This is a genomic window from Acaryochloris sp. 'Moss Beach' (assembly GCF_021497025.1).
Classification (GTDB): Bacteria; Cyanobacteriota; Cyanobacteriia; order Thermosynechococcales; family Thermosynechococcaceae; genus Acaryochloris; species Acaryochloris marina_A.
The window spans coordinates 1-57,671 of record NZ_CP071724.1; the positions used below are offsets into that span (position 1 = coordinate 1).

59 protein-coding genes and 5 pseudogenes are annotated in these 57,671 nt (G+C 44.3%); 33 read left to right on the top strand and 31 right to left on the bottom strand.

Annotated elements, in window-relative coordinates:
- Positions 1-628: 628 nt before the first annotated feature.
- Entirely contained in the window at positions 629-1,486 is an 858-nt protein-coding gene (locus HRE53_RS33085) for a hypothetical protein (protein WP_235112918.1), read from the top strand.
- Entirely contained in the window at positions 1,467-4,412 is a 2,946-nt protein-coding gene (locus tag HRE53_RS33090) for a plasmid replication protein, CyRepA1 family (RefSeq protein ID WP_235112919.1), read from the top strand. The genes HRE53_RS33085 and HRE53_RS33090 overlap by 20 nt, the downstream gene beginning before the upstream one ends.
- A 38-nt stretch (positions 4,413-4,450) precedes the next feature.
- On the opposite strand, the gene HRE53_RS33095 is transcribed toward HRE53_RS33090, so the two are convergent.
- Positions 4,451-5,689: an IS256 family transposase gene (locus tag HRE53_RS33095; RefSeq protein WP_235106803.1), complete on the bottom strand. Its 1,239-nt coding sequence runs from the start codon at positions 5,687-5,689 to the stop codon at positions 4,451-4,453.
- Here HRE53_RS33095 and HRE53_RS33100 point away from each other — a divergent pair.
- From HRE53_RS33100 to HRE53_RS33135, 8 genes are all read left to right on the top strand, one after another.
- Positions 5,672-6,043 (top strand): hypothetical protein, encoded by a 372-nt coding sequence (locus HRE53_RS33100; protein ID WP_235112920.1) that lies wholly within the window; start codon positions 5,672-5,674, stop codon positions 6,041-6,043. The two genes, HRE53_RS33095 and HRE53_RS33100, sit on opposite strands and share 18 nt — an antisense overlap.
- A 6-nt stretch (positions 6,044-6,049) precedes the next feature.
- Entirely contained in the window at positions 6,050-6,727 is a 678-nt protein-coding gene (locus tag HRE53_RS33105) for a hypothetical protein (RefSeq protein WP_235112921.1), read from the top strand.
- A gap of 29 nt (positions 6,728-6,756) precedes the next feature.
- Complete coding sequence (locus tag HRE53_RS33110; protein WP_235112922.1) at positions 6,757-6,915, top strand: hypothetical protein; 159 nt, start codon at positions 6,757-6,759, stop codon at positions 6,913-6,915.
- Positions 6,916-7,019: 104 nt separating this feature from the next.
- Positions 7,020-7,259, top strand: coding sequence for a transposase (locus HRE53_RS33115; RefSeq protein WP_235107289.1), 240 nt, complete (start codon positions 7,020-7,022; stop codon positions 7,257-7,259).
- A gap of 59 nt (positions 7,260-7,318) precedes the next feature.
- The gene (locus tag HRE53_RS33120) at positions 7,319-7,681 is read left to right on the top strand and encodes a hypothetical protein (RefSeq protein ID WP_235112924.1); all 363 of its coding nucleotides are present in this window, start codon (positions 7,319-7,321) and stop codon (positions 7,679-7,681) included.
- A gap of 20 nt (positions 7,682-7,701) precedes the next feature.
- Positions 7,702-8,436: a transposase gene (locus HRE53_RS33125; protein ID WP_235112926.1), complete on the top strand. Its 735-nt coding sequence runs from the start codon at positions 7,702-7,704 to the stop codon at positions 8,434-8,436.
- Between the two features lie 52 nt (positions 8,437-8,488).
- Positions 8,489-9,730, top strand: coding sequence for an IS256 family transposase (locus HRE53_RS33130; protein ID WP_235107350.1), 1,242 nt, complete (start codon positions 8,489-8,491; stop codon positions 9,728-9,730).
- 469 nt (positions 9,731-10,199) lie between these two features.
- A complete protein-coding gene (locus tag HRE53_RS33135) occupies positions 10,200-10,826 on the top strand; it encodes a DUF4158 domain-containing protein (protein WP_235112927.1) in 627 nt (208 codons plus the stop codon).
- A 253-nt stretch (positions 10,827-11,079) separates the two neighbouring features.
- Here the strand turns inward: HRE53_RS33135 and istB are convergent, their stop codons facing one another.
- From istB to HRE53_RS35480, 3 genes are all read right to left on the bottom strand, one after another.
- Complete coding sequence (istB, locus tag HRE53_RS33140; RefSeq protein ID WP_304518441.1) at positions 11,080-11,826, bottom strand: IS21-like element helper ATPase IstB; 747 nt, start codon at positions 11,824-11,826, stop codon at positions 11,080-11,082.
- 590 nt (positions 11,827-12,416) lie between these two features.
- Positions 12,417-12,692 (bottom strand): hypothetical protein, encoded by a 276-nt coding sequence (locus HRE53_RS35475; protein WP_396133532.1) that lies wholly within the window; start codon positions 12,690-12,692, stop codon positions 12,417-12,419.
- Positions 12,673-13,353 (bottom strand): hypothetical protein, encoded by a 681-nt coding sequence (locus HRE53_RS35480; RefSeq protein WP_396133476.1) that lies wholly within the window; start codon positions 13,351-13,353, stop codon positions 12,673-12,675. The genes HRE53_RS35475 and HRE53_RS35480 overlap by 20 nt, the downstream gene beginning before the upstream one ends.
- A 165-nt stretch (positions 13,354-13,518) precedes the next feature.
- Here HRE53_RS35480 and HRE53_RS33150 point away from each other — a divergent pair, with 165 nt between their 5' ends.
- Positions 13,519-14,118: a chemotaxis protein CheB gene (locus HRE53_RS33150; protein WP_235112928.1), complete on the top strand. Its 600-nt coding sequence runs from the start codon at positions 13,519-13,521 to the stop codon at positions 14,116-14,118.
- 895 nt (positions 14,119-15,013) lie between these two features.
- Positions 15,014-15,265: a transposase gene (locus tag HRE53_RS33155; RefSeq protein ID WP_235112930.1), complete on the top strand. Its 252-nt coding sequence runs from the start codon at positions 15,014-15,016 to the stop codon at positions 15,263-15,265.
- A gap of 12 nt (positions 15,266-15,277) precedes the next feature.
- Here the strand turns inward: HRE53_RS33155 and HRE53_RS33160 are convergent, their stop codons facing one another.
- A complete protein-coding gene (locus tag HRE53_RS33160; protein WP_235112931.1) occupies positions 15,278-15,649 on the bottom strand; it encodes a hypothetical protein in 372 nt (123 codons plus the stop codon).
- A 454-nt stretch (positions 15,650-16,103) separates the two neighbouring features.
- On the opposite strand from HRE53_RS33160, the gene HRE53_RS34765 reads away from it, so the two are divergent.
- The 3 genes from HRE53_RS34765 to HRE53_RS33170 all read left to right on the top strand — a co-directional run bounded on the left by HRE53_RS34765 (position 16,104) and on the right by HRE53_RS33170 (position 19,568).
- A complete protein-coding gene (locus HRE53_RS34765; RefSeq protein WP_255801714.1) occupies positions 16,104-16,238 on the top strand; it encodes a hypothetical protein in 135 nt (44 codons plus the stop codon).
- Between the two features lie 55 nt (positions 16,239-16,293).
- Positions 16,294-17,295 (top strand): hypothetical protein, encoded by a 1,002-nt coding sequence (locus tag HRE53_RS33165; RefSeq protein ID WP_235112932.1) that lies wholly within the window; start codon positions 16,294-16,296, stop codon positions 17,293-17,295.
- Positions 17,296-18,512: 1,217 nt separating this feature from the next.
- Positions 18,513-19,568 (top strand): hypothetical protein, encoded by a 1,056-nt coding sequence (locus HRE53_RS33170; RefSeq protein ID WP_235112933.1) that lies wholly within the window; start codon positions 18,513-18,515, stop codon positions 19,566-19,568.
- Positions 19,569-19,874: 306 nt separating this feature from the next.
- On the opposite strand, the gene HRE53_RS35485 is transcribed toward HRE53_RS33170, so the two are convergent.
- Together HRE53_RS35485 and HRE53_RS33175 are read right to left on the bottom strand one after the other, a co-directional pair.
- Complete coding sequence (locus HRE53_RS35485; RefSeq protein ID WP_396133534.1) at positions 19,875-19,991, bottom strand: helix-turn-helix domain-containing protein; 117 nt, start codon at positions 19,989-19,991, stop codon at positions 19,875-19,877.
- A gap of 31 nt (positions 19,992-20,022) precedes the next feature.
- Positions 20,023-20,544 (bottom strand): helix-turn-helix transcriptional regulator, encoded by a 522-nt coding sequence (locus HRE53_RS33175; protein WP_235112934.1) that lies wholly within the window; start codon positions 20,542-20,544, stop codon positions 20,023-20,025.
- A gap of 547 nt (positions 20,545-21,091) precedes the next feature.
- On the opposite strand from HRE53_RS33175, the gene HRE53_RS33180 reads away from it, so the two are divergent.
- Positions 21,092-22,444 (top strand): ISKra4 family transposase, encoded by a 1,353-nt coding sequence (locus tag HRE53_RS33180; RefSeq protein WP_235112936.1) that lies wholly within the window; start codon positions 21,092-21,094, stop codon positions 22,442-22,444.
- A 31-nt stretch (positions 22,445-22,475) separates the two neighbouring features.
- Here the strand turns inward: HRE53_RS33180 and recA are convergent, their stop codons facing one another.
- Positions 22,476-23,531 carry a recombinase RecA gene (recA, locus tag HRE53_RS33185; protein WP_235112941.1) on the bottom strand — a complete coding sequence of 352 codons (1,056 nt, stop codon included), beginning with the start codon at positions 23,529-23,531 and terminating at the stop codon, positions 22,476-22,478.
- Positions 23,532-23,649: 118 nt separating this feature from the next.
- Here recA and HRE53_RS33190 point away from each other — a divergent pair, with 118 nt between their 5' ends.
- On the top strand, positions 23,650-23,853 hold the full coding sequence (locus HRE53_RS33190) for a hypothetical protein (protein WP_212665871.1): 204 nt from the start codon (positions 23,650-23,652) through the stop codon (positions 23,851-23,853).
- 10 nt (positions 23,854-23,863) lie between these two features.
- Here the strand turns inward: HRE53_RS33190 and HRE53_RS33195 are convergent, their stop codons facing one another.
- The 11 genes and pseudogenes from HRE53_RS33195 to HRE53_RS33240 form a co-directional block, all read right to left on the bottom strand.
- Entirely contained in the window at positions 23,864-25,735 is a 1,872-nt protein-coding gene (locus HRE53_RS33195) for an RNB domain-containing ribonuclease (RefSeq protein ID WP_235112943.1), read from the bottom strand.
- 182 nt (positions 25,736-25,917) lie between these two features.
- Entirely contained in the window at positions 25,918-28,335 is a 2,418-nt protein-coding gene (locus tag HRE53_RS33200; RefSeq protein ID WP_235112944.1) for a hypothetical protein, read from the bottom strand.
- Positions 28,328-29,722 carry a hypothetical protein gene (locus tag HRE53_RS33205; protein ID WP_235112945.1) on the bottom strand — a complete coding sequence of 465 codons (1,395 nt, stop codon included), beginning with the start codon at positions 29,720-29,722 and terminating at the stop codon, positions 28,328-28,330. Before HRE53_RS33205 ends, HRE53_RS33200 begins: the two co-directional genes overlap by 8 nt.
- Before the next feature lie 258 nt (positions 29,723-29,980).
- Positions 29,981-30,310, bottom strand: a complete 330-nt coding sequence (locus HRE53_RS33210) for a type II toxin-antitoxin system HicB family antitoxin (RefSeq protein ID WP_235112974.1) — start codon at positions 30,308-30,310, stop codon at positions 29,981-29,983.
- A 65-nt stretch (positions 30,311-30,375) separates the two neighbouring features.
- Positions 30,376-30,576 (bottom strand): type II toxin-antitoxin system HicA family toxin, encoded by a 201-nt coding sequence (locus HRE53_RS33215; protein WP_315876998.1) that lies wholly within the window; start codon positions 30,574-30,576, stop codon positions 30,376-30,378.
- A 68-nt stretch (positions 30,577-30,644) separates the two neighbouring features.
- Positions 30,645-30,935: a hypothetical protein gene (locus tag HRE53_RS35075; protein WP_315877000.1), complete on the bottom strand. Its 291-nt coding sequence runs from the start codon at positions 30,933-30,935 to the stop codon at positions 30,645-30,647.
- A 7-nt stretch (positions 30,936-30,942) separates the two neighbouring features.
- Positions 30,943-31,302, bottom strand: coding sequence for a hypothetical protein (locus HRE53_RS35080; protein WP_315877001.1), 360 nt, complete (start codon positions 31,300-31,302; stop codon positions 30,943-30,945).
- Positions 31,286-31,814: pseudogene (locus HRE53_RS33225) on the bottom strand (hypothetical protein). Before HRE53_RS33225 ends, HRE53_RS35080 begins: the two are co-directional and overlap by 17 nt.
- Before the next feature lie 4 nt (positions 31,815-31,818).
- Entirely contained in the window at positions 31,819-32,478 is a 660-nt protein-coding gene (locus tag HRE53_RS33230; RefSeq protein WP_235112947.1) for a Uma2 family endonuclease, read from the bottom strand.
- A 235-nt stretch (positions 32,479-32,713) separates the two neighbouring features.
- On the bottom strand, positions 32,714-33,547 hold the full coding sequence (locus HRE53_RS33235) for an Rpn family recombination-promoting nuclease/putative transposase (RefSeq protein ID WP_235112949.1): 834 nt from the start codon (positions 33,545-33,547) through the stop codon (positions 32,714-32,716).
- A gap of 695 nt (positions 33,548-34,242) precedes the next feature.
- On the bottom strand, positions 34,243-34,716 hold the full coding sequence (locus HRE53_RS33240; protein WP_235112954.1) for a hypothetical protein: 474 nt from the start codon (positions 34,714-34,716) through the stop codon (positions 34,243-34,245).
- Positions 34,717-35,406: 690 nt separating this feature from the next.
- On the opposite strand from HRE53_RS33240, the gene HRE53_RS33245 reads away from it, so the two are divergent.
- From HRE53_RS33245 to HRE53_RS33275, 7 genes are all read left to right on the top strand, one after another.
- Complete coding sequence (locus tag HRE53_RS33245; protein ID WP_235112955.1) at positions 35,407-36,282, top strand: RiPP maturation radical SAM C-methyltransferase; 876 nt, start codon at positions 35,407-35,409, stop codon at positions 36,280-36,282.
- A 341-nt stretch (positions 36,283-36,623) separates the two neighbouring features.
- Positions 36,624-37,346, top strand: coding sequence for a hypothetical protein (locus HRE53_RS33250; RefSeq protein ID WP_235112956.1), 723 nt, complete (start codon positions 36,624-36,626; stop codon positions 37,344-37,346).
- Positions 37,347-37,577: 231 nt separating this feature from the next.
- Positions 37,578-37,748 carry a Nif11 family protein gene (locus HRE53_RS33255; RefSeq protein WP_235112958.1) on the top strand — a complete coding sequence of 57 codons (171 nt, stop codon included), beginning with the start codon at positions 37,578-37,580 and terminating at the stop codon, positions 37,746-37,748.
- 339 nt (positions 37,749-38,087) lie between these two features.
- Positions 38,088-38,378: a hypothetical protein gene (locus tag HRE53_RS33260; protein WP_235112961.1), complete on the top strand. Its 291-nt coding sequence runs from the start codon at positions 38,088-38,090 to the stop codon at positions 38,376-38,378.
- On the top strand, positions 38,371-38,955 hold the full coding sequence (locus tag HRE53_RS33265; protein ID WP_235112962.1) for a hypothetical protein: 585 nt from the start codon (positions 38,371-38,373) through the stop codon (positions 38,953-38,955). The genes HRE53_RS33260 and HRE53_RS33265 overlap by 8 nt, the downstream gene beginning before the upstream one ends.
- 123 nt (positions 38,956-39,078) lie before the next feature.
- The gene (locus tag HRE53_RS33270) at positions 39,079-39,708 is read left to right on the top strand and encodes a cyclopropane-fatty-acyl-phospholipid synthase family protein (RefSeq protein WP_235112964.1); all 630 of its coding nucleotides are present in this window, start codon (positions 39,079-39,081) and stop codon (positions 39,706-39,708) included.
- A 47-nt stretch (positions 39,709-39,755) separates the two neighbouring features.
- The gene (locus HRE53_RS33275; RefSeq protein WP_235112965.1) at positions 39,756-40,010 is read left to right on the top strand and encodes a hypothetical protein; all 255 of its coding nucleotides are present in this window, start codon (positions 39,756-39,758) and stop codon (positions 40,008-40,010) included.
- 451 nt (positions 40,011-40,461) lie between these two features.
- On the opposite strand, the gene HRE53_RS35490 is transcribed toward HRE53_RS33275, so the two are convergent.
- The 4 genes and pseudogenes from HRE53_RS35490 to HRE53_RS35495 form a co-directional block, all read right to left on the bottom strand.
- Complete coding sequence (locus HRE53_RS35490; RefSeq protein WP_212667255.1) at positions 40,462-41,124, bottom strand: DUF2306 domain-containing protein; 663 nt, start codon at positions 41,122-41,124, stop codon at positions 40,462-40,464.
- Positions 41,125-41,357: 233 nt separating this feature from the next.
- Positions 41,358-41,586 (bottom strand): annotated as a pseudogene (locus HRE53_RS33280) (helix-turn-helix transcriptional regulator).
- A gap of 120 nt (positions 41,587-41,706) precedes the next feature.
- The gene (locus HRE53_RS33285) at positions 41,707-42,810 is read right to left on the bottom strand and encodes a hypothetical protein (RefSeq protein WP_235112967.1); all 1,104 of its coding nucleotides are present in this window, start codon (positions 42,808-42,810) and stop codon (positions 41,707-41,709) included.
- A 244-nt stretch (positions 42,811-43,054) separates the two neighbouring features.
- Positions 43,055-43,991, bottom strand: a pseudogene (locus tag HRE53_RS35495) (ISAs1 family transposase).
- 753 nt (positions 43,992-44,744) lie between these two features.
- Between HRE53_RS35495 and HRE53_RS33305 the strand changes: the two are divergent.
- On the top strand, positions 44,745-44,921 hold the full coding sequence (locus HRE53_RS33305; RefSeq protein WP_235112969.1) for a hypothetical protein: 177 nt from the start codon (positions 44,745-44,747) through the stop codon (positions 44,919-44,921).
- A 34-nt stretch (positions 44,922-44,955) separates the two neighbouring features.
- Positions 44,956-45,255 carry a hypothetical protein gene (locus HRE53_RS33310; RefSeq protein ID WP_235112971.1) on the top strand — a complete coding sequence of 100 codons (300 nt, stop codon included), beginning with the start codon at positions 44,956-44,958 and terminating at the stop codon, positions 45,253-45,255.
- Between the two features lie 800 nt (positions 45,256-46,055).
- Here HRE53_RS33310 and HRE53_RS33320 read toward each other — a convergent pair.
- Complete coding sequence (locus HRE53_RS33320) at positions 46,056-46,574, bottom strand: zinc ribbon domain-containing protein (protein WP_315877002.1); 519 nt, start codon at positions 46,572-46,574, stop codon at positions 46,056-46,058.
- A 273-nt stretch (positions 46,575-46,847) separates the two neighbouring features.
- Positions 46,848-47,384, bottom strand: coding sequence for a hypothetical protein (locus HRE53_RS33325; RefSeq protein ID WP_212667238.1), 537 nt, complete (start codon positions 47,382-47,384; stop codon positions 46,848-46,850).
- A gap of 161 nt (positions 47,385-47,545) precedes the next feature.
- Between HRE53_RS33325 and HRE53_RS33330 the strand changes: the two genes are divergently transcribed.
- Positions 47,546-47,842 (top strand): hypothetical protein, encoded by a 297-nt coding sequence (locus HRE53_RS33330; RefSeq protein ID WP_235112877.1) that lies wholly within the window; start codon positions 47,546-47,548, stop codon positions 47,840-47,842.
- Positions 47,843-47,938: 96 nt separating this feature from the next.
- Here HRE53_RS33330 and HRE53_RS33340 read toward each other — a convergent pair.
- Positions 47,939-49,178: pseudogene (locus HRE53_RS33340) on the bottom strand (IS256 family transposase).
- A 131-nt stretch (positions 49,179-49,309) separates the two neighbouring features.
- Here HRE53_RS33340 and HRE53_RS33345 point away from each other — a divergent pair.
- On the top strand, positions 49,310-50,014 hold the full coding sequence (locus tag HRE53_RS33345; RefSeq protein ID WP_235112878.1) for a hypothetical protein: 705 nt from the start codon (positions 49,310-49,312) through the stop codon (positions 50,012-50,014).
- 8 nt (positions 50,015-50,022) lie between these two features.
- On the opposite strand, the gene HRE53_RS33350 is transcribed toward HRE53_RS33345, so the two are convergent.
- Together HRE53_RS33350 and HRE53_RS35085 are read right to left on the bottom strand one after the other, a co-directional pair.
- On the bottom strand, positions 50,023-50,583 hold the full coding sequence (locus HRE53_RS33350) for a hypothetical protein (RefSeq protein WP_235112984.1): 561 nt from the start codon (positions 50,581-50,583) through the stop codon (positions 50,023-50,025).
- 26 nt (positions 50,584-50,609) lie between these two features.
- A complete protein-coding gene (locus HRE53_RS35085; protein WP_315876976.1) occupies positions 50,610-51,509 on the bottom strand; it encodes a Rieske 2Fe-2S domain-containing protein in 900 nt (299 codons plus the stop codon).
- Between the two features lie 1,040 nt (positions 51,510-52,549).
- Between HRE53_RS35085 and HRE53_RS33365 the strand changes: the two genes are divergently transcribed.
- Both HRE53_RS33365 and HRE53_RS33370 read left to right on the top strand, forming a co-directional pair.
- On the top strand, positions 52,550-52,783 hold the full coding sequence (locus tag HRE53_RS33365; RefSeq protein ID WP_235112881.1) for a hypothetical protein: 234 nt from the start codon (positions 52,550-52,552) through the stop codon (positions 52,781-52,783).
- Entirely contained in the window at positions 52,774-53,010 is a 237-nt protein-coding gene (locus HRE53_RS33370; RefSeq protein WP_235112883.1) for a hypothetical protein, read from the top strand. The genes HRE53_RS33365 and HRE53_RS33370 overlap by 10 nt, the downstream gene beginning before the upstream one ends.
- A gap of 83 nt (positions 53,011-53,093) precedes the next feature.
- Here HRE53_RS33370 and HRE53_RS33375 read toward each other — a convergent pair.
- Positions 53,094-53,968, bottom strand: a protein-coding gene (locus tag HRE53_RS33375; RefSeq protein ID WP_212662369.1) for an IS630 family transposase whose coding sequence is annotated in 2 segments (ribosomal slippage) — positions 53,094-53,636 and positions 53,639-53,968 — 873 coding nt in all. Because the reading frame shifts where the segments join, the coding sequence is not laid out codon by codon here.
- 183 nt (positions 53,969-54,151) lie between these two features.
- On the opposite strand from HRE53_RS33375, the gene HRE53_RS33380 reads away from it, so the two are divergent.
- On the top strand, positions 54,152-54,355 hold the full coding sequence (locus tag HRE53_RS33380; RefSeq protein WP_235112884.1) for a hypothetical protein: 204 nt from the start codon (positions 54,152-54,154) through the stop codon (positions 54,353-54,355).
- 207 nt (positions 54,356-54,562) lie between these two features.
- Positions 54,563-56,015 (top strand): annotated as a pseudogene (tnpC, locus tag HRE53_RS33385) (IS66 family transposase).
- Between the two features lie 246 nt (positions 56,016-56,261).
- Here tnpC and HRE53_RS33390 read toward each other — a convergent pair.
- Positions 56,262-56,603, bottom strand: coding sequence for a transposase (locus HRE53_RS33390; RefSeq protein WP_235112885.1), 342 nt, complete (start codon positions 56,601-56,603; stop codon positions 56,262-56,264).
- The gene (locus tag HRE53_RS33395) at positions 56,587-56,907 is read right to left on the bottom strand and encodes a winged helix-turn-helix domain-containing protein (protein WP_235112886.1); all 321 of its coding nucleotides are present in this window, start codon (positions 56,905-56,907) and stop codon (positions 56,587-56,589) included. The genes HRE53_RS33390 and HRE53_RS33395 overlap by 17 nt, the downstream gene beginning before the upstream one ends.
- Before the next feature lie 129 nt (positions 56,908-57,036).
- On the opposite strand from HRE53_RS33395, the gene HRE53_RS33400 reads away from it, so the two are divergent.
- Positions 57,037-57,618 carry a transposase gene (locus HRE53_RS33400; protein ID WP_235112979.1) on the top strand — a complete coding sequence of 194 codons (582 nt, stop codon included), beginning with the start codon at positions 57,037-57,039 and terminating at the stop codon, positions 57,616-57,618.
- Positions 57,619-57,671 lie beyond the last annotated feature (53 nt).

Genomic DNA, 57,671 nt, shown 5'->3' on the forward strand with positions numbered 1-57,671 from the left:
CAGGACAATGATAAACCGAACGAAAGGAGGTCCATAATGTCGTTCTTCACTACAGGTGTAATGCAAGATGTTGGGATTGGATACAGGAGAGAACACCCTCGACCGCCGAATGATTCTAATGAAAGTTTGCCTTGAACAACCAACGAATTACTTCATTCTTATCCGAGGAATTGACCCATTTCTTCCTTATCGAATCATGCTGCCTCAGATCCTGAAACCCTTGATGATCTTTTGTTTTAAAGCCTTTGCGTATTGAGGGCTGAAGCGTAGTATGGTTCACTAAGAATCCCTATATTTTTCCCCGGAGGTGCCAATGACCTAAAAAAAAGGAATCCCAGCTACGCAAATAGCCAGGGCTTCCAAAAAAACTAAATATTTTTAGAGATTGCGGGATCTAACGGACGCTTTGGCAGGCAAATGTTAGTGACCCACGGGGTGTGTTCTCATCATTCTAGAACAGCCGACTTTGTGCTGCAAGAATTTTGTAATTGAACTTTACTTACCACACCTCTCTATCTCGCTACTGACAAACGATAGAGGGACTTTTCATGGTTTCTATATTTTTATTCCCCGAGCCGCTATTGGCTTGGGAATCGACCTTTACACCTATATATCAAGGAGGCAACCCATGACCTCCACTCTCCTAGATCTCAACTCACCTCACCTCGGCTTTGGCTCCTCAACGAGAAGCACCTCGAAGCTGACCCCTTTCAAAAGAAGTAACCATTGCCCAATCTGTGACTCTAATGATGGACGATGCAGTAAAGGCGACGAAATCATTCTTTGCCTCACCGAAACTTACGATGTCGGTATCATCAACGGCTATAAGCTCAGGAAGCTGTCGAAAGATAATAACTGGGGTGTCTGGGCACCTCACTCGGTTGATGACAACTACAACTCTGTTAATTGGCAGACCCGCAAAGCCATCCGTGATCAACAAGCCGATGAAGAACGGCGTCAACGGATTGCCAAGGAGTTGCCCATAGACCAACGCGATCACCTGTATCGAAAATTACTCTCTGATCTATCTCTTTGCTCAATGGATCAAGGAGACTTGGATCGACGGGGCATGTCCCAGTCTGAAATCAAGGGTTTCAATGCCGTCTCTGTGGGCCAGTTCCAACGAGTCCAAAACTTATCCTCAGATCTACCCGGTGTTCTTCCCGGTGGCATCCTCAACTCTCAAGGGGGCTATCTCTGGCCTCTCTATGATGTCCACGGTCAAATCGTGGCCTTGCAATTGCGGAAGCGGAATGTTCATCAGGACAACCGCTATATCTGGCTATCCAGCTCAACCCGTCGCCATCCTGACGGCAATGGTCCTCACGTCAACGGTGAAATTCCCTTAGCCGTCTACAAATCTTTTGGTCCCTATTCGCGGATCGGATTGGTGGAAGGAACAGGCATCAAGCCTTTCCTAACTAGCACTCGACTCAATATCCCCGTCATAGGGGCAGCAGGGGGGCATGTGGGCCTCATCTCCTGAAACCCTGCGGGAATCTTTATCAGTCCTATCCAAAGAGGCATCCCAGCCCCCGATCATCACTCTCTATCCTGATGCGGGAGCTGTCCGTAACCTCAATGTCTTCCGTCAATATCAAAGAGCCATTCGCTTACTAGAAGAGTGGGGTTATGAGGTAGAAGTCGCCTGGTGGGGGCAGAACTATAAAGACAATTCTGTTGATGTGGATGAATTAGAAATTGCAGAGCTAGAGCTGATTGCATACAAACCCACTTGGTTCTTCAATAGCCTGGGCCTTGAATATGAACTGGGCCAACTCTTTCTGAAATTGAATGGCTTAACGGATACCCCCACGACCATCATCAACAAGCAATACATCGAACTCTCGGACCTTGGCACGATTGATCCAGGGTCCGTGGTTGCCATTGCTTCCATGTGTGGCACGGGGAAAACAGAGATGCTGAAGTCATTGGTGAAAGGAGTCAAAGGCCAGGTGATTATGCCGGGGTATCGAAACAATCTGCTCTACAACACGGAGAATAGATTCTCTGAAACAGACGGCAATGGGAATACCCTCTATAACCTGATTCACCTCTTCCGATTACAGCAGGAGTATAGAGGCAATATCAGCATGGGGTTTCGAGCTGAGGGAAGTATCCTGCTCTGCTTCGATAGCCTACTCAAGATTGATGTGGACGACATTGAACCCGATAGCTGCATCATCTTAGATGAAGCCGATGCTGCTTTATTCCATGTCCTCAGTGGTCAGACTTTGGGAGATCGGCAAAATCAGATCTTGGAGCATTTTCATGCGATCGCAAATCGGGTACTGGAGACACGAGGCAACATCATTCTGTTGGAAGACTCTCTATCTCAAATTCCCATTGACTATATCAAGGGGATTACTGGGGGCAAGTACAACACTAAGATTGTCGTCAATGAATTTCAGCCTACCGACAACTTTCCCACTAAGGTTTTTTCCGGTCAGACTTCTCAGTTTCTAGAGAGAATCCTAACTGCTGTGGCAGACAATGAGCGGTTTATCGTCGTGGCTACATCCCAGGAATTCCTTGAGAAGCTAGAGCGGATGATTGCGGATGTGAACCCGGAGTTTGCTAAGGGGATTCTACGCCATGACCGCAAGACTTCGGAGCGGCCTGAGAACAAGATATTCCAGGCTAATCCCACTCAGTTTGTCGAAGAATATCAGCCCACGGCTTTGTTCTTAAGTCCCACGGCTGAGAGTGGGGTCAGTATTGATGAACCGAGATTGATTCCTTACTTCAGTCGAGTGTTCTGCTATGCCTCATCCAATCATGCCCGTAGTATCTACCAACAACTCTGGCGATATCGGGCCAAGGTCACAAGAGAAATCTATGTAACCCGAAAGGCTCATATCCCTGATATTCCTTCGATTAAGTCTGTAGAGCAGTGCATTATGCTTCAGTCCAAGTATGGTCAGGATGTTGCTGCGTCTATTGATTTAGAACAGCAGTTGGTTCATGACCAATCTCCTGAAACAGCACAACATTTGGCAGCACTGAAGGCGTATCAGCAGAATCCCAACAATATCCACAACGTTAGTTTTGCTAGATATCAGACTCGCTCGATTGCATCCTTGTTAGCGTTGCGTGAATCATTGCTCGTTCTTTTAGAAGGACATGGGCATCCCATTGAGTTAGAGGAGCTAAAAGAGCGCAATTCTTCGGTGGTGGAAGCCTTTAGTAAGGTGCGGAAGCAAATCGAGGTGAAAACTGCGGTGATGCTGGGAACGGCAGACGGGGAGCGGTTCACGGTGGAGCAGGCCATCCGAGTTATGGGCAGTTCATCAGCGACCTATGCAGATACCTTGGATGCTAAGAAATCCTTGTTGCAGGATGAGTTGCCAGGGGTAGAGCTGACGGATGAGTTTATCCATCAAGTCTGTGTAGAGCATCGAGGACGGTTGAAGAGTGCGACTAAGTTGCATTGGATGTCCTATCACCCTGAAGTTGCTGAGGAATTAGATAGGAGAAATTTTATGAAACAGCTTAATAGTAAGTTCGTGCTGACTCATCGGTTATCCAATAATCGAATCCAGGTGCAGTTGCTCCGTGATATCGGTGTATTTGATTTAGTAGATACTTACAACGTCACTAGTGCTGATTATGAAGCTTATGACAAGGCGTTGGAGAAGGGTCGCCAGGTGCAACGGCAACGTCAGTCCTTGAGGTTGGAGGTCAAGGGACTCTCAGGGCAGATCAGTGAGTTGGTTCAGGAGCAGAAGACCATCCAAGCCAAGCTGACAGGGTTGGGACGGAAAGCCCATCCTAGGAAGAAGAAGCTGAAGGGAGAGCTGGAGCAGTTGGAGCAGCAGAAGCAGGGGCTTAAAGGCCAGAAGCAGGGTTTGGTAGAGAGAATTGAGCAGCAGTCTCAGGCGTTTACCCAGGCTCGATATGAGCAGGTAGAGGCTCGGATGCGGATGGAAATCATGGTGATGTCGGAGGTGGATCAGCGGCTGGAGGATATCAAGGTGAAGGCGTTGGAATATCGCTATCAGATCTATCGACACTTTAGGAATGTGGTTTGTGAGGGTCAGAGTGCCGTTGCCATTGCCAATAAGCTGATCAAACGGGTGGCCCATGAGCTAGTGAAGGTGGGCAGTGAGGAATCAGTGAGCCTGTATGTGATTCGCTATTCAGGCAATGAAGCGTACAAAGACCAGATGTTGAAGGCATTTCAGGCGAAATGGAATCAGAGATTAGAGAAAAATCGACCAGTTTGTGAACTCTGTAATAAAGACAGTGATCTAATTACAGAAACTGAAAAGCGATCTGAAATCGATGGATTTGGTCAGGGAAATGATCAGGAAATTGGGCAGTTTGAGGGAGGTGATGATGGATTCTCGGTGGAAACTGAGATGATTTTTGGAGATGGTGATGGATCGGGTGCTGTCATGAGTGCTGTTTAGCAGAGAGTGTTTAGATTTTTGTGTAAGCCGTAACGTATTCAATAGTTGAATCGTGTTGGAAACAGAATAGCAAAATGGGACAGTGCCGCCTTCCAATTCAAAATTGGTCTGGTCCATCTCTTCGAGATATTCCTCATCGCCAGAAACATCAATTTGTAGACAGACTCTTCATTCGGGAAGACAGCTTTGGTCTTAATCACCTTTCGCAGTGAGCGATTGAGCGACTCAATGGCATTAGTGGTGTAGATAACCTTTCGGATGGCCATTGGGTACTTAAACAACGGAGCAATATTATCCCAATGCCGTATCCAGATTTGGCTGATGCCAGGATACGTCTGGTCCCATTTGTTGGCAAACGCATCCAAGGCAGCCTCAGATTCCTCCAAAGTGGCCGCTTGATAAATGGGCTTGAGGTCTGCAGCTACGGCTCGACTTTCCTTCCAAGGCACATGGCGCAAACTATTGCGAATGAGATGAACGATACAAACTTGAACTTGAGTATCGGGATAGACCGATTCAATCGCCTGGGGAAAGCCTTTGAGACCATCACAGCAAGCAATCAAGATATCCTGAGCGCCTCGGTTTTTAAGGTCTGTGAGCACTGAAAGCCAGAATTTTGCTCCCTCCCGCTCGGCAGCCCCTATCCATAATCCCAACAGCTCTTTGTTTCCCTCCACAGTTACCGCTAGCGCGACATAGACGGCTCGCTTGCTGACTTGGCCATTGACTTTGATGTTCACATACAGGGCATCGAGATAGACAATCGGATACACCTCATCCAATGGTCTTGAGCGCCAGTCTTTAACCTCCTCCATGACACTATTGGTGACGTCACTAATCAGACCCTCAGAGATATTGGCCCCATACAGCTCCACCAATTGAGCTCGAATATCACGAGTGGTCATGCCACGAGCATATAAGGCGATGATTTTCTCGTCGAGTCCCGCGATACGTCGCTGGCCTTTGGGCACGAGGACAGGCTCAAACTCACTGCAACGGTCGCGAGGAATCGATAGGTCCATCTCTCCTTGTTCAGTCTGGACGGTCTTTTTCGAGTAACCATTGCGACTGTTTCTAGGGCCATGAGAACGCTCATCGACGGAGGATTGATGCAGGTGATGAGTCAATTCACCTGCCAAGGCTCGTTCCACTAGGCGTTTGCTGAGTTGTTTGAGCAGTCCTGATTCGCCCAGAATATCCTCTGGCTGTGGATTCTCTCCAATGAGTTCATCCAATAGCTCATCAACTCGATTGGGTACTTGTTTCTTTCTAGACATGATGCGGTCTCCTGGTGTGTTTGGATTCTAGACCGCTTACACAAAACTCTGATCAGTCTCGACTCCTTTTTCACCTTGGGCTGTGGACTCATATTTTGCCAGCTCTTTGTCCCTGACTTTCGATTCTGGTGGTCAGACTTCCGGTTTATCTATGGGATGACCGTGCTGTTCTATTTCGCCTTCTGCTGGACCTTTGACCATTTCATCTTTGTCTGGTTCTTCCTGTCGGGATTGACCCTGTTCTTTCTATTGGTGCAACTCCTGATTGGATCTACGAGTTCTAGCGGCAGAAGCACTCGCGAACTGGACGATATTTATTCCGAATTTGATTATTCGATCTACGACGAGTGGTAACTGCCAATGACTAAGAAACTCTCTCGATTCCTTCCCCTCCTGGTAGTTTCAGCTCTCTTGCTGAATATCCTCGTCTGCTTCTCCTGGTTTACCCAAGGGGTCAGAGCGCAAGCCCCCTCTCAGGTGTATATCCAAACCGACTCCGGGTTAGTCGTCAAAGGTCAGCCCGTCGATCCGTTCTACAGAAGTGATGATGTGGTCCTGAGATTTGCCCAAGAATTTGTCTCCGTCGCCTATACCTGGCCCATGAATGGTGAAGGCCACCGTGAAGGCAAGGTGATCTATCCCCTACCCATGTATACCCAAGCCTTCAAGATCCATCCTGATATCCGGGCCGAGTGGTTGGGGCGTCAGCACATCGCCTATGCCAAAGCCAAAGACCCCTTCACCAACTATGTGGGCAAATCCCACCATACAAAGACCACCCTCACGGGAGCCAAGATTGAGCGCATAGATCCAGAAGCCCATGAATGGGATATCAGACTCTATGCCACCCAATACCGCTTTGATGGTCAAAACAACCTGATCTATAACCCCGTTAAAATCAACAAAATCTTGACCTTGAGAGCCGTCCAAGGGTTTAGACCCAACTGGCAAATTGCCGATACAGAGCTGGGCCGCATGATTGATGATGCCCTCCATGCAGAGCTATTGATTACCAACATTGTGGACCTGCCCACCTAGAACAACAGAGCAAAGACAAGGAGCGAGACATGCCGACAGACAAACGCCAGGTCGAGGAAGCCAAAGCCACATTGTTGGATGACCCGGAACTCAATGAACTCTTAGAAGAGAACAAGGTGGCTGAGGGTCGTCCCATCAACGATCTAGAGAAAATGGTGGATCCAGGGGATAAGGTCAAACATCCCTGAAGGGGCGACATGCGCCGTAAACCTCTTGCTATTCGTGCAATAACCAGATAGATAAGAAAAAAGATGGGCTGCAAATGATGTATCTCCAGCTCACCTTATTGACAATGATATTGCCACTATACCAACCTCATTTACGCCGTCAACTGTCTCCTGCCCAGTATCTTCTCCTAGAGATCCTCGTTCATCTATTACAAACACTTCGCTGCGTCAAAATCGAGACGCTAGCAGAAGGGCTGCCACTGCCGATTCTTTTTGACAGTCGCCGAAAAAAATCCAACGGTTCTTATCCTTACCGACCCTTGAGCTTGAAACGCTTTGGCTACCGCTGGTTAAGCTGTGGCTGAGCCAGCAGTATCCTCAAGGCTCCCAGCTTTATGTCGTCATCGACCGTACGAGTTGGGGAGTGATTAATCTATTGATGGTCAGCGTGGTCTGGCAACATCGCGCTATTCCCGTATGGTGTGAAGCCCTCTGCAAAAAGGGCAGCAGCAATTATGACGAGCAAACCGCTGTTTTAAGCAAAGTTATCCGCCATTTATCAGCCTATCGTCTGGTCATCCTCGGTGACCGAGAGTTTTGTTCCGTCAAGCTGGGGCAGTGGTTAGGCCAACAGAAGGTCTACTTTTGTCTGCGACTCAAGCGCAATACCGAAGTGGCTCTGGCCCAGCAGTTTACTCAACACACGACTTGGCAAAGTTTCCCATTGAGGCCATCAATTTATGTCGCTAATGGTGTTAGTTGCGTCATGCTTGTTTCAGGTTTGTAGCGTAATGAGCAACGTCAACAATGCTTCCTTTTGTCGGCATCCCCAACACGATTAAGCAGGGCATGAGCGCTTACCGCGACTTATTTCCTCGACAAGCCGGATTTGAGCATGTGAGCCGATACCTCAGTGGCTTACTACTCAGTGAGAACAAAACATTGCAAGGGATTCACAGTCAGTTTGTCTCGACAACCGAGCAGCCCCTTTCAGGTCGTCGAGCAATGCACGCCGGGGTGTTTGAATCGCCATGGGAGCAGGAGGCATTGATGGTGCGCCACCGTCTACAGGTATCACAGCATTATGCCCCCAGAGCACGTGTAGTGATTAGCCTAGATTGGACACTGGGACATCACGAACGGAGCAAACAGATTTTTGGGGTCAAACGTCAGTACGATTATGTTGATAATTGCATGAGCTGTTATCAGACGATTCTGACCGCAGTGGCGGCAAATCGAGTGCGACAAGATGGGATAGGCGTCGCCGTGCAAGCGGCCCAGTGGGAAGCCGCAGAACTGGAGTATCTGAAGATGACCCGTCAAGGCGAGTATGAAACTATCGCAGCGGCGATGGAGCGATTGAGTGAGTTGGTGGCCTACCAGCATAATCGTGACGCCTATCAAACGCGAACGGAACTGCTGAGTGCCATGATTGAGCAAATTGAAGGGGAAGGGCAGTTTCCGACAGCGGATTATGCTTTTGATGCAGGCGTATGCGCAGCGGACTTAACGACCGTCATTGAAGGATTCGGCAGAGACTGATCAGAGTTTTGTGTAAGCGGTCTAGAATCCAAACACACCAGGAGACCGCATCATGTCTAGAAAGAAACAAGTACCCAATCGAGTTGATGAGCTATTGGATGAACTCATTGGAGAGAATCCACAGCCAGAGGATATTCTGGGCGAATCAGGACTGCTCAAACAACTCAGCAAACGCCTAGTGGAACGAGCCTTGGCAGGTGAATTGACTCATCACCTGCATCAATCCTCCGTCGATGAGCGTTCTCATGGCCCTAGAAACAGTCGCAATGGTTACTCGAAAAAGACCGTCCAGACTGAACAAGGAGAGATGGACCTATCGATTCCTCGCGACCGTTGCAGTGAGTTTGAGCCTGTCCTCGTGCCCAAAGGCCAGCGACGTATCGCGGGACTCGACGAGAAAATCATCGCCTTATATGCTCGTGGCATGACCACTCGTGATATTCGAGGGTCTCAATTGGTGGAGCTGTATGGGGCCAATATCTCTGAGGGTCTGATTAGTGACGTCACCAATAGTGTCATGGAGGAGGTTAAAGACTGGCGCTCAAGACCATTGGATGAGGTGTATCCGATTGTCTATCTCGATGCCCTGTATGTGAACATCAAAGTCAATGGCCAAGTCAGCAAGCGAGCCGTCTATGTCGCGCTAGCGGTAACTGTGGAGGGAAACAAAGAGCTGTTGGGATTATGGATAGGGGCTGCCGAGCGGGAGGGAGCAAAATTCTGGCTTTCAGTGCTCACAGACCTTAAAAACCGAGGCGCTCAGGATATCTTGATTGCTTGCTGTGATGGTCTCAAAGGCTTTCCCCAGGCGATTGAATCGGTCTATCCCGATACTCAAGTTCAAGTTTGTATCGTTCATCTCATTCGCAATAGTTTGCGCCATGTGCCTTGGAAGGAAAGTCGAGCCGTAGCTGCAGACCTCAAGCCCATTTATCAAGCGGCCACTTTGGAGGAATCTGAGGCTGCCTTGGATGCGTTTGCCAACAAATGGGACCAGACGTATCCTGGCATCAGCCAAATCTGGATACGGCATTGGGATAATATTGCTCCGTTGTTTAAGTACCCAATGGCCATCCGAAAGGTTATCTACACCACTAATGCCATTGAGTCGCTCAATCGCTCACTGCGAAAGGTGATTAAGACCAAAGCTGTCTTCCCGAATGAAGAGTCTGTCTACAAATTGATGTTTCTGGCGATGAGGAATATCTCGAAGAGATGGACCAGACCGATTTTGAATTGGAAGGCGGCGCTGTCCCATTTTGCTATTCTGTTCCCAACACGATTCAACTATTGAATACGTTACGGCTTACACAAAAATCTAAACACTCTCCTGAAATCAGTGAATGAGTTTAGAAACAAGACCAAAATACCGAAATTGACTTCCATCTCATAAATTTAAATTCATACCGCCTAAAATAACTGTCAGATATAGCTTTCGGTCTTATGAAGTGAATTTATACGAGTCGGTGTCATTCCCCTATCTCCATCGAGAACCGACAAAGTGAATACGGTTCACCCCCCTCAACAACCCTCACTGATTTCAATTTTTCTGACATGAACTACCTCGTAGCCCCATTCATCTGCTAACCCGGACGAACCTAGGCGTTCCCCTCCACTTTTCCCAATGCCTGTCATTCGCTATCGTGGCGCCAAAGGAAACTGCGGAGCAACCAGAATGAAGCGCCAATGGGAACAAGACGAATTGATTGAGTCCTTTATCCTCTTACCCCATGAGCTGGCCCTGCTGCCCAGCAATACGACCAATGCCAACCCCCCATAATCAGTTAGGGTTCGCCATCCTCTTGAAATTTTTTTTCAGCTGGAAGCCAGGTTCCCCCCAGCACCCTGGGGAAGTGCCCAAAGCCGTTGTTAAATTCATCGCCAAGCAGCTCAAAATCACCCAACGAAGCTTTAACGAATACAAGTGGAACGGTAGAACGATTAAAGAACACCGAGCGACGATTCGCTCCTTCTTAGGATGTCGTCCCACCCAGCGATCCGATAAACAGTCCTTGATGACCTGGCTCAAAGCAAAAATCTTACCCCTCGGTCTCCAGATCAATGCCATCCGCGAGCAAGCCTATCAACAATTGCGCCACCTCAAGCTTGAACCTCCCTCTCCCAAGGAGCTAACTCGACTGATCGGTTCAGCCACGAATCAGCATGAGCGCGAGTTCTGCCGAACTATTGCGGGGCAACTGCCGATTCAGACCCGCAAGAAGATGGATGATCTCTTGAAGACTGATTCCCTTCGTAACGGTGAAGAAAATCAGTATCGGCCATCAGAGTTCAACCGGCTTAAAGCAGACCCTGGACGCCTTGGACTCAAAAGCCTGCTTCAGGAAATTGAAAAATTAAGGCTCTCCGGGAATTCCCGTGGTAGCCACTAGTGTCGAATGTCAATTACATAGTCCGAAAGTATTTTGATTTTCCTCCTGCTATTAGAGATTTGATTTGAAGCTTTGTCACTTGTACTTGAGATCGATGATCTTCTGCCTCGGTGATGGCCGAAGGCCGGTCGGAGACCATCGCGACAGAGAGCAAATGACAATTATCAATAAAACCACCATCAATAGAGATGCTTTCGAGTAAGCATCTCTATTGATGGTGGGGTAAAGGAGGTTTATTCTCGCTTGGGATTAGCTAGAAGTCTTTGGAGAATTGGCCGCGTTTTTTAGCAGCTGCTTGTTTTCGAAAACTCTCAGCCTGCATCTCGAAAATGGTGGCATGGTGAATTAAGCGATCAATAGCAGCCACTGTCATCATCGAGTTGGGGAAGATCTTATCCCATTGGCTGAAAGGCTGATTAGCCGTGATGAGTAGGCTCTTTCGCTCATAGCGATGAGCAATCAGTTCGAATAGGACCGAGGTTTCAACATCAGACTTTTGAATATAGCCGAGGTCATCAATGATGAGCAGATCGTACCGGTCGAGCTTAGACAACAGGCTCTGCAATTCCAGTTGGAGTTTTGCCAGTTCCAGCTGTTGCACCAACGCTGTGGCCGTGACAAACTTCACCCGTTTCCCCAACTCAACAATAGAAGTCCCTAATGCAGAGCTGACATGTGTTTTCCCTGTTCCGCTTGGCCCAAATATCAAAATATTACTGCCCGACTCTAGCCAGTGAGTTGTTTGGGAAAACTCCATGATGGCTGCTGGATTGAGACTGGGAATATGGTCAAACTCAAAATTGGTCCAGGACTTGCCGTAGGGCAGCTGCGCTTCGGTTAGCGCGCGGGAGATCCGATTCTGTTCTCGACGGCTGGCTTCCCCTTGGGCTAAAGCCAATAGAAACTGGGCGTAGGACCAATTCTCCTGAGTCGCTTGATGCTCGATGCTCTGCCACTCGTCGAGGAAATGTCTTAACCGGAGCTGCTTGAGCGTCATCATCAAATTGTCGTATGGATTGTCCGGTGCTGCATTGGAGGAGTTGGTCATAGTCGGAGAGAGCGTGCTGTTGTGAAATGATGTCAGGATATTGCTCAGTCGAGAGCTTGAACTCAAAGGCTTGTTTTAATCTACTCAAGGTCAGGGTGGACTGTTCCAGTTGGGTTTGTAGATAGTCAGCTACCTGGGATTCTTGATCCTGAGTTGCAGCAATGTAGAGGGCTTCTGTCATCAAACGGGCAGCCTGGTCCCGCTCAAAGTCAGCTTTGAGGGATTCCCATAGCTGATGCCATTGAAGATTGGGCAGTAAGTCTGCTTGCCATTGGCAGTAGAGAAACGCATGGGGCTTTCTCCTGAGACTTTCTGCCACATGCTTGTAATCGATACTACGAGCCCGTCTCTTCTTCCCAGAGCCATGGACATGGACCCGCGCCAATTCCACTACGGGAGTGGTGCCTAAGAAACCGACAAGGCGGTCATGGTATAGGTGCAGTTTCAACCGATGACCAATTAAGCGAGAGGGGACTGTGTACAGGACACAGCGGACGGCAATCGTGCTGTTGCAGCTGACTTTAGCGCTGCGGATTTCATAATCAGGGGTGCGATATTTGGGCAAAGGTTGTAATGTGGGGGAGCTCCAGTGCAAACTTCTTTTGACACTTGGCATTCAGCTTAGCGATGACTTGCTCGATGAACTGTTGATACTCAGCTACGGATTCGAAGTCAAAGCTGCCTCGACGATACAGGGCCTGGCATAATCGCCGCTTGAAATAGCCATGGGAGCTCTCGATGCCGCCATTCTCATGAGAGACGCCCAGATTGTTGCGGGTCGGCTCCATCCGGTAATGGTCACACAGAGTGGAATACAACTGAGTCAGCTGGGGGGTTACGACCGCCGGTATTGCGATAGGCGGCACTCAGACTATCGGTACGGTGGGTCTTAGGCACACCACCACAGGCAGATAAGGCATTTTGTAGTCCTTGAGATAAGCCGATAAAACTCTCTCCGCCTTGAATCACCTGCACGTACTGCCAGCCGCTATAACTCAGTCGATAGTGATACAAGATATGGTGAAAGGTTTCACCCTGAACCGTCACACTGAAACCTTTGAGCTGGGTGAAGTCTGACTGTCCCATCTCTCCAGGATGATGTTGAATTTTGAACATCACTTCTTTGGGCTTGCCATGAGCTGCCTTCCATTTAGCGGTTCGGCGTTGCACGGTTCTGATCTTGTCATCATATTGCCCAGGATGGTCCTCTTGTAAGGTCTCAAATAGAGTAGTCGCTTCTAATCGAGGCTCACGCTCTAACATCGGCTCAAGTTCTAATTCCCATAATCCATCCAGCGGATCTTCACGGGTTTTCCAGTCATGAGGGCGGCCTCGTTGGGGACGATGGGTGCCACTATCAATACGACGGGCAGTGCGGGTTGAGATCCCTGCTTTGGCAGCTGCAGTGTCTTGGGAAGAGCCGGATTGTTTTGTTTTCATATAAAGCTGTACCTGTTGAGGTTTAATAGGAGCTGGCACTAGAGGTCCCTAATCGTCTTAGGTGTACAAACCCTAGTGTCTTTCCTGTATGGAGTTATAAAAAAGTGAAAAGGTATAGATGCTCTCTGAACTGATTTGAGATCTCTTGTGTTTTGAGAATGAGATCCTGATTTCTAGAGAGGTCTACGTAATTGTCAGGCGGTCATGTATTCGGTCTATGCAATTGTCGCCTATCATGCTTTTATGTCCCGCCACCAGAATAAAGAGAAGGAGCCAGAACCTAAGCGTTCGATAGATGAGTTTTTTGTAGTGGCAATAGGGGCTTCCGCTGGGGGCTTACAAGCATTAGAATCATTTTTCTCTCATTTACCCGAAAATCCAGGAGCTGCCTTTGTTGTGGTGCAACACCTGGCCCCAGACTTTAAAAGTCTGATGCCAGAAATATTACAGCGGCGGACTCACTTACCCGTTCATTCCATTGAAGACAGTATGCTTTTGAGACCAAATGCTGTCTATGTACTTCCTCCACGCAAGACTCTCCGTCTCAAAAAGCAACAACTAAGACTGCGCAAACAACCTGATACGCTGAATTATCCTATTAACGAATTTTTCCAATCTCTCGCTCACGAATGGGGAGAACGAACGATTTGCATTTTACTGTCAGGAACGGGTAGTGATGGAACCCAAGGGCTGCAGGAAGTGAGTCGTGCGGGTGGTGTCGCTCTTGTCCAGTCCCCGGAGACGGCCCAGTTTACCAGTATGCCCACAAGTGGGGGGTCCGACAACGATTCGTGTAAAAACTGATCATAGGGCTGAAAGGTAATAGCAGTAGATATCCTGGCCTATGCTTATACCAAACTCAGAATATTGCGAGGTCAAAATAATATAAAAAATGAGGTCTGATGAGGGCAAATCTTTCATTTTTGGGTTTTTAGAAAATTTTGGCCTTATCGTCATCCCTGTTGCTTTTGTAAATGCTCAGAAAGCCCCCAAATCACTAGCTGGCCTACCTTTCAGTAAATCTAATATGTGCTTTATGTTGATTAGGCTTACCTTGACCTAAAGTTCCAAAATGCAAATATTAGAGCAATTATGACTTCTCATGTGTGATCCCAAGAAAATTCTCTTTACTACAACGATTGCCTAGTAAAGATTTAAGGTCTTATGACTACTTTTTACACGAATCGTTGCCATACCCCAATGTCCGACATGGAACATATCTTTCGCCATATTACACGAACCTTTATGGGATTTTAGTCTAATAATTCGTCTGCTTTTCAGGGGACATTCTGAGAACTAGACATTAGTCTTATAGGCAACTGGTTACGATAATGGCCGTTTCCTTCACCAATCATACAGACCCTGAATTCCTTTCCAGGTAAAGCAATCTGACTGATTCCTTGCATTGCTGGCTGTGAAGAATCTAGGGGTATTATTGATCAGATATACTCTCCAGCACTTCATCAGTAAAAGGATCTTTCCCAGCCTTTAAGTCATTGATCCAGCTCTGTCTTTGTGTCTTTCGAGTGGTAGAACTATCAGGCGATTTAATGAAGGCTTCAAAATCTTCTATCGCACCTTGGGGGTTTTTGCTTATAACCTCCAGATTATCGGAGGCTTTCCCTTGCGGCTTGCATAGATTCTTTCCGAGGGGTTGTGCAAAATACCCCTTGTTGATTTAGCTCATACGTTCCTTGAATTGCTCAGACAACGGCAGGCCGATGCTTTTGATTGCTGGTTGATGAAGGCATTGACCTGTCCAATTCGACCGTTGAAGAAGTTTGCTGCGGGGTTATTGGATGACTATGCTGCGGTCAAGGCCAGCATGATGATGGAGGTCAGTAATGGTCCGGTGGAGGGACTTAACAACAAACTAAAAATGCTCAAGTGTCAGATGTTCGGGAGGGCTGGATTAACACTACTCGCCAAGCGACTCATTATGGCTTCATAGGCAAGTGCAGAATCAAGGGGTTTCAACCGCTTCACCAAAAGCTGGGAAGAGCCGGTTGTAATTGTCACCTAACAAATCCCGGAGTAACTCGACGACACCGCGAAAAGAGCTATGGCAAATCAGCACCAAGGCAAGGATCAGTTGGAACAGCCAGGCTTTCGTGATGGGCAAATGGAAAAGTACATCATCGTCATTTTTTGAGGTCGAGAAGGCTTCTTCCAAAGCATCATTTGCCTTTTTGCTTTGTTGGTAGAGAAACTTGCGACTGACTTGGTGTTCTTTGGCGAGGCTGGTGACGGGTTCAGTCTTGGTGAGAACCTGAAGGGCTAACTCCTGGCGCTGGGATGGAGAAAGAGTAGTGGCGACACAGGAGGATGAATTCATTTTGGACAATCTGCAGGGAAATAAGTTGGCAATGATTGAGTATCCCTGATCACCATACTCAAGATCTCAAAATGTCTGAATGTTGCTCAACTTTGGACTAGATCTGTAACCCTGAAATGAACAGTGCCAATTTTGGCAAGTCAAGGCATGAATATGCAAAAAAGCAAAATCATGCAAGATTTCTTCTCGTATTACTGGCATTATGCAGTCAGATTGAGAAAGCACTTAAAGACCAAAATCTAATTTTTTAGCCATAGACTTTGAGAACAAAGATGATTAACAATTCTATATTTGAGATGTTCTCAATGGATACTAAGCTTATAGTAAACTCTATTCCTACAATTTTTTTAAAATAAAATATTTGACATGTAGCTGATAGATAATAATTCCCATTTGTCCTTTTTTGTTGGCTTTAACAAAAGTAAGAACTTAGAATTTTAAGGAGTAAAATTGAATGCCTGTTAATATCAATGATGAAATTAGTCAAGTTACCGCTGAGCGGTATTTGGTGTCACAGAATAGTGTTGTCCGAGGTGTATTTGAGGCAAGGAATGGTGGTAGTTTATTGGTCGGGGGGTCCTGTATCTAGTGGTTCACTTAGACTTAATGGAGAAGATGGAAGCATTATAGGACAGAGATTTCGGTTGTCATCTTCGCTACGAATAGGTGCAAATGGTAATGACGGAGATATCTTACTATTCCGAGGAAACAATACATCCATAGAGACACCTACAGAAGATCCCTCAATTCGTTTAGATGGACAAAGTGGAAGCATTATAGGACAGAGATTTCGGTTGTCATCTTCGCTACGAATAGGTGCAAATGGTAATGACGGAGATATCTTACTATTCCGAGGAAACAATACATCCATAGAGACACCTACAGAAGATCCCTCAATTCGTTTAGATGGACAAAGTGGAAGCATTATAGGACAGAGATTTCGGTTGTCATCTTCGCTACGAATAGGTGCAAATGGTAATGACGGAGATATCTTACTATTCCGAGGAAACAATACATCCATAGAGACACCTACAGAAGATCCCTCAATTCGTTTAGATGGACAAAGTGGAAGCATTATAGGACAGAGATTTCGGTTGTCATCTTCGCTACGAATAGGTGCAAATGGTAATGACGGAGACATTTCACTGTTCAGAGGTAGCAACACATCCATAGAGACACCCTCTGAAGAGCCCTCAATCCGTCTGAACGGAGATACAGGTGATATCATTCTTCAAAATGCTGATTGTGCTGAAGATTTTGAAATAGAAATTTTAGAAGCAGCTGAACCGGGAACTGTAATGGTCATTAGTGACGGTTCTCGTTTACGAGTTAGCAGCCAAGCATATGACCGTCGTGTTGTAGGTGTTATTGCTGGAGCAGGTCAGTTCCGTCCTGGTATCATTCTAGGACGAAACAGAGGTACGAAGAATTCATTACCTATCGCATTGATGGGTCGTGTTAACTGCAAAGTGGAAGCTGATAATATCTCCATCAAAGTGGGTGATCTGCTAACAACATCTTCAATACCCGGACATGCGATGAAAGCACAATACCCTGAAAAAGCTTTTGGTTCGGTTATTGGTAAGGCACTGGGTGAACTTGATAGTGGCAAAGGATTGATACCAGTACTTGTCGCATTGCAATAGGGGTGAATCATGGCAACCTCACTCAAACAGCTCACCAACTGTATCGGCGCCTCTATCAAGGGGAACATGTTTGTCTTTCGAAACGTGCTGGGCTTCTTTCGTAGCCAGTTACCCCCCGATCCTACGGAGGCTCCGGTAAGGTTACGCTGTTGCGGCAGGCTCAGCTACTACAAATTCGGCATCTCCACCTCAATGGGATTGCCGTTAAGTACTACATTCTCACCAAGCCTAACAGCCCTAGCGATCAGGGCAAAATTTTTCTGGTTACTTCCAAGAGGTTGCCTGTGTTTATCGGTACCCTGACATCAGAGGCAATCAGGCCGAATTTGTTAGAGCAATCGAGCGCCTCAGTGCTGCTGCTGTCAATATTGAAGGTACTTATAATGTAGGCAGCTTAAGTTTTACACAGGATCTCAGTGAGCGCAGACGGCGTAACTCATTCTCTCTCAGTCGGCGTATAAGCGTAAATATCCTTTAGTGAATCACTATTTTTTTAAGGGAACGTCATAAATATATTTCTTCCAAAAGAACTAATTTCTTAAGTCACTAGAACCATCTAATATCAAGGGTTTAAGAAATCAGTTTAGGTAGGCTTGCAACCCACCATAATCATTGACTCACAGGGGATGCAAGCGTTTTTTAAGATTTGCTTTGTAAATCAGCTTTAATTGATCAAAAGGTATGGTAAGGACCAAAATATACAGGCAAAATCAACTCATAGAATAAGTCAGTAGCATATCGTGAACTGAATATTACAAGAAGTCTAAAATATCGATAAAAAAATACATCTGAAATACTTTATTTATTAACCAAAATACGCTAGTCCAAAACTACGCTTTTTTCAGTGCGAGGCTTTAGTTGCTACACACCTCTAATACAGGATAGAGAAGCAGCAAAAGTCTACGGTAGAGAAGCATCATGGAAAGCATATTGTCACTCGCTTAACTGTTCAAGTTATGTGGGTCACCAAGTATCGCTATAAGGGGCAATTCTAATGTTATCTCTAAAAGAAACCATGTCGAATTACATTGATTTCGAGAGCTTCAAAACTATACGTGTTGTTCATGATTTTTTTGGACATATACCGGGAATACAAAATCCGTTCTCCCTTCTGGAGCAGCTTCGCCGCTTACAGGGCAAACGTTTATTTCTAGGATATGTATCAGAAATTCATACTGAAGATGCATCTAGGTGTGTTGAATCTTTAAGAAGTCAGCTTGGGGGAACCACCATTGCTAAACATTGGCCAGAAGTCAAAGTCATTTCGACTTCCCAAGCCTATATCAGGAATTTGGGGTAGGAGTAATCATAATCAAGGGGTTGGGTTACTTGCAGATGCCTCAATTAGTGGAAGGCGTTATGCTCGTGCTGTGCTAAGTTTCAATTCGAATGATAGTACAGGTTTCAAAGTTTTTGCACTTAATATTCCTGTCGGGGTAGATGGCGTTAACTCACATCCCAGTAATGTTGACTACCTAGAAAAAGAGCGAACTCTTGATATTCAAGATGAGCAGAGCTATGGTAGACACGATCATCCAGGTGGTTTGCAAGCACATGGTGACTATGTTGCTGTAGCTATGGAACAACCCAAAGAAGAAGACAACCGTGCTGCAGTTTACTTTATTCGGGTTGATGGATTTGAGCCTAGGCATGTTTATACCCATTTCCTTGGAGGGCAACCATCTAATATAAGTGTTTCTTTAGATGCTGCAGCGAGTGTAGGCTTTATTAAACTCGCGCCTAGCGGCTTTTTAATGGCTGTAGCGGGTGCAGACAACGGTAAAAACGGAATCTGGTTTTTCGATTCAAAGGATTCAACAATCAACCCAACTATGAATTGGAAATATGTTGATTTCTGGGAGCCAGATCGAATGCCTGATGGGGTCTGTGATATTAAAGATGGGAAGGTTAACTCTAATTGCTATATTGGTGCAGGTGGTACTGCTAGCTTAGTTACGGATTGTGATGGTCAAATATATTTAGTTTGTCTCACTGGAACATCAGGTCGTGGGAAAGATTACGAATACGCTCAAATCATGCACTTATCTCGAGATGCTAGTGGTAGGATTAAACTGGAAAGTATATGGCACGATAAGAGACCGTTAGGTTTTAGCGTTTTGAGAGAGATTTCCTTTCGTTGGGGTGCAGGAGTTAATGTTAGCACTGATGGCAAACTGGTTTTACTCTCGACAGAAAAGAGGCACAGAAAAAGTGATAACGATTATGTTGATGGGATAATTAGAATATCTGGTCAAAATACACTTAATATTTGAAATATTTTTGTCATAACTATTTATTTCGAGTACATAATCCCACTAATTTTTATCAGAGACTAAGCAACTGATCCAAAGATAGATAAAATTCATAGTGAACATATCACTTTTGCTTATGCGCAAATTCTTGAACCTAACTACTTTAATCCTGAAATTAAGGCTATAAATCTATTGAGTGATGAGCTTAAATATGTACATGCAAAAACCGAAATGCTCCCAAACTCAATATATTCAAAACAACCTAGATGATTTTATTTTCAGATTTTTTAGTCTAGATCAGCTCTTATATCAAAATACAAATAAAAGTTAATTAGTTGAGTTTCTATACTTTTTAGGAGTAATTCCAGTTAAGGATTTAAAATGTCGGTTCAGATGGCTTTGATGAGAAAATCCACAAATCAAAGCAATCTCAGAAATCTTCAATTTATCATTAGTTAATAAGTATTTTGATCTTTCAATTCGTTTTTTTAATTATGTATTGATATGGGCTAATACCCATACTTTTTTTAAATTGGCGACTAAAATAAAATTGGCTTAATCCTGTTATATTCGCGAGAGTCTTCAATGAAATATCTTCTGACAAATAACTATTTATATATTCAATGACTGTATCTAACTGGTTTTTAGATAAACCTCCTTTATACTCTTTAAAATTATATTTAGTGGTTGAGTAATATCTTAATAAATGGGCAGAGAGGCATACTGTTAGTGAATCAACATATACTTGAAAAGAGCTTCTTGATTCAATCTCTTTTTTGAGAGCTTGCCCAATCTGAAAAATTACTGGATCCTCTTTTCCATAGTTTTGTAATAGCTCAATATGATTAGAATTAATATGATCATTATCTATACTCAAAACAAATTCAGGATCTAGAGAAAGAATTATTGCTTCCGATATTTGCTTATGAATAAGCTTACGAGGTGTATAGGCTGGATCAAGATTTATTGTCCCAATATATGATTGTACCGGGTACATCTTTCCATTTATTAGAGAGGGAACGGTTATTATTTTTTCGAGGAATGCTCGTAGGTATAGCAATAGTATGTTGTATACTGATGTGCTCAGGAATCTCACCCAAAGGTGATTTTGAATAGATTAGATTAATATTTTTCCAGCCAGAATTATAACTTGTTATCAATGGTTTCAATGGCAAAAAATCATGCTGGAAGTTATCTGAAAAAAACGTCTACTACTTTTTTCATTCCCTTTCATAATTACATGCTCCAAAATCGTTCTTTCGTAAAAAAATATAAAAAAGGACATATCTTCTCTATATTTATTCAGTTAATTACTTAGAAATTACGTTAATTGATATATAAATTTACTGGCTCTATTGGGGGTTATGCCGGCACTGTTCATTTCAGGGTTACAGATCTAGTCCAAAGTTGAGCAACATTCAGACATTTTGAGATCTTGAGTATGGTGATCAGGGATACTCAATCATGGAAGCGTAATAGATTTACAATTTATATGTATTCATGCTACGTTCTTTTGAGTGAGGTAGATGGCATGGAGTTTTGAGATGGATTACGAATTACGGGTAGTCGTTGAGAAAGTATCCGTCAGTTCTCAAGAGGTCTTAAAACGTGACACTCTTAAAGTTTATGACATTAAGTCACCAGAATCCATTTTAGAGTTAGGTCTGCGTCATGAAGAGCAAATCTCACTGTTAGAAAAGATTCAGAACTCTGTTTTAGCCGTGCAATCAACCTTGATTAAAACAGGCTATGATGTTTGCCCAAGATGTGGGGATAAGCTCAAAAAGATGGGATTTACGCCCTCTAAATTTCATGCTGTTTTCAGTGATCATAAAGTCCGCATCCAAAAACACAAATGTCTTAATCCAGACTGTAAATGGCAAAGTACCCCTTCAACGGCCTCTGTCTTTGGCACTTGTATTCACCCAGATTTAGCGAAACTGCAATGTGAGCAAGGTGCTTTATACAGCTTCCGAAAAGCCGAGACTAATTTGGAGCAGTTGACGGTTCATCGCCGTCCGGTCAATAACCATAACAAAATCAAGCTGCTCACCAATGAAGTGGGGGCAACCTTAGCCCAAGAGAATCTCAAACCATTGGCAACACCCAAAGGTACTGCCATTGCACAAGAGATTACCCTCCAAGTGGATGGGGGGCATATCCCTGACAAAGATAAGGATAAACGTAGCTTTGAAGCGCTCTCTGCTGTTGTTTACCGTCCAGAAAATATTATCGAAGTGGATAGCCATCATCGTCAGATCAAGGATAAAAGCTGTGCCCTCTCAGCCCAAGATGACGAACTAGCGACCATGAAGCTCTTTACGCTCAATGCAGCCCGAAAGCAGGGTATGACGAAAAAGACTAAGGTCACGGCTTTAGCCGATGGTGCTCAAAATTGTTGGTCAGTGATTTTAAGCTTGGCTCCACACTGCAAAACTCTTCTGTGTATATTGGATTGGTTTCATCTTGCCATGCGATTTCAGAATGTCAGAGGGGCGGTAGAAGACGCCTTCGAAAAAACCTTAGAGGGAGTGAAGTGGAAATTATGGCATGGCAAGTCGGATGAGGCGTTGCAGAAATTAGAACTGCTGATGAACAATATTACTGATTCAAAGAAGCGCTCAAAACTGAAGAAGTTATATAACTATCTAGAGAACAATCAAGCCTATCTAGTGAATTATGAAGAACGAGATCAACAAGGTCTGAGTTACACCAGTCAAGTGGCAGAATCTCATATCGATACGATTATCAATGACCGCTTTAAACGAACTAAGAAAATGCAGTGGACTCATGATGGTGCTCATAATATCTTGCAGATTAGAGGGATGATCACCAGTAATGAATGGAATGAAAACTGGCAAGTACCTGTAATCTCAGCCTTGACAGTAGCTGCATGACGAGCCTATAGCCTGTAGATATATTACACTTTCAATCAGCTTCTTCTATCTCATCAGTTGTAACCGAATCGGCTGATGCTTCTTCCCCACTAAGATCAAGCTTTTGACGCACCTGTTGTTCTACATCTTGAGCAAACTCTGGATTATCTAGGAAATATTGAATGGTATTCTCCCGACCCTGGCCTATATTGCTACCGTCATAGCTATACCAAGCTCCTTTGCGGACAATGATATCCTTCTCTTCAGCCATATCCACCAGGCAACCCATTGTTGAAATCCCTTGACCAAATAGGATGTCAAACTCTGCAATCCGAAAGGGAGGAGCAACCTTGTTCTTTGCTACCTTGACCTTTGCTCGAATGCCATACATATCAGTCCCTTTCTTCAAAGTCTGAATCCGCCGAATATCCAGGCGAACAGATGCATAGAACTTTAGGGCGTTACCTCCCGTGGTCACTTCAGGGTTACCATAGGTGACCCCAATCTTCTGACGAAGTTGGTTGAGGAAGATGACGGTACTACCTGATTTGGCAATATTGCTCGTAATCTTACGCAGGGCTTGACTCATCAACCGAGCCTGTAAGCCCATATGGGAATCACCCATATCTCCCTCGATTTCAGCTCTGGGAGTGAGTGCGGCAACGGAATCAATCACCACCAGATCAACCGCACTAGAACGAACTAGCTGATCCACGATTTCTAAAGCCATCTCCCCAGAATCAGGCTGACTCACAAGCAGCTCTGATACATCGACACCCAAGGCTGCTGCATAAACTGGGTCCAAGGCATGTTCGGCATCGACAAAGGCCGCGACACCTCCAGTCTTTTGGATCTGGGAGATCGCATGGAGGGCTACCGTTGTTTTTCCCGAACTTTCAGGTCCATATATTTCAATGACACGTCCTCTAGGAAGCCCACCCCCTAAAGCGAGGTCCAGGGTTAATGCCCCACTCGAGATGGTCTCGACCTGCATACGAGTGGCATCTCCCAGTCGCATGATCGCCCCTTTGCCAAACGTCTTTTCAACGTTTTTCATCACCAAGTCGAGGGCTTTTTGCTTCTCAGTCATGTCATTTTTAGCGCTCATTCGGGGATCTCCAAAGGGGGGCAATTTTGGGGTGCTAGACCAATATAGTAATTCTGTACTAAGATAGTGTCAATAAGATACCTTTGTTCATGTTTTACCTCCAAACGGTGAGGTTGCAATGGCAACAGATATGCTTTCTGAATTAGTAGGATTCCCTGGTGGCTGGCTCGTCGGAGTCTCTCTCGATTTAGAGTGGGGCTATCAATGTTGGGTCATCACTCCAGAAAGACAGGTTCACACTGATGGGGAATTCTACGAGAATAACTTAGTGGCGTTATCAGCAGGCCGGTTTTTAGTTGAACATTCCTTGGAAGTGGAATAGGGCTATTTGATCAGCAAGATGCAACCAAGGATTCATCTTGGATCAGGGTTACCTGAAGCTTTTCAATAATCTGTCTCGCAGCTCTATGCTTAGCCGTCTTTTTACTAGAGGCTATACCGCTGCCAACCATTTCATTCTCTTCAACCTTGAGACGACATTCACAAAGAAAACCTTGTTCATGCTCTGAAATCTCAAATGCTGGCTGTGGCCACTGAAAGCCCTGGCACAACTCCATAAGCAGACTCAAACAATTATGCCCTTCCTGGTACTGTTTAAGTTTAGTGAGGACAGCTGGAGGCTTAGGTGTCGTCGGTTGGGGGATAGGAGGAGCTTCTCTCTGCTCTGGATGGACTAAGGTACCGTTCTTATAGGCCTTGAGCCAAGCTAAACAAGCCTGATGTCTTGCCCCCATTTTGTTCATGGAGATACCCGGTTGAGTTGTCGTCAATATCTGTTGGTCAACCAGAATCTCTAACCAGGTCATAAAGGGGGATTCTTGATTGCCTTCCACATAAGCAGAACTCTCCCAATCTTCCAATTGATTGAGAGCAATACTGACAATGCTCGCAGCATCATGGAGATGTTCTGCTAAGTAACCCAAGACCTGTTCTTGTAACTGCAGGTCATCACCCAACAAAAGCAAGACAAACAAATCCTCAACGGTTACGTTCCCAGATAGTAAGCGAGTGGTGGCTTCAGCTTTAAGCTTTTCTCCCTGACCATCTTCTAGAGCGAATCGGAGCAGGAGAGAAAACTCTCGTGTTGGCAGCTGTTCAATGACCTCGGGTGATTGCAGTTGAGATTCATAGAGTTGTCGCTGCTGGGCTTTGTAATAGGTTTTTTGAGCTTCTTCTTGGACTTGCAGGGTGGCTTCAATGTGCAGGGACAGCTCGCATATGTCTTCTGGGGAATAGGACAAGGTCTGCTCTTGGAGGTGAGCTTTGACCATGCGGTGGTTGATCAAGTCTGGGTAACGACGAATTGGAGACGTGAAGTGGCAATAGGCAGATAGGTTTAAGGCAAAGTGACCTTTTGGCTGAGGGCCATACTCAGCAGGATTAAGCCAACCCATCAAAACGCGGCGAATATCTTCTTCAGATTGGGCATTAACGAGGGCCTCAAACTGATGGGTTTGTTCAGGACCAATGGCGCGATGGGTATGGTTCCGGTAAATGGCGGGGATGTTGTGCTGGACTAGCCATTGGGCAATAGCTGTGTTGGCCAGAATCATAAACTCTTGAATAATCAGATAGCTCTGATAGCGGGTGAAGTCTGTAGACAAAAGAGTACCGTTTTCATCTAGGTAGTACCCTTCCGGTAGGGTGAGTCCATTAAAGTTCTTGGATTGTATTCGTCTTTGATACAACTGCTCAGCCCATTGCCAACATCGATACAAAAAGATGGAGTCGGCAAGGCTGATATCTAAGAGGGCTTCATCTGCTTGTTCATAGGTAAAGCGTTTATGGCTGATCAGCCGAGATTCATACACTTCAACGTGCTGAATTTCAGCGGATTGATTCAGGGTGATCTCTAGGGTGATTGTGGGTCTAAGCTGCTGTTCTAGGAGACTGAGTTTATCTTCGGATAAACACCTGGGCAGCATCGGTTTATTGTTATGCCGAAAATATAAGGTTTGAATCCGGGTCCTGGCTTCTTGGTCGATGAGGGTGCCAGGTTGGACGAGTTCTGAGACATCAGCGATATGAACTGAAAGGGTCGTGAGGTTGTCTTTCTGTTCAATCCAGATGGCATCATCCAGGTCCCGAGAGTGGGCTCCATCAATGGTTATCCCTGGAACTTGTGGGCGTTGATTGATAGAGGTGGGTAAGGAAATGGTCTCTGCTTCTTCAATAACTGGCTTAGAGAAGGGTTGTCGAGGCATCTTGGCTGACGGATTGGAGTCTCAATACACTTTAGCGGCTTGTATATGAATCTGCGTGCCACACTCTATTCTATTGAAAATTATTGCCTTGGCCTCTTGGGAACTGGCCTAAAGGTAATGAAGCTGCAACGAAGTGCCATGCGACCTCTATAACTTTGTCGAATTCCCCTTTTCCTCAGCCATTAAGCCCATGATCTCAGTTCATCAACCCAATAGTTTAGGAGTGCTGTCATATGAGATCGACGAGCTTCAAAGGTCGCTGCCACCCAAATAAACAGCAGCCCCACAACAATCCCGATGGCCCACAGCAAGAAAGACTGATCGGCAACGAATAGCCAGAACTGACGCACCACCTTAAGGACGAAAAATAAGCTACCCACATAGGCAAAAGCTCGTACCCGAAGGATTAGACCAGCCAAAATCAACAGTAAGAAGAAGCCCGCAGCTGCAAATCCCCACAGCAATTGAGCATCGGATTCAGATAGCGCACTTAAGCACATCAAGCCCGTGGCCAGCATCCGCAGTGAATGGCGCTGGTTGCGGGCAGTGTCTGCATTAAAGATAGGATCAAGCTGGGCTAGATATAGGAGGGAGCCTCCGACAAGACAGGCGATCGGAAATGGTCCTTGGAGCTGGTAAAGTCCAATAAGCCGCCAGATGGCCCAGTCTGCCAAGCATAAGCTGATATAGCTGAATCGGGGTTGCCGTTCCTGCATCGCTATCCAGGCATAGAATGCTCCTACAGTCAGCAGAGTGGGAATCAGAACTGCATTTGCAGTGGTTAAAGTTGCCCCCAGAGGTAAGACTAGGGCCGTCCGTCGCCAGGGTCGTTTAGACCAGCCCCACATAGACCAAGGCAGTTGATAAAAGCCAGCGGCTAAGAGGCAGGCCATTGCTGCCCCCCAGTGCTGCAATAACAGCAGGGGAACCGTAAGATAAAGCCCATAGCCTAGTGCCACACTCACCTCTAGAATACCCGCGTAGATCCAGTCCTCGCGCTTACGTCCGTGGATAAAGGCATAGCTGCTTAAGCCAGTAGTCATCCCAATCCACAACGCCTCCATGCCAGAACTTAATCCAGCGACCAACGCCAAGGAAGCCAAACCGCTGGCTACGATCCAGTGGAGATTGGCGATCATCTGTAATTCTTTTACTGAAAGCTTCACAAAGCGGGCCAGCCAAGGTGCCAAGATATATTCACTACAAGCAATGACTGTGGCCAGGGCCGCAAACATAAGATAACCATCTGCGACCCGTCCCCCGATCGCCTGCAGCAGTTGGTAAATCAAAAGCTCACAGGCTCCCCAGCTTAGACCAGCAATGGCTAAGAAGGTTGCGCCTTTGAAGTTAGCTTGCCGCCGGCTGATGCCAATGGCGATTAAGCAGAATACTAGGGTAAAGAAACCAGTGGCGGCGGTAAAGCTGCTATGGCCAAATATCCAACCTAAGCTGCCATAGAAGAGCGGAATGAGCTGTTCGCTAACCTGGTATGGTCGCTCAGTCTGTTTCATCCGCACCGCACCTAGACCGAGACTTAGGATTCCTAGGGCTAGGTTAGCCATCCCTAATTCTACGATCGAACTGTCTTGCAAGAGCAGTAGACTGGCCGTCAAGATCTCTAGGCCCCCAGCAATTTGAAATTGGCTGATCTCCGACGGATTTCGCCAACTATGATAGGTGATGGCAATTGTCGCTAGCCCCGTTGCTCCTACTAGATATTGAGGGCTAGGGCCAATGGCATCCCAGCCGCTGTAAAGCAAGCCTAAGCAGAGGCTCATACCCAACAGATTGAGAGTATTGAGTCCCCAGGCCCATCCACTTAGAGCTTTGGTATACCAACGTCCCAGCCTGCGTCGCTGCAACTCGCTGTGCAGAAACCAAAGCAGCAGAGCCGTCAGGGCGATCCAGTTTAAGAATAGCCCTAGGGGAACTTGTCCCTGCCGAAGTTCCCAGAGAGCAGCGTAGATAAAGCTGAGGCCAAAGCCAACGGTCAAACCTCCCGCAAGCGGATGCTTAAGCGTTCGGGTATTGAAGAACATGAGCACGGTGCTGCCCAACAACCCTAAAAGACGAGGAGTAGTCCAGGTGAAAGTGAGGGTCTGAGCAATCACCAACGTGGCCATGCCTAGACCTGCTGCCAATGTTCGCTGCTGAAAACCGGTACGGCTTCCCAAAACGGTCAGCATTAAGGGTGTCATTAGCCATAACACCTGCCAAATCTGAGTTTGACTGCTCCAGAGAACATAGCTGACTGCAGCCAAGCTTAGACCTAGATCCCAAGCACTTTTCTGCCATCTCACTGTCCCGAACCAACCGCTCAAAAGCCACTCAGTAATCATGGCTCCTAGGCAGATACTGGCCCAGACTGTGAGGTCGAGGCGAGGAAAACAAAAAGCAATGCTCGCGAAGAGAGCTGAAAGACCTGCTACTTGAGTCAAGTAGAGTAAAAACGGACAAGCTTGGGGCCGTCGAGGAACGATCCAGCCGAGCGTAAGGGCTGACACAATCAGGTTGAGTGATCGAGTTAAGGGATTAATGAAGCTGAGGAGCGTCAAAACTAATCCCAACACCAGTGCTAAGCTTTCTGCAACCTTAGTCAATTGACCTGATGACAGCTGCCGCAATTTGGCCCCCTAGCCAGAAGGTCAAAAGACAGTAGGGAAATAACCCGACTCCCCAAAGAACGGTAGGCATTCCTACATCGGTAGATGCCCACTCAATCGCTGTTGTGACCACCTGCTGCCGTAGACCTACCGATACAAGATGAGTCAGGGGCCAAAGTATTTGGAGGCCGATGAAAAAGAGACAGATCAAATCCACGCTCTGTAATCGATGCCAGAGGCGTTCCCCAAAAATCCACAGGGCGAGACCACTAATCGCTAAAGTCTGCCCAGGTAGGGATAGTGATGCCAAACGACCTATGATCAGCAGTCCTACCCCTACCCAGAACCAGGGCTGGAGAGAGCGGCGACATAACCAGCACAACAACCAGCCACATAGAGCAATTGCTAAGCTCAATTGTGAAAGTGGGATCTGAGCTACCACAATAGCCCTGAACAACAGCAGCAGTAGACCACCCATCAGAGCAATTCGGCTTAGCTGTAGCCATTCCAGGTGTGGTTGTAATGAGTCTTCGGTTTCCTCAGAAGTGAGATCGCTTCCCTGAGTGTAGTCTTCATAGGCAAGGGCTATACAGGTTGCGAGTACACCACTATAGGTGGCAAACCAGGGCCAGCCTGGCTGCCCCCATCCCCAGTGCAGCCAGCTCAATCCCACGATGTTGATGCTGGCAATTCGGGTTATAGAGGAGGACGGAGATCCTCGGCTCAAGCGCAACATTACCGTCAAAATCCCTGTGAGGGTGAGGGCAGAGAGTACTGCCACTGACCAGCCCCCTCCGCTACGGAAGAGGTTGAGCTGATCCATCATCCAAAAGTTAACTGGGATGATCAGCAGTGTGGTCATCTGCAGCATCCGAGCTGTGAGCTGTAGCTGAGGGCGGCGCTCTAGTCCATAGGCCACAGCAGCGAAAACCAGGGTATAGGCCAGCAGCAAACTATACTGTCCTGCAGATGAAAAATACTGCCATTGGGTTGCGGCCAGCACCCCGGAGGATACCACCACCATAAAAACGCCCAACAGCAGCAACCACAAGACGCTCAGCTCTGCCATCAGGGATTGCAGAATTTGTGTCAGCCAGTCTGTCTTTTGCTGCTGAGGAGGGGAAGATATTTGTAGAGCTGGTACCTGAGGTGAGTCGCTAGATGAGGGAACGGTATCCTCCAACCTGTTAACTTGATGAGTAACAGTTGTCTCTATGCTCTGTGAGGATACTAAGAGTTTGCAGGTCAGGTTTTGCTGGCAAAATTCTCGGACTTTGACATCAGAGATCAGTCCTCGCTGCAACCACACATCCAGCCCCTCCAATAGCGCAGGATGGTTTAACTGAATCTTCAGAGAAAGCTGAGCGGAACGGCTAGAGTCCATCGGTTTACTACATTCCTAAATGATTTCAGTAAGGCGCTAGCTCCCTGGTCTTTAACCATCGTCTAAGCAATGCCCTCATATATAAGACTATGCGGTGGTTGTCAGCCAAATACATGAGAGATCTTTGAAAAAAAGAAAAGTTCTCAAGGAAATCTACTCGAAGCCTTTAATATTCGATTTTTTTGGCATACTTTCCTCTAGGTCAAGCCTGGTTCTTACAGATTCTGAGGTCTTATAAGATTGAAGTTATTTAACCTTCTATTTTGATGGTTGTAGATAATTCTCCAACGCTTCAGTTACTAGCGTATTAAGATTAATCCCTCGTTGCTGAGCTGTGATCGCAGCCCGTCTATGAAGTTGAGTTCCAGGTCTAATATTGAAGCTTCCCTTAAAGGGACGTTCAGGCTCAATTCCGTTTTCAGCACAATCAGAATGATATTCATCAACGGCTTCATGAAAAGCTGATTTTAGAGATTGAACGTCAGTACCTTCATAGCTAATTAAGCTGCGAATGAACTCAACCTTTCCAAAGAATACTTCATCCTCATCACTGAAATTAACGGAGCCAAAGTAGCCTTTGTATTCCATCATATTTTTTCATAGCAGCCCCTCCTGTTCAAAAATGTCCATGACTTGTTCAATCTGATATTTCTTTAATATTTTTTCGTGGATGGGGGTTTATGAAGGCTGATCACAAGACCCTCTTCATTGATGAAACGTCTTCTAGAACCCCCCGTTTTGCCAGTCGATACTTCAGAAAATTGAAAAAAGGCAAGCAACACAACTAACTCGTCCCAGGTAAAGTCTTTGGGGCGGGTAAGAAAGCGTTTAATCAGCTTCTCTTTACGAGTCATATCAAAGACCAGAACTGGTTATATTATCTCGGATCTTATAAATAACTGCAACTAGTTTTAGTTGCAAATCACTCAATCAACCCCTGACTTATCCGAAGAGATTGACTATAGAATTCTCCCCGCTGTTCTACCCGAAAGCCACCTAACAACAAGCCGATCAGCACAGTAACGGGAGGCATTTCCAGCTCCCTCACCAACTCTACAAACGACGCGGCATCCTTGACCCCTTCCAAATACTCACAAATCGCACTAACCCATGCCCCCACATCTTCCACATGGCTGACCTTTAGAGCAACTGCTTCCCCAGACTCCAACTCATCGACAAAATCCAAGACAGCATCCTTACTAACTTCCCCCACGACAGACTCAACAGGAACCCCCCGTGAACCCCTGACGACTCTTCCGTGACTTCGGCTGACGACACAGATCCGAGACATCCAGAAACATGGTCTGCTGAACCATCCCGGCCAGGAAATCCTCATCCAAGACTGGACCTTCAGAGTTGTATCTGTCTTCCCATCCCTGGATCATTAGCTCTGCCCGTTGAAAGCAAACCTCAGCCATATCCTTGATCGCATCTCCAGCTACCCGGAGCTGTTCATGAGGAGAACGGCCCTGTAGATGCTGCTCCAGTGAGGCACACATCAGGGAAATATCAGCTTGCTCAGGTTCGTCTAAAGCAGAGGCCAAAGCACTGGCAAAATCAAGCTCAAGCTGAGTGAACATGGAGCTTATCCTTTAGAGGACATTCGGCAATTTCACACTCAGAGGGTTCCATACGGATTGGGGGGTTCAAATTCCGTGATTCCATACCGATCGCCCAGCACCTTCAGCACCTCCTTCAAATACCGATTCACCTGGGTATTGGTCATCCCCATACAGTGAACAGCCTCAATTTCTGCTAGCTTCTCCTTCCCCTGCCAGACACTGATAGCCAGGGCATGGAGGTGAGCATCCTTGGGCTTTTCTTTGTAAAGATAGAGCAAAGCTACGGGTGGGGCCAGGACGGGAATCGAGAAGGTTTCCGTGGTTTTTACTGGCGCTGTTTTTGCTTTCTGGTCAGCGTATTCTCCCCGACGTTTAGCATTGTTTTCTTTTCGGTGACGGTAATGATTTCGTTTGCGATCGCAGGTATTATCCTTCCAACAGCCATCACCTTGGGGACCATGCACTCGTTTGGCTTCAGCCCTAGAATAATCCAGACAGGCTAAGCATTTGGGGTTAGGGGGTAGCGGCATAGCATCATGACTGAGGAAAATGGGATGCAATCCAAGTCGAAAGTTGGCGTAACGCTTGGGCTTCGCCCAAAGTCTTACAGTTATTGAGGTATTCGTAGAACAATGACTTATTAACCCAAGGAAGACTCAGGCTCTGTTCAACTTCCTGGTATTCCCCATCCTGGAGTTGGAGAATGGTTAATGTTTGGCCATCGAAGCGCCAAAACTCAGGGACACCAAACTTGGCATACAGATGGTTCTTATCAATATCCGTATGGGTAATGTCCACTTCCAGCACTAAATCAGGCGGGGGATCTTTTTCAAGATCGACTTCCCGACCTCGGACTTTAGATTCATTTTGAATATAGAAACACTTATCAGGTTCAGCTCCCTTTTGTAGCTCTTTTCGGCGCAAGGTCGTAGATGCCATACTTTTGAGATCAAAGCCACTATCTACCACCAACCTTCTAATAAAGGCTCCAATGATATCACTGGGGTTTTCATGGGCTTCTAGCGGAACCATAAATTCAAGGACTCCCTCGTTGTAGTGCAAGCGAACGGCTCGATGTTCGCCGAAGGCATCCAGAATTTTTTCATAGGTGTCCCAAGCAATATTATTCAACGTCAGGCGCTGCTCAGCGGGCATCGACTCTTTGGTTTCGGCAACAGGTAGCTGAGTTTGCATCGTCTCCAGACTCCTGGATATTTACTCCCCTCGACATAGCAAGTGAAACATATGTGGGGAGAGAATTGTACAGTCCTAGGATACCATATCATTATTTCGTGTAATTTTTCGTGTAATACAGATTTTGGTCAAAAATCTGGAATAACAATCACAGATCTAACATTGAGATCTTGGAATTCATACTCTGTGGTGCAAATTATTTCGCGCTTGGCTCAACATGCCGATGTGTCACTTGTTAATCGGCTCGATTTTTCTCCAGCCAGTTCACTAGATCAGCAGGTTCCGTAAAGTCGAGCAATGCTTCACCAAGTGCTTCGAGTTGGTCGAGGGACAGGGACTGGATCTGGGATTGCAACTCTGGGGCAATGTCACCGATGCGTCGGTTGAGAAGGCGGAGAACAAGCGACTGTTCACCCTCTTGATAGGCTTCCTGGTAAACTTTGGTCTGCTTGAGTTCGCTTAAGCCCAACATACTCTCTATCTCTTCCCGACTTAGTTGTGGAAATTTATAGACCACAATCGTTTCAATTAACTCCATTATCGCTGCAAACCTTGGATTTGTCTGCTCTTGAGGCTGAACCCTTGATAGCATTGTCTTGGCCTGGGTGATGGTATTTGCTGAGTCAGCCACAATCAACTGCATCAGACCTACGCCTAGAGAGTCAACGGATTCATCCAAGTCTTCCAGATACACTCGATGTACCTGATCGCTGTTTAAATTGGCTCGGAATACATGGGGGTAGTCAGGCTCAATACTACGTTTGGGGTAGATAACAACCGCTTGCCAGTCCACGGTTTCAGGATGCAGATCCAGATACAGATAAATCTCAGAGAAGAACCGTTGATAAAATACCGGGTCACGCTGAAACTGGACTTCTACGAACCAGACCGTTTGGCTTGAAGCATCAGGGGTGGGTAAGAAAACGCCATCAATACGGAAGGCTATCTGCTTGATTTCGACAGACTTAAATTCATAGTCTTGGGCGGTTGCGCGGGATTGTCCCAGCAGTTCAAATAAGATGCCAGGGTCAGTCTTAAAAATGCGGTAGAAAATGGAGTCTGTTTTCAAAAGATGCGATCGCTCTGCGTCGTTCCAGTTATTCTACTGGATGGTAGTGACTCCAGAAGATCGGCAGTTCTTTATGTAAGAAATAGTCTAATGCAGAGAATAAGAATTATTTGGAGTAGGTGCGATTCGTTTTAGGTGAAATGACGGCACGGGCAACAGCCCAAACGGTCAATAAACCTAACCCACCTGTAAATTTTTCCGGGTTGCATTACCCAGTCTGAGTTTTGGAAGTTTTACAATGGTTTCACTCCACTCAGATTGGAAGGTATCTCTTTTTGTCAAAGTCAAAATTGTACTCAGTGATGACTACGGCAATGTCTTACCAGCAAGTTTCGCCAGAAGAATAAGGGGATAAGCTAGTCTGAACGAGTAACTCGCGCCTTAACTGTACTGAGAACTGCGGAACTAAATGGCCAATAGCAGCAGCTCTGGCTCCCTCAAACCAATGCAGAGTAAGTGAACCCGGAATAATTTACAGGTAGGCGACTGGAGAGGACTCAAGACTCTTGGCGAGAATATCTAGAATTCAGCAAAAAAAACAATGGATCTAGTTCTACTGGGGCGTAGTTAACGGATCGGGGATGCCTTAGTTTCTGGAATAGTGACACCTGGGAATAGGGAGTCAAAGCGTTCATTAACCCAGGCAACCCGCAACCAGTTTTTTTATGTAGCTTTTCATCGGTGAGCATCATTCTTCAATAAGGGTAATAACCACATAAAGGCCCTTTAGGGACTGAAGATCGAGGATCTGGCAAATATCTACACTCATGGCGATGCCTTGTAGCATTCAAACTGCCTGAGATATGAGTAGAGTTTACGTTTTTCGGAGATAAGCTATACTCGCAGGCAAAATTGATGGGTTTAAATGCTTTTGTGACACAATTTGATCTTAAATCCCAGCGCAGGTTATTTTGCATTAGGATTCCAGCTATATTGAATGTCTTACTATTTTGGAATAAAACCCTTACATTTCCTCGTGCGCCATTTTCAGTAATGAAGGTGGCATTCCCGTTAGTTCCCCAATTATTATTATTAAATCGAATATTAACTAGGCCTTTATTACCAGATTTTGTTACTGCTTGTCCAACATATACAATTTGATATGTCGCAACACCAAAGCCGATTGAATCAGATTTACTTGGTATAAGGGCTAAAATTAGGATGGCCAAACTAAATGTAAATAGCTTTTTTTTTCATAATATTAAAACTACTTAAACTTTCAGCTGTATATACTATCCTGAGTCCAGATGGAGTCTCTTCTAAAAAAAGTTAGTAGTAAGAGATCACTGAAAGCTCATTGAGAAAAAAACGAACATTATTCCGCTAAACGTTTTTGAATTCTTTCAAGTTTGATTTTAGCAAAGATGTCATCCTAGTGGTCATAAGTCGGTGTAAGAATTATCCTGATCGGGAAGCCTTAAAAATTGGCTCCTTTCCTCTATAGATAAGCATCTATAGCGATCTGACGTGAGTTGTGAGAATTATATTCAACCTAAATGGATACTGGTAAAGATTTCATCCTCTCTACATCTCACGATTGATTTCAGATTGCTATAATTCATTTTCGGTATGAGGTTGACCATATAGAACAACGAAGGGATCATAATCTCCTAACTTCCTACAGTGCTTATCCAGATACCAATACAAAGCAATACTCAATAATAAGTAAGACCCTCAAAGGTTTTCAGACTTTACACCGACTTATGACCACTACGGTAGCTTCAGATAATAGCCTTCAGCTAGTACTCTCGAATTAAGATTTATCAGTCTTAAGTCTCAATTTGATAATGATGCAAGAAGATAAGAAGAGCATAAATATTCCAGCATAATTATTTTCCGCTTAATGATAGAAGTTTCCTATGACTGATGTTTGCCTAGTATCCATGCCTTTTGCAAGAATTGAATCCCCTTCATTAGCATTAGGATTGCTTAAGTCAAGTTTGAAGAGTAGTCATATCAATTCAAGAGCACTCTATCCGAACTTATGGCTAGCTGAAGAACTAGGTATATATAAGTACAAAGTCTTTAGTGAATTATACGCAGAGTTTTTTGTTGGAGAATGGCTATTTTCTAGTAGTGCATTTCCTGACTTTGAGCCTGATGACTCAAAATACTTTCAAAGTCTTAAAAATTGCAACAAAGAGTTCATTGATCTTCTCTATGAAACGAGGGAAAGAGCAAAGAAATTTGTAGATAGAGTTGCTCAAGATATTCTAGATATCCAGCCACTAATCGTTAGCTGTAGTTCTACATTTCATCAAAATTGTGCTTCTCTTGCACTACTCAGAAGACTGCGAGAACTTAAACCTTCCCTAATTACTATAATGGGTGGTGCAAATTGTGAAGGGATAATGGGTCTTACCCTTCATCAAGAATTTCCTTGGGTTGATTTTGTTTGTTCTGGTGAAGGAGAGGAAATATTCCCAAAATTATGCAGTCTGTTAATCGAAAAGGGTAAAAATATAAACACTCATGATCTGCCTTACGGAGTGTTCGGTCCCAAGTCCGGGGAGAACTTACAGAATAATGAGCCAAAACCAAGAGCAGTAGTAACAAATTTTGACCAGACACCCATACCAGATTTTGATGATTACTTTGAGACGCTAAAATCTTGTAATAATATTTCTCCTTATATTAGTCCAGGTTTATTTATAGAAACTACCCGTGGTTGTTGGTGGGGGGCAAAAACAGCATTGTACCTTTTGTGGCTTGAATGGACAGGGAATGTCATATAGATCCAAGTCATCACCAAGAGTAGTCGAAGAATTTGCATATCTTTCTAAGAAATATGATGTTAGGAAGTTTTTTTGTTGTAGATAATATTCTAAATTTAGAATTTATAAATACAGTTCTACCAAAATTCACAGATTTACCAGATCCATACATAATCTTTTTTTGAAACAAAAGCTAATTTAAAATATGAACAAGTAAAACAACTAGCTGAAGCAGGAGTTCATTGGCTACAACCTGGGTTAGAAAGCATGAATGATGAAGCTTTAGTATTAGTGAAAAAAAGGCACTACTGCACTAATAAATATCCAATTACTTAAGTGGGGGAAAAGAACTAGGCATTCAAATGATATGGAATTATCTAGTTGGTCTTCCCAAAGAAGAATTAAACTGGTACGAAGAAGTATTAGATTGGTTACCGTTAATATCACACTTACAACCACCAACTGAAGTCAGGAAAGTTGGATTTCATCGATTTAGTCCTTATCATAATCTAGCTAAAGAATATGGCCTACAACTAGAACCTCTTAGCCATTACTCAAATATTTATCCGTTAAATTTAGAAACGCTTAATAATTTTGCATATCACTTCGAACTTATTAAAACTAGTAGTAGCAGTTCAAATATTCCTAATGACAATCTAGATAATTCAGAAAGTAATTATCATAATCTAGAGCAATACATAAAAGAATGGCAGAATAATTACTATTCAAATAATTCTCCAGTTCTCAATATTATTGAGGATGATGGTAAGCATATGAAAATTTTAGATACTAGAAATTGTACAAAGCAAAAAGAAATCTTGTTAGAAGGATTAACTTATCAAGTATATAAATACTGCCAAACTACAATATCAATGAATAAGCTAAAATACATAATGGCTCACAATTGTAATTCAAATTGTGAATGGGAAAAAGTTCAAGAAATAGTGTTGTATTTACAAACAAAAAAAATTCTTTTGTTGTTTAATAATCAACTACTAGGACTTACCACGCAAAAGCTCTCCTCGCGTATTTTAGATGCAAGAGATCAACCTGGTGGCTATATAGATATCAAAAAAATATATTAAGGAAGCCCAAAATCGTTTTTGGGAAACAACACCATCTTCTTAATTTAGAAATTGATATATAAGATCTAGCCATGCTGTGAAGAAGCTTTAAAAACTTGTTACAGAGTAGATAAATTAGTTTAATAGATAGTATTCAGTAAATAACCATAGCCTATAGACCATATTGGATATGGTACTCTAGTGAAGTTACTGATGTAAGTCTAGGGTTATAACTAATGTCAACTGTAACTTTTGAGCAGTTTTTTAGATCAAGTTGTCGCATCACCTGAACTGCAACAAGAACTTCAAGCTTGTGAGAATAAAGAGACTTTGGTAAATCGCATTTTAGAACTTGCTAATGGAGTATCACGCGAAGATATTGAATCTGCTTTAAAAAAGAAAAAGAAAAGATATTGGCATTGATCAACTTAGCATGACGATAGAAGATATAGGAGATTTGATGAGAGCATATTAAAACTCGTAACTCCTAATAAAAATTAATTTTCTAAAGTAAATGATCTTTACTTAAGCATATATACTCTGGTATGTATGCTTATTTATTTTCTGTTTGATATTATCGATTACTTGTAATTGAAGAACTTATTTCAAAGATTTTTTTAGAAAAACTTTGAAATACTAAAAAATATTAAATAGATCCTAGATTCTAAAACTTTATTGATGCCAATATATATTATCTTCTTCTCAGCAAACACTAAAACATTTAATGATAATAAATACTGGGCTTATTTGGAGTAATGTTTTATGAATAACTCTATGGCACATTACTTCAAGGTAGTTGCCCCCTATCTTGATTCTTCATTAGTGACTCATAGTGCTTTATCAAGTATCTATAATTTGACACAAGACCTACCAAATTTTCCTATTGCTGGCATTGAATGTCGTTTAGGAGAAAAGCAAAAGCGTGTAGATTTTCAAGGCAATATCACGAGATATTCAAAGACATTTGCAAAATATTTTCAATCTGCACCACATCTTGAATCTGTACATAATTTTTTGTCAGGAATGGTCTCATCAAGACTCTTCCATGAATAAAACTATCGATGATATATGGTTAGAGTTTGATATTGATAAACAAAAGCAGCTACAAGTTGAACCCTGTATAATTGCCGCTCTAAATCAAGACTCCCTATTAACTTTCGATAGAGTTAAAGATTATCTCATGGATCTATCAGGTAGGAGTAATAGAGCGCTATCAACTAAAACGATTCAAAATCTTGCATTATGTCATTCTTCATTAGTAGAAGATGCCAAGATTACATATCTAGGTATCATGCTATCTCGTACAACTCCAACAGTTAGAGTAAATATTAAAGGACTAACTACACGTCTATTAGAAAATTATTTAAACGTAATTGGTTGGCCAGGACAAATAGATGTTCTTATAAACCTAGTAGATGATGTCTCCAGATTTACTGATTACCATGTTATTACATTTGATATCGGTGATACCATTTTACCTAGGATCGGAGTGGAGTGCTTCTTAAATCGGCAACCTCCAAAAGAATCACGGTGGTCTCAACTATTAGATTTAATGGTTGACAAAGGAATCTGTACAACTCAAAAAAAAGGATGCTCTTCTTTCATGGCCTGGACTAACAAAAAAAATTAGACCAGCCAGAGTCATGGCCTGAAGAATTATCTTTAAACGATAAGCTTTTTTGAATCTAGGGCAAATAGCTTATTTTGGAGAACTCTAAGTCTTATAAAAATTGTTTATCAAGATAATATTCTTTTGTCAGCAAAAGGATATTTAGCTTTTGGACATCGTTGGTTTCCTAAGTCTAAAAACGAAGAGGCACCATTCAGCAATCAAAATAGTGATATTTATACTCATCAAACTGAAAGTAAAAGTGTTCCAATACAAAATAATGAATACTTAGATAGCGTAAGAAATTATTATAATAAAATGAATCCGTTTTATCTAAAGTGCCTTGGTAAAACTTATCAAGCTGGACTTCTTAAAGTTGATGATAAGTACGAATCATACTATCAAAGTAATTTATTATGTGCCCAACGAGCAGGAATTAAGTCAGGCCAGAAAGTACTAGATGCTGGTTGTGGAGTTTGTGGTCCGAGTATTGATATTGCTAGTAGCATACATGATTTAGATATATATGCTGTCACTATTTCAGATGAGCAAGTCAAAACTGCTCAAAACCTTATTCAGCAAACAAAACTTTCTGAGAATATTCAGATTCAACGATGTGACTATCACGATCTAAGTTTCTCTGATAATACATTTGATCATGTTATATTCCTTGAATCATTTGGTTATTCATATAATCCATATCGCCTTCTTAGTGAAGCATTTCGTGTATTAAAACCAGGTGGATGCATCTATATTAAAGATATTTTTTTGTAGAGCAACCTCTTTTAATGAAGAGGAAAAGCGAAAGTTAATGATATTTAATGAAGTTTATCTTTATAAGACTACTACTATGGAAAAAAATAGTAGAAGTGATTGATGAAATAGGATTCACTAATATTTCTAGTTGTGATGTGAGTGATATTTCAAAAACAAAGCTTTACGACCAGGCAATGATAGAGAATAAGTATGGTTTACTGGAAAAATCAGACTTAGGTGAATTTCACCAATATGATTTTGAGTGTTTGCCAATCATTTTTGGAGAAATTAAAAGTTGTAAGCCAGCAAAGGAAGCTTAAAACTTCATTATTGAGGTGAATATTTAGTATTCGATCTTAAAAATAAGATCTAAGCTGAGAGCCAGGGTTTACAGCAATTTTCATAGGAAGCGTAAATAATCTGTAGCTACCACTTAAACCTTTTCAGAACCTATAATTCAGAAAATTATTCATCGGGAATTGAGCTAAATAACTACAGATTATTTACGCTTCCAAAACGACTAGCCTTCAGATTACCTTGATCGCCTATGACACTGTTACCCCTGACTGCCTGACACATCTCTGAAAGCCTTTTCCTCGTATGGGTTTGCACTGTAAGAATAGCAACGTTGCCCCCTAAGGCAAGAGAGTTGGTAGTACGGTTAGGTTGCGTTTGACGTGCGAACAATGCCAAAATTTAGCCTTATACACCTTGCTATTCAGCATCCAAAAGCCACGTATCTAAAGGCTTTGAGTCACTTATGTCAGGCAGTCAGCTGTTACCCAGTTTTGTACCAGATCCAATCCCGTTACTTCGGTTATTAATCACCCTCTCGGCTACGATTATGTTGATAATCCAGGCAAACGTCATTAATAGATCTCGAGTAAGCCCACTTGGCTCTCCAACAGTCAATAACCACGGTATTGTAATAAATACTTGCGTTCCTGCTCCTTGACCTAGTGCATACGCACGGATCATCCAAGCTCGGTGTTGCACAAACCGCTGTTTTAGAACCGCTGCTAGTCCTAGTAAAATATATGCAATCATGGCGAATCCAACGATAATACGAACACAATAAAGTAGGACTCCCTGAAGCTCATCAGGGAAGGAGTAATAGTGAGTCATCCACAACCCCGAAAGGGCGGAAATCATACCTGCTAGAACCAATAGCCGACCTGCTAGCCGATGCCATTTTGGATACCTTCTTATAACACTGGGAAGAAACTGAAAGGCTCCAAGAATGCAATATGGAACAGCGGTCAAGATGTGGAATACAACTGGAATTGGTGCTAACTGTATTCTCGGATTTTCAGGTACTAATCCTGAACTGCTAAGCAGGTCCACCAGTCGAAATATTCCACCTACACAAGGGACAAAGCTAAGTAGAAGTAATCCGATCAAGATGATCCATTCTGATTTCTTTAGACTTATCATGGCTGATTCAATTTAATAATGAAAGAGGTGTTATACCAATTACCCAGCGAGATGACCTGTATAGATTTTCAAAAGTATTGCAAACGGGTCAATTCTTCCAATTGAGTAGTTCATGTATACAAGAAATTGGCATTAGACCAACGCCATAAGTTCATGCATACCAAATTATTAATAATGAAGCGGCAATTTCTATAACCAAGAAAAACATGCCGTCGAGATCGAATCGTGTTGAACTATTTGATCGTGTCGTCAAGATCGTATGAGAATACTTCATTAAGAGGCACACCAAATGCAAGCGCGATGCGAAATGCCAGTTCCAATGATGGCGAATATTTTCCTTTTTCTAACGCATTAATAGTTTGTCTGGTAACCCCAACACGCTTTGCTAGTTCTTGTTGTGTTATTTCATTATGGGAAAAAACGTAGTTTGCGGATATTGTTATTAATTCTGTAATCACTCATTATCAATTCTGTAATTACTCACTTTCTCATCCTTGCTGATAAAGTCGTAAACGCATGGCATCCCCTACAATTTGTGCAATGAGACCAAAAAGGGTAGTTAGGTGAGATTATCTCAGCCCCCTATTCTTGAGAAGCTATATAAACGGGTGCTCTGAGGATCTGAGCTTCGGTCCAAATGTGTTCAGTTAATCCAACTGCCATGGCAGGAGTTCTCTGTTGAAAGCGCTTTTTACCCTCGGGTACTTCTAGAGGAGCTCGTAAACTGCGATGCTCTCTCACCCAGTTGTAAACTGTAGCACTCCACCAAGCAACGGCCTGACGAGTATTACTGCGATGAGCGAAAGCAAGTGAGCGTCTGACTTGATGAGCATTTATCCGTCGTGCAGTGCCATTGAAACGCTCCACAGTTGAGGTGTTGGGAATGTTGTACCCTATTTCATCTAGCGCTTGATTGATCCGTTGCCAGCTCCCATGAGCTTTGCTCACCTCTACGGCTTCTAACTTTTGTCCCTGACGATGCTTGATGACTTGGACGTGGGCAAGGGTTCGAGGAATCCGATACTTGGGGTTGGGAGGTCGACCCATCGTGCTTTGACGGGGGGGGAGGTAAGACACCCCGAAGATGACCGGAAAGAGAGTGCGATAACTCGCTTCTCCATCGGTCATCAGCACCAGGTCTTGGGGATGAGCTAGTCGTCTGTGACTGCCTTGCATCAGCCTTTCTATCAGGTCTGTGTTATGGGGACCAACTGCCACGGGGACAATGAATTTACTGGCGGCATCAATGGATACCGCATTCCAACACTGCTGCTTTTTGCTGGCGACGTATCCATGACGTTCGTCCATCTCTAGTATGTCGATATCCAGTTGCTGAGCTTCCTGCTCATGAAAGTCCTGGGCATGCTGACCAAACTTGAGGGTCAAACGTTTCACCGTATCCGGATGGGTGGAGGTCAGACGTGATGTTCCTTTGATAGACGTTCCTTCTGCAATTTGACGACCTACTTCTATTGCTCGAGATTCAGGGATTTTTGTATTCCAAAAGGCAGTGTTCTTGCGTTCACTGAACTCTGCTCCACAGCTATGACAGCGCAGATACCGTATTCGATCTTGTCCGTAGACTTTACGTACTGTTAAATTCTCAAGGCCCGCTTGACCATAGCTTTCACAGTTAGAGTTCACGCAAGCTAGCTCTGAAAGTAATGGCCTTTTTTTCTCTTCCATGGGAGTATCTTGGCTCAATAACTCCCTTCAGCAATACCTTTTTCGAGCCTCCCTTAGCTAGAGGGGCTGAGATCAGGGCTATTTCATTCTAAAAACATCCATCAGAACTTCTAGTGATTGTTCACATCGCCGCTTTGCCTGAGCCATATTGGTAAATCCATATTCTCGATAAAGATTGAGTGATAGATTACGCGCTTGTACGAACAGGCCAATAAGGGGTGTGGTCCGAATCCTTGAAGCATCTTCACCTTGGGTGACATCGCGAACATAATGGACCTTGTTTTCTACTCCCCAATACCCCCCGAATTCTTTGTGCCAAAGGTTCTACCTCCTCCAGCAGTGACGTGATGTAATAGCGAGTCTCTTGGGTATCGACAATCATGTCGTTATAGATTTCAGAGCGTTGTGATTCAACCCGAATGAGTGTTTTGAGACCTGGCCATTGTCGAATATTACTCAGGTCACGGCAGATACTAACGGTTCGCTTTTCAATGCGGCCATGCCCTTTTTCCAGGGTTTCAACCGTTGATTCTGGCTTAAAATGCGCTTTCACATCAGTCAATAAGCCTTTCTGGTTGCCTTTGAGCGCCCCGAGATACTCATTGCCACTGTCAACAATGAGCTGAGCTGTTTTTTTGGGTGTTGATGGCATCAAAGGCAAAGACCACTCCTTTGAGAGCAAGCTGCTCAATCATTTCAGGCAAGGCCTTGATTTCATTGGTCTTCTGGTCCACTTCATAAGGGGGCAAGATTAAACCTCTCTCTACCACATAGCCTGTGACCATCATGATTGCGGGATGGGGCTGACAATAAGGATTGTCTGTTTTAGATAGGAACGAATGTTTGAGCACCTTGCCATCGGTCGCGACGGTTTCTCCAGGCTGAGGAACGATCTCAAAGAAGTGGCTGAGGCATTGAGCAAATCGTTCTTCATCTGTTCGAAGCAATACCCGCCGAATCGTACTGTAAGACGGTAAGCATTGTTTGGGGGGATTGAACAATACCAACAATGGGTCATGGTAAGACTTGAGCCAATCACCAATGGCAAGAAAGCCTCGATTCCCTGCTGCAACGGCAAGGGTGAACAAGGCTAAACACAAGGTCTGTTTATGGCGTAAACCTGCGGTGCGACGAGTGTCTGGTAGGTCTGAAAAAGCATCTACAATAGCTAGCGATGACATAAGTTATGAAAGAAGTGCAGCCTGCATATCATCCCTCATTTTTGAATGAAATAGCCCTGGGGCTGAGATAATCTCACCTAACTACCAAAAATCTGCGTTAGGTTCTAAACAAACTATCTGAGAGCCTAATGGAGCAAATGCGACTGTTGCCGTCGCAGGACCACATCCCACCTCAAGAATATCCGAGTTAGAAGATATTTGAGCAATATCTATAACTTGACCAATCAAATCTCGGGGGGTAACGAGGTCTTGCTTTGTTGTAAGCCTCTGCTGCTGGAGAATACCAGTTTTTTTCGCTGTTCTAAATCCATCTCTGAGTAGCTGCTTATCGCCTGTTTTAGCTCTTTATAATCCATGTGAAGTTCTTTACAAATTTGTAGTTTGAGCATTAGCTAGACTGTAATGTCATTGAAAATACTAGAAAGTACTATTAGCAATCAATTCACCCAATGAGAAAGCGCTTATTGAATAGATGGGGACTTTCTGGATTCATACTGTGCTGTCTTGGCTTTATCGTATTTGCCAGTTGGAAGGAGCTTCGATTATTTTCTATCGATGCTCAGAGTGGTAAGGTACGTTGGTCAAAAGTCTTAGATTCTTTTAATGGAGAAGCTACGACGCCTGTCATTCATAATGGCAAGCTTTTCCTACAAATTATCCGAACGGATTCGAATGGGCAGGGTTGGCAACAAATTTCAGCATTTTCTACTCAAACAGGGCAGCTTGTTTGAGTAGAAAATTTTTTTTCTGACTATGCTGAAAAAAGCCAATATTCTACAAATTGCATTGCCTGTTGCTACACCTCAGACATTAATTGTTAATTTACCGATCAGAAGCAATGATCACTTTAACCAGATGGTGGTCTTTGATCGTGAAACGGGTGATTATGAGCAAGTTTCTCAACGTTTTTTTTCTATCTTTCAATGGTAAAACTAGTTTATTTAACCATAATCAGATCCTATGGATGATGACATTTGAGCAATTCCCCATATGGAAAACAGGTTGTGATCAAGCTAAAGTTGTTCTGAAAAAGCGGGATCTGTGGATCAAACAGACTCAATGGGAATTTAGATTACCTGAGCAATTTTGTCGCAGTCATTTAACTAGCCATGATGAATTTCTCATCGCCAATGAACATTCTGTGTACTTTAAGGATGGCGAGAAGATTCAGGTGCGGGATGCTGAGAGTGGAAAACCTAAATTTCAACTATCTACACCAGTTAAAAAAGATCGGATTAACAGGAAATACTTTATTAATCAGTGATAGAAATTCGGTAACAGCCTTTGATGCCAAAACGGGGGAAAAACAAGTGGAGATCGGAAGGGATTTGTGGAACTGGGTCTACCACCAATAATTTGACAACGGATTCCGAGACCCTATATATCCAATGCGATCCAGATCCCGATTATAGACATATATCCCGGTATGGAATCACAGCCTTAAAGGTCAATAACGGTAAGAAAAAGTGGTTTCGTCAGCTCAAGACTGATATATTCCATACGCCAAGCGTCACATCTGAATATGTTGCGGTCATAGATACAACCCATCAAAGATGGTTATCCGATTCCAAAAGTGCGGTTACAATCCTTTCTAAAATAGATGGTTCCATACAATCTCGCTTTCCTATTAGCTCAGCTTCTATCGATCAATCAGTGTCAGCCGATCAGACTCATTTCTATTTTGTAGATCGTTCTCCACGCTGGCGTCATTGGATATCACATTGGAACCCAAATTGGCATTGATCTTTAATTGATTGATGCAGTGGTTGACATCTGATATTGGCGTTTGGTTGGGAGCATCAGGTGATTAGAGTCAATCATCGTGATGAGCTAAGCAAGCGCATCAAGCACAACCATCTAGTGGCCAACTGTGTAATTTTCCATAATGTTACAGAGTTTAATACAACTCAAGACCCACAATAAGCTGAACTTAATGACCAATGGTAAATAGAGCTGCTGCCTTTGCTCCTTTCCCTGCCTTTATTTGGGGATGCTGCATTATTAGACTTTTTTGGGGTCGGGCTGGGGTTATTCCAGCCAGAGCATTTTTTATATGGAGCCATCTCAGGCCAATTTGTGTCCACAGCTAGAACAAAAGCGATCTTCTGGGTCAAGAGCTACTCCACACTGATTGCAAAAGTTTCGTCCTGTTGATTGAGTCTTTTCCGGATAAGCCGATTCTGAACCCTTTGACTCCATACTCAGATGCATATTGCCCATACGCATTTCCATTGGGTTCATCCCCATTTCCATATCCCCCATTTTCATCGGCTGCATCGGCTGCATGGGTTGCATCTGCGGTAGAGTCTCCTGTACAGGAATGGAAGCAGTGAAAGATGTCGCCTCACCCTGGTTTATCTGTATCTGTTGAGACTTCTGCAAAGATGGCATGCTCGCCATGTTGCTCATTTTGCTACCTTGCACCTGGATAAATTGCTCACCTTGAGTAGTGGTCAATTTAATGACTGCTCCCTGGGATGTTCGATAAACTTCAGGTAGACCTGTCCAACAGCCTGTTTCAAAACTATTACTAGACTGCTGTTGCTGCCCAGGGGTAACCATCATTGAAGTGATTAGGGTCATATCGCCTTGATTATCAAGGTACACGTTTTGGCCAGAGTCTAATTCACATACATAAGCCATGTTGATTTCAGTCTCCAGCAAGATGATTTCTATTATCTTCAAATAACATCTTGATTTTCGCCATAACTTCCAAGCATAGATGGATGGCAATTCTATATCGGCACAGTACTCAAATCAACACTCTCTTGAAATTAAGAGATTTTGCAGTAAAGCCGATTCTTTTGGATCTCGACCAACTGGTGTATCTACATCACCCAGTCTCTTTGGTCGGATTTATTTTTTCTTCAGACCAGCTTCGACCCGATTCACATCCTCAGCCCAGCAGTACCAAAAAGTATTTTTCCACAGTCGATCTGAGTTAGGCAATTTAGAATGAACATACAGCATATTGCCCCTCGCCTGCTTTAGCTCTACATAACAAGGGTATCTCTCAGCCAAGCTGCAAGGACTTTGAGTACTCGCTGGCTTGAACTTCTTCTTCTTATTGTCTCGTTGGAATAGAGGCGTCAGCTCTGGGTTCATTAGCTTTAAATACTGCTTGATAGTCTCGTCTGCCCAAACTGATAGTTCGTCCCAATCGATTTCAGTTAAGACCGATAGGTTGCAATTAGGTACGGCAAAGCGAACGCTCTCCCTTACTCCAAGAAATTGGCCGTTCTTTTTAGTTGTTGATTCTACTTCCACCTTTCTGATTTCAATCCGGGGTGATGCGGCAATAGGCTCCTCTCTGGATTCCGATATTTCCTCGAAGATACTTTGCCCAACGTCAGCGGCTCCACTGTCATTCATATAGTCAAATTTGGGTGCCATAGTTCGTCAAGTGTTTGCGGTGTATTGATTGTTGCACATACCAACATCAACTCATCCCAATGGGGCTAGCTAGTTGGATTTTTGACTATTTAAGGGAAGCCCGTTTATGGTCAACAACAGGCCATGCTTGAGTCCGAGATTTATGGTCAAAAGTGCTGATTGTGGCTTTGGTGAAGTTAGCGAATGAGCAAGATCGGGTGTTATCAGTGATTCGGTTTGAGTCGATTTGCTTTGAGCCAATTCAAATTCATCCCAAAGAGGATATTGATCAGATGATCCGATTGTTGATCACAAGTCCTACTAATGGTGGGACAAAGTTTCAAGCGCCACTGGAGAAAGCACGGGACATCATTGAACAGGATGCTGATTACAGTGAGGTCGATATTGTATTTGGTCGTGCATCAAACAATTGTGGGGTAGGTGAGTATGTCATCCCAATGCCAAGCTCGCGAGGCTAGATCAGCACGTTGTGCCGCCGTTGTTTTAAGCCGACTGTGTGTCCAAATCCAATTGAAATGAGAGTGTTTAGATTTTTTGTGTAAGCCGTAACGTATTCAATAGTTGAATCGTGTTGGGAACAGAATAGCAAAATGGGACAGCGCCGCCTTCCAATTCAAAATCGGTCTGGTCCATCTCTTCGAGATATTCCTCATCGCCAGAAACATCAATTTGTAGACAGACTCTTCATTCGGGAAGACAGCTTTGGTCTTAATCACCTTTCGCAGTGAGCGATTGAGCGACTCAATGGCATTAGTGGTGTAGATAACCTTTCGGATGGCCATTGGGTACTTAAACAACGGAGCAATATTATCCCAATGCCGTATCCAGATTTGGCTGATGCCAGGATACGTCTGGTCCCATTTGTTGGCAAACGCATCCAAGGCAGCCTCAGATTCCTCCAAAGTGGCCGCTTGATAAATGGGCTTGAGGTCTGCAGCTACGGCTCGACTTTCCTTCCAAGGCACATGGCGCAAACTATTGCGAATGAGATGAACGATACAAACTTGAACTTGAGTATCGGGATAGACCGATTCAATCGCCTGGGGAAAGCCTTTGAGACCATCACAGCAAGCAATCAAGATATCCTGAGCGCCTCGGTTTTTAAGGTCTGTGAGCACTGAAAGCCAGAATTTTGCTCCCTCCCGCTCGGCAGCCCCTATCCATAATCCCAACAGCTCTTTGTTTCCCTCCACAGTTACCGCTAGCGCGACATAGACGGCTCGCTTGCTGACTTGGCCATTGACTTTGATGTTCACATACAGGGCATCGAGATAGACAATCGGATACACCTCATCCAATGGTCTTGAGCGCCAGTCTTTAACCTCCTCCATGACACTATTGGTGACGTCACTAATCAGACCCTCAGAGATATTGGCCCCATACAGCTCCACCAATTGAGACTCGAATATCACGAGTGGTCATGCCACGAGCATATAAGGCGATGATTTTCTCGTCGAGTCCCGCGATACGTCGCTGGCCTTTGGGCACGAGGACAGGCTCAAACTCACTGCAACGGTCGCGAGGAATCGATAGGTCCATCTCTCCTTGTTCAGTCTGGACGGTCTTTTTCGAGTAACCATTGCGACTGTTTCTAGGGCCATGAGAACGCTCATCGACGGAGGATTGATGCAGGTGATGAGTCAATTCACCTGCCAAGGCTCGTTCCACTAGGCGTTTGCTGAGTTGTTTGAGCAGTCCTGATTCGCCCAGAATATCCTCTGGCTGTGGATTCTCTCCAATGAGTTCATCCAATAGCTCATCAACTCGATTGGGTACTTGTTTCTTTCTAGACATGATGCGGTCTCCTGGTGTGTTTGGATTCTAGACCGCTTACACAAAACTCTGATCAGTCTCTTTACGCAGAAATCCCCCAGAGTACTTCCCTGAAGGCTACACTGGCTTTGCCTTAGCACAGGATATCTGCAATGCCACCTCAACTCATTTCTCTGAAGCCCAAGCCACCAGCCGAATCCCCGGTGACATCCTCGACAAACACCGAAGCACCCCCCACATACCCAGACAAGGCATCATTCCCGACCATCGACCGGAAAGACGATCTGCCAGTGAAGCGCAAGGCGACTCCACAGCCTGAAGATGATGATCGCAACACTGAACCCACCTCCAGATACGACCGCAGCGAACCCACCGATACTCGGAGAACGCAGCGAGGGTATTCAGCTCGGCAAACACCAAGAAGAGTCCGACCCCCCAGAGTATCCAGAGCGTTTGAGTCCAAATTTCACGCACTGGAGAGCAGACAAAAGAATCTGGTTCAGCAGACCAAGCAAAAGGGTCAGCTAGAGTATCTGACGGTTTCCAAAAGCGGCTCAGGGAAGTATTGGATCACCATCGAGGGCAGTGGCAAGCCCTTCATCAGAATTCCGTTTGAAAGTCCTGAGTTTTGTTTCGAGTGCGCCTTGGAATTGGAGGACACATTCGATGTTTTGCAGGTGTTGAGTCTGCGGCCAGGTGAGACGATGGAGCGGATCGAGGAGATGATCGGGGTGTGGCTGGATCGGGAGTGGGTGGCGAAGACTTGGGGGGTGATTGGGAGTAGAACAGATCTGACACTTGCTCATAAATGCTTGAAACCCAACTTGCAAACTTATCGTGTTTACCCAAAACAATAAGTTTCTGTTCAAGTACCTCCATGGGGCCAAAGTTGAAGGTTTGGCATCCCTTGCTGCGGAATACTACTCATGAAATGCGAGTGCAATTTTGTGAGCCCCTGATGTCCTAGAAGACTTAGAATTGCAATTGCAAAGCATCCCAGACTGAGTCGGACTGATAGTGGTAGCAAAAGCATGATTCCCCCCAGAATTACCGTCACAGTCGTCAAACGATGGCAAACTCTCTGAGTTTTTGCAATCCACTCTATAGAACGGCAACAGTGAGGACAAAGTTTAGTATGGCGATGCCAGCGGTCATAGAGTTGCTCATTGCTTCGGCTTTCCACTCCTTCTGCGTAGAGAGAATTGGGTTCAGGACCACCATTTCCAAATCTATTCAGCCAGCGTTTAAAAGTCAAAGTTCCCTGATCCGCAGGAGAGGGGAGGAAGGGAGTACGTCTACGCCCTGTATCGAGAACAGCCTCATTCTGTTCTTGGGCATACATAGCTGTAATATCCTGATCATTGAGTTTGTAAAGCCCCAAATGTTGTAGTCCAATCTGCACATATTCGGGTAGCAACCCTAGCATTTTTTTTGTTCATCCACGGCATCAAACTAAAAGGACGAGCCGGAAAATCTAAGTCCATCACGAACTTCATAATATATCGACAATATCCTGGTGCTGTCGGGACAAAATAGAGTTGAAAGGTTTGGACACCAGCCATTGGCAAGTTGTACTGGGTGATGTTGGCACAAGGGGGGACGGAATGTTCGAGTTGCCTCCATCTCTCGATTAAAGGTGTTATATCCTTTATGACTAAGAACAAAACCATCCTCTGCCGATAGCTCGTCTACGAGTTTGAAACCTTGCATTGGAATCGCGTTCGCGGGTGAAAAACCGCTGATTCCTTCATGCAGAAATTGAGCATGTACAGGGTCAAAGCTGTTTTCAATCGAAACGGTGTAGCCTATGGGAACCTCTATCATGTGCCAATCAGCCTTATGCCACTTTGAACCAGGTTCAGGCAGGGTTGCGGGTTGTTTCTGCTGACAGTCTGTAAAGGCTTGGGCATTATGATCTGGCCAAATCCAAAGCAACCCTTGTTCAACCTGGGTCGGATAGGTAGTTACATGAGATCGAACATTGCAGTAAGCGACTGCCTGCTCAGTCGGATCAGCCAGCATCGGGTTCTTGACGCACTGTCCCTTCTGATCAAAGCACCAACCATGTTGACGACAGACAAGGGTGCCATCCGTTTGAATCTTGCCTAGGGATAACCGCGTCAATTTATGGGGACAAACATCATCCATTGCTATCCACTGACCCTGATGTTGCCAGATCACCAAATTTTTACCGAGCAAGGTGATGGGGGGGGTGGGGCAAGAGTTATCCAAATAGTTTAAGGGGCTAACCGGATACCACTGCTTCAGCCAATTTAAGGGTTGTCTTTCAGCGGTGGGTTGTGATTCTAAACCACTTAGATTTTCTGACTTGAGGTCAATATCTATCGTCATAAGGCACCATTGTTCTAGTTTTGCTGAGAACGTGCTTGAAAACTATATAGGTAACGTGGCTCTATTACCTCAGATGGACGAAGACAATATCTAATGACAGATTTCTAGTTGGTTAATGCTAATCCATCCTCGCTCAAAAGATATACCACTAATCAAACGTCAGCAACTTTCCCAACTTTTATGCATTATACGACTTGGAAAATTATTGTTAGTAGCTGTTATAAGACACTAAGGAAGTAGCTTATGCTTAAACCCAAAGCTAGTAATATACTCAGAACGAGTTGAAAGTTTACTTTCTTCATGAGCTTCAAATCCCTTGTTAGAGAGAGTTGTAGCTCAATCTGAAATGTTAAGCCCTCAGCCGTTGGCAGTATAGTTTGAAAGTCGCTATAAGAAGGTTGCTTCAAACGGGGTTTACGTCTCTAATGAGCAAATCATAACGGATTGAGGAAATGATCGGGGTGTGGTTGGATCGGGAGCGAGTGGCGAGAGTTTTGGGGTGATGATGATCAACTGATTTCGGGTTTTATCTCAAAGTTAGAATGGGCTATAATCCATGCTCTGCATAGCCTTCCATCGTTACAGACTAAAATGACGCCAGTCATTTAGTTTACTGTTCGTTAGGAGTGCAGATGCCTCAAACTAAGTCCCATAAATGGATTCCAACATTCTTAACCCTTGAGCAGTTTGAGACATTTGTCTTACCCCCATTTGCACATCGGCAGCCGTGGTCCTCAACCAAAGCTCTCTTTGCATGCCATTTTCAACTACATTTTGAAGTTGCTGCACTTGGGATGTCAGTGGAGTGAGCTACCCATTGAAAAGGACAAAAATGGGCGACCGGAAATTCACCACTCCAGTGTTTATCGAGCCTTTCGACGTTTTGAAACCCATGGGTGTTTTGAAGACGTTTTCAAGGCGTCAGTCTCAATGCTTAATGAAAAAGGAAAGTTGGATACCAGCGTTATTCATGGGGATGGGACGACCACAGCAGCCAAAAAAAGGGGGGCGACAATCTGGGATTCAGTGGACACAAACATATGAAGGGTGACAAAGTGGTTGCTTTCTGTGATCGCAACTGCAATATCATCTCTCCATTTGTGACTGCTCCAGGTAACCGGAACGAGTCACCTCTATTCAAAACGGCACTGATGCAAGTGATGAGTACGGCCCGAACAGTAGGCATAGACCTGACTCAGACCATTGTCAGTTTGGACGGTGTGTACGATAGTCGTGAGAATCGCAAGGCCATTTTCAATCGGGGATGGTGCTGAACATTAATGAAAATCCTCGTGGACGAAAGACGCCAAAGCCAGGTCCTAAAAGACGGTTCGATTCATCTATTTTCCAAGAGAGATTCAATACCATTGAGCGAGTCTTTGCTTGGGAGGATAAATTTAAGCGCTTGTTGCTGCGATTTGAGCGGATCAGCAAACTGCACTATGCCTTGAAAAGCTTGGCATACACCATGATCAATCTTCGGCATTTTTGCCAAGGTTAGGATCGATTTGAAATCTAATCATTCCAGAGGTCTCTAATACAGTGACCGATTTTGCCATGCTTATATAGCATTCGCCACTCTAATTAGGACGCTAGGTACAACACATGTTCCATTGCTTCTCTAAGTGAACCGAAGTGCTCTAATTGGTGTCTAATTCGACTTTTAATCCAAGCCCACGACCGTTCAATCTTATTCAAATCAGGAGAATAGGGTGGCAAGTACCACACTTCACATCCTGCGGCTTCTACCAGTTGCTCAATTCGCCCTCCCTTATGGAAGGTGGCATTATCAATGACTAACTTCTGCCCCGGTTTGAGCATCGGTATCAAACAAGTCTCAAGCCAAATTTCAAATACGGTGCGATTGCAAGCCCCTTCAATCGTGAACGGGGCCATGAGCTGCTTTCCTCTCAAAGCTGCAATCATATTGACTCGTCCACTTCTGCTACCAGACTTTAAAGCATAGACCCGCTCACCTTTGGGACCATAGCCATAGTCATACTCATCTCGATTGTCCATCCCTGACTCGTCAGCATAGACAATATCGTCTGGGTCTACTGTTGTTAACTTTTGGACGAACTCAGCCCGTTTGTGCTCATCACGTTGGCGGTAGCCATAGGTCTTTTTTTTCGAGTAAATCCAATATTCTTCAGCGCTCTTGAAATAGTACGCTCACTGATTTGCCCCTCCCACAACTCGGCCATCTGAGCTTGGGTTTTATAGCGATGTTCTTGAGCAAAAGCTCGAAACTTGTCCCAGTCTGTGATTTTGTGGCTATGGCCAAGGTGTTGTCTAGGGATGGGATGAAGATCACCTGTTTCTGCTTTGAGACGTTGCCATAGATTAATGGTGTTACGACTGATATGAAAGGTGTCACTCGCTTCTGAGGGAGGCATGCCATCAAGTTCAATAGCATCGATCACTTTGCAACGTAAATCGTAGCTGTAGATTTTAGGCATCCATTGAAAGACATAACAGTATCTCTAGTTTATTATGTCCTGAATAAAATGGCGCTTGCTATAGAATGGAATAATGGGGAGAATTTTCAAAGTAAAGCGATTCAATTGCCAGTTTCTACTTTCTCAGTTGTTCATATTAGATTTAACAGGCAATATTTTAGGTTAGCTGGTTAAAAACCCGAAATGAGTTGGAAGCTTATACTGCAAACACATCCTAGCAATCACTCCTTAAGAGAGCAGTGCCATAGTTTAGGTAGTGGAAATTGGGGCGGTACTGCGGCCACAGACACCGCAATTTATTTCCAAGGAGATTTAGTTGCAAGGGTTTACGATACTAATATTAGCCTTAACATTGATGTAGAATATCAGCCCTATATCGCTGAGTAAAACCTTTCTACTAACTTTGATATTGGGTAAAGCTAAAACCCTGATTATTAAAACAGTTTAGGATCTACATTTTTTTGTAAAAAATATCCTAAATAAGTTTTAAATCAACGTTACTGCCCAGGCTTAAATCATTGTGTTGAGAATGAAGTTATCACTCTCTCTGGCGCTATGTTTTAAGCACAACAGCAGTCAATCCATGATCTTCCGTTGAACAAGAAAGTCTCTGATCAGACAATTAGTGAATCTGATATTCGAGCAATCTACCATCAAGGTGAGGATGCGGTTGTTGAGCTAGTCACCCGTCTTATCGAGCGGATAGAGCGACTAGAAGAACGTCTTGACAAGGATAGTCGTAACAGTAGTAAACCACCCTCAGGCGATGGCTTTGGGAAGCGGACAAAAAGTCTACGGGGTAAGAGTAAACGCAAAAGTGGCGGGCAAAAAAGGTCATCCTGGTCGCACATTGGAATGGCGTGATACCATCGATGCCGTGGTGTTACATCCGGTGACTCAGTGTCAAGAATGTGGTGCCTCTTTAACCGAAGTAGCAGCCCACAACTATGACCTTAGGCAGGTTCATGAATTACCCCCTTTGTCATTACAGGTGATTGAGCATCAAGCAGAAGTCAAATATTGTGAGCACTGTCAAACCTTGAGTCGGGGTGTATTCCCTGCAGATGTCACCAATGTAGTTCAGTATGGCAGCAGCCTTAAAGGCTTGATGGTGTACTTGATGGACGCTCAACTGTTGCCGTTTGAACGAACGAGTGAGCTGTTGAAAGAAGTTTTTGGCTGCCAGGTTTCTGAAGGAACCCTCTGCAATGCCCGTACAACCTGTGCTCAGAAATTAGAACCGATTGAGGTACAGATCAAAGACGGTATTGAGCAAGCAGCAATAGGGCATTTTGACGAGACAGGCCTGCGGGTGAACAGCAAGCTATGGTGGCTACATGTCGCCTGTACGAGTGGGTTGACCTACTACTTTGTTCATGCCAAACGCGGAAAAGCAGCGATGGACGAAATGGATATTCTGCCGAACTTTACGGGCACCAGCATTCATGATGGTTGGCAGAGTTACGCCACCTATGATTGTGCTCATGGTCTCTGCAATGCTCATCATTTGCGGGAGTTACGCTTTATCGTTGAGCACTATCAGCAACCTTGGGCTGAAGAGATGATGACGTTGTTGGTGGACATCAAAACTCAGGTAGAGAGTGCTCATGCTGAAGGCTTAAAAGCTCTCAGCACAGAACAAATCGAGATGTTTGAGCAGCGTTACCGAAAAGTATTAGCCGATGGATTCAAGAGTAATCCAAGCCTGCCAGTTGATGAAAACGCACCTAAGAAACGAGGCAAGAAAAAACAAAGTACACCGAAAAACCTTCTCGACCGATTTGAGAAGTACCAATCTGCTGTCCTGGCCTTTATGTATGATTTCCAGGTTCCCTTTGATAACAATCAGGCTGAACGGGATATTCGCATGATGAAATTGAAGCAGAAGATCTCAGGTTGCTTCCGCTCGTTGGCGGGTGCCCAGCAGTTCTGCCGTATTCGCGGTTATATTTCGACTTTGAGAAAGCAAGATATCCCTGTACTTGATTCACTTAGAAGTATTTTTGTTGGAACTCCTGAGGTACCAATGCTTCAGCCTGGGCAGTAACAAATCAACTCAGGTTACTTAAGTATTTGCGCTCTCACTAAAACCGAGAGCGCAAATTTATTGTCATCAAGGAAATTCTACAGTGGAGTTTAAGAGAAATGGCTATAGATCTACAGATAAAGATCCGTGATTAGCTAGGCAGCTTGTGTACCCAAGGTTTTGCAATATTTGCCCATTAAGACAGTAATTTCATTGGGAGTCTGACTAAAGTACAGTAGCCCCTCATCGACCTGCTGAACTAAGTCATCAAATTGCTTGAAGAACCGTAGGTGTGTGCTGCGTTTTTTTGAGTTTCTTCCACAAGAATTCAATTGGGTTGAAGTCAGGAGAATATGTGGGTAATTGGAAAGGAGTAAGGCGAGCGGATTGCTGGTCAAAGAACTGCTTAGTTGCTTTACTGGTGTGATATCTAGCCCCGTCCTGAATGAGAATAATATGCTTGTGAGTCTGCTGGAGTACTTGAGTTAGAAAAGCAGTATACCCTTCAGAATTGAAGCGTCCCGTCTGACCTTGATAGAAGAACTGACCAGAATGATAATCAATTAATCCAAACACCTTGTAAGCCTTCCGTTTACCACTGGTGGGCAATGTTGGCTGCTCTCCACGAAGACTCCAGGTGTAGCTTAACGACCCCCCACTGCGCAAAACTGGCCTCATCCCCAAATAAAATTAGGGCATCTTTGGCTGCTGATAAACGCAAAATCTCAGGCCATTTGTGTGTCATCCATTCTTGTCGCTTGGCTTCATTGAGATGAGCTGCAACAAACCGTGCTCTTTGAAATGAAAAGCCTAAGTTCCTCAGTAGAGTACTCACATAATGGGGATGATAGGAAACATTGAAGCGTTTCGCAATCAGGTCTTGAACCATTAATGTTTCTATGATGGATTGCATTGCACTCAGTAAGGTGCAAGCCTAAATGCTAGGAATACATTTACTTCTATGATTTGACATCAAGGAGTTCCGTCATGAAGAAAAAATACCAAAGCAAGATCATATGTTGGGAAAGAAGTCTTCATTGGGATTGATGTACACAAGAAGACTTATACAGTTGTTGCTAGGTTCGAGGAGGAGGTCGTCAAGAAATGGACAACGAAAGCCTCACCACAATCATTAGCCCAACAACTCCTCAAATATTTTGATGGTGCTACGATCTATAGTGCTTATGAAGCTGGGTTTTCAGGTTTTGTATTGCATCGAGAACTCGAAGCACATGGCATCCAGAATATCGTAGTGAATGCTGCGGGAATTGAAGTTGCTGTAAACAATCGCGTCAAAACAGATAAACGTGATGCTCTCAAGCTGGCAACGCTTTTGGAAGCAAAGCGCTTAAAGGGGATTCGCATTCCTAGCGAGGAAGAAGAAGCACATCGGTTATTGAGTCGGACAAGGAAACAGCTTGTTGGAGATTGCACAAGCGTTAAGAATAAAATCAGGATGAAGTTTCATCAATTTGGTTTAATTGATGCTGATGAAACTCGTGAGATGACTCATAAACTTGTCACAGAAACTCTAGCTAATTCTCCATCAAAAGAATTGGCAATTGTGATTACTGCCTATTGGAGCGTCTGGAAAAAATTTAGAAGAAGAAATCAAGAAAATTGAGCAAGAACTCAAACAGCAAGCCAAAGAAGATCCTAACGAAAAGACCTACCGCT

What these genes read in the sequence shown, in the direction of transcription:
- HRE53_RS33230 (WP_235112947.1), bottom strand. Translation starts at nt 32,478, where the DNA reads ATGCAAACTCAGCTACCTGTTGCCGAAACCAAAGAGTCGATGCCCGCT.
- HRE53_RS33265 (WP_235112962.1), top strand. Translation starts at nt 38,371, where the DNA reads ATGAATAAAACTATCGATGATATATGGTTAGAGTTTGATATTGATAAA.
- HRE53_RS33370 (WP_235112883.1), top strand. Translation starts at nt 52,774, where the DNA reads ATGGTGCTGAACATTAATGAAAATCCTCGTGGACGAAAGACGCCAAAG.
- HRE53_RS33190 (WP_212665871.1), top strand. Translation starts at nt 23,650, where the DNA reads ATGGCAACAGATATGCTTTCTGAATTAGTAGGATTCCCTGGTGGCTGG.
- HRE53_RS34765 (WP_255801714.1), top strand. Translation starts at nt 16,104, where the DNA reads ATGCCTGTTAATATCAATGATGAAATTAGTCAAGTTACCGCTGAGCGG.
- HRE53_RS33090 (WP_235112919.1), top strand. Translation starts at nt 1,467, where the DNA reads ATGTGGGCCTCATCTCCTGAAACCCTGCGGGAATCTTTATCAGTCCTA.
- HRE53_RS33365 (WP_235112881.1), top strand. Translation starts at nt 52,550, where the DNA reads ATGAAGGGTGACAAAGTGGTTGCTTTCTGTGATCGCAACTGCAATATC.
- HRE53_RS33260 (WP_235112961.1), top strand. Translation starts at nt 38,088, where the DNA reads ATGAATAACTCTATGGCACATTACTTCAAGGTAGTTGCCCCCTATCTT.
- HRE53_RS33180 (WP_235112936.1), top strand. Translation starts at nt 21,092, where the DNA reads ATGGATTACGAATTACGGGTAGTCGTTGAGAAAGTATCCGTCAGTTCT.
- HRE53_RS33345 (WP_235112878.1), top strand. Translation starts at nt 49,310, where the DNA reads ATGCCACCTCAACTCATTTCTCTGAAGCCCAAGCCACCAGCCGAATCC.
- HRE53_RS33110 (WP_235112922.1), top strand. Translation starts at nt 6,757, where the DNA reads ATGCCGACAGACAAACGCCAGGTCGAGGAAGCCAAAGCCACATTGTTG.
- HRE53_RS33150 (WP_235112928.1), top strand. Translation starts at nt 13,519, where the DNA reads ATGTATTCGGTCTATGCAATTGTCGCCTATCATGCTTTTATGTCCCGC.
- HRE53_RS33380 (WP_235112884.1), top strand. Translation starts at nt 54,152, where the DNA reads ATGAGTTGGAAGCTTATACTGCAAACACATCCTAGCAATCACTCCTTA.
- HRE53_RS33250 (WP_235112956.1), top strand. Translation starts at nt 36,624, where the DNA reads ATGATATGGAATTATCTAGTTGGTCTTCCCAAAGAAGAATTAAACTGG.
- HRE53_RS35085 (WP_315876976.1), bottom strand. Translation starts at nt 51,509, where the DNA reads ATGACGATAGATATTGACCTCAAGTCAGAAAATCTAAGTGGTTTAGAA.
- HRE53_RS33310 (WP_235112971.1), top strand. Translation starts at nt 44,956, where the DNA reads ATGATGACATTTGAGCAATTCCCCATATGGAAAACAGGTTGTGATCAA.
- HRE53_RS33275 (WP_235112965.1), top strand. Translation starts at nt 39,756, where the DNA reads ATGAAGTTTATCTTTATAAGACTACTACTATGGAAAAAAATAGTAGAA.
- istB (WP_304518441.1), bottom strand. Translation starts at nt 11,826, where the DNA reads ATGATGACGCTCAAGCAGCTCCGGTTAAGACATTTCCTCGACGAGTGG.
- HRE53_RS33105 (WP_235112921.1), top strand. Translation starts at nt 6,050, where the DNA reads ATGACTAAGAAACTCTCTCGATTCCTTCCCCTCCTGGTAGTTTCAGCT.
- HRE53_RS33305 (WP_235112969.1), top strand. Translation starts at nt 44,745, where the DNA reads ATGCTGAAAAAAGCCAATATTCTACAAATTGCATTGCCTGTTGCTACA.
- HRE53_RS33130 (WP_235107350.1), top strand. Translation starts at nt 8,489, where the DNA reads ATGTCTAGAAAGAAACAAGTACCCAATCGAGTTGATGAGCTATTGGAT.
- HRE53_RS35080 (WP_315877001.1), bottom strand. Translation starts at nt 31,302, where the DNA reads ATGTTCACTCAGCTTGAGCTTGATTTTGCCAGTGCTTTGGCCTCTGCT.
- HRE53_RS33175 (WP_235112934.1), bottom strand. Translation starts at nt 20,544, where the DNA reads ATGTACCCGGTACAATCATATATTGGGACAATAAATCTTGATCCAGCC.
- HRE53_RS33125 (WP_235112926.1), top strand. Translation starts at nt 7,702, where the DNA reads ATGCTTCCTTTTGTCGGCATCCCCAACACGATTAAGCAGGGCATGAGC.
- HRE53_RS33325 (WP_212667238.1), bottom strand. Translation starts at nt 47,384, where the DNA reads ATGGCACCCAAATTTGACTATATGAATGACAGTGGAGCCGCTGACGTT.
- HRE53_RS33210 (WP_235112974.1), bottom strand. Translation starts at nt 30,310, where the DNA reads ATGGAATACAAAGGCTACTTTGGCTCCGTTAATTTCAGTGATGAGGAT.
- HRE53_RS33350 (WP_235112984.1), bottom strand. Translation starts at nt 50,583, where the DNA reads ATGCTAGGGTTGCTACCCGAATATGTGCAGATTGGACTACAACATTTG.
- HRE53_RS33245 (WP_235112955.1), top strand. Translation starts at nt 35,407, where the DNA reads ATGACTGATGTTTGCCTAGTATCCATGCCTTTTGCAAGAATTGAATCC.
- HRE53_RS33205 (WP_235112945.1), bottom strand. Translation starts at nt 29,722, where the DNA reads ATGGACTCTAGCCGTTCCGCTCAGCTTTCTCTGAAGATTCAGTTAAAC.
- HRE53_RS33160 (WP_235112931.1), bottom strand. Translation starts at nt 15,649, where the DNA reads ATGAATTCATCCTCCTGTGTCGCCACTACTCTTTCTCCATCCCAGCGC.
- HRE53_RS35490 (WP_212667255.1), bottom strand. Translation starts at nt 41,124, where the DNA reads ATGATAAGTCTAAAGAAATCAGAATGGATCATCTTGATCGGATTACTT.
- HRE53_RS33215 (WP_315876998.1), bottom strand. Translation starts at nt 30,576, where the DNA reads ATGACTCGTAAAGAGAAGCTGATTAAACGCTTTCTTACCCGCCCCAAA.
- HRE53_RS33135 (WP_235112927.1), top strand. Translation starts at nt 10,200, where the DNA reads ATGCCAACCCCCCATAATCAGTTAGGGTTCGCCATCCTCTTGAAATTT.
- HRE53_RS33115 (WP_235107289.1), top strand. Translation starts at nt 7,020, where the DNA reads ATGATATTGCCACTATACCAACCTCATTTACGCCGTCAACTGTCTCCT.
- HRE53_RS33395 (WP_235112886.1), bottom strand. Translation starts at nt 56,907, where the DNA reads ATGCAATCCATCATAGAAACATTAATGGTTCAAGACCTGATTGCGAAA.
- HRE53_RS33085 (WP_235112918.1), top strand. Translation starts at nt 629, where the DNA reads ATGACCTCCACTCTCCTAGATCTCAACTCACCTCACCTCGGCTTTGGC.
- HRE53_RS33320 (WP_315877002.1), bottom strand. Translation starts at nt 46,574, where the DNA reads ATGACCCTAATCACTTCAATGATGGTTACCCCTGGGCAGCAACAGCAG.
- HRE53_RS33095 (WP_235106803.1), bottom strand. Translation starts at nt 5,689, where the DNA reads ATGTCTAGAAAGAAACAAGTACCCAATCGAGTTGATGAGCTATTGGAT.
- HRE53_RS33285 (WP_235112967.1), bottom strand. Translation starts at nt 42,810, where the DNA reads ATGGAAGAGAAAAAAAGGCCATTACTTTCAGAGCTAGCTTGCGTGAAC.
- HRE53_RS33195 (WP_235112943.1), bottom strand. Translation starts at nt 25,735, where the DNA reads ATGCCTCGACAACCCTTCTCTAAGCCAGTTATTGAAGAAGCAGAGACC.
- recA (WP_235112941.1), bottom strand. Translation starts at nt 23,531, where the DNA reads ATGAGCGCTAAAAATGACATGACTGAGAAGCAAAAAGCCCTCGACTTG.